This window comes from Pseudomonas parakoreensis, from assembly GCF_021602155.1.
GTDB lineage: Bacteria > Pseudomonadota > Gammaproteobacteria > Pseudomonadales > Pseudomonadaceae > Aquipseudomonas > Aquipseudomonas parakoreensis.
This window is the reverse complement of record NZ_BQHY01000004.1, coordinates 228,732-284,200: the sequence shown is the minus strand read 5'-3', so window position 1 is coordinate 284,200 and position 55,469 is coordinate 228,732. Positions and strand designations below refer to the sequence as shown.

At 59.9% G+C, this 55,469-nt stretch carries 55 protein-coding genes and 1 pseudogene (2 of these 56 cut by a window edge); 22 read left to right on the top strand and 34 right to left on the bottom strand.

Going from position 1 to position 55,469, the window contains the following annotated elements:
* Window positions 1-423 carry the 3' end of a methyl-accepting chemotaxis protein gene (locus L6D63_RS28760; protein WP_373557812.1) on the top strand. Its footprint begins 441 nt before the window's first position, so only the last 423 of its 864 coding nucleotides appear in the window; the start codon falls outside the window, past its left edge; the stop codon is at window positions 421-423.
* A gap of 40 nt (window positions 424-463) precedes the next feature.
* Here the strand turns inward: L6D63_RS28760 and L6D63_RS08125 are convergent, their stop codons facing one another.
* From L6D63_RS08125 to L6D63_RS08115, 3 genes are all read right to left on the bottom strand, one after another.
* Window positions 464-961, bottom strand: a complete 498-nt coding sequence (locus L6D63_RS08125) for a hypothetical protein (protein ID WP_095668884.1) — start codon at window positions 959-961, stop codon at window positions 464-466.
* A complete protein-coding gene (locus tag L6D63_RS08120) occupies window positions 958-2,205 on the bottom strand; it encodes an ATP-binding protein (protein ID WP_095668885.1) in 1,248 nt (415 codons plus the stop codon). The genes L6D63_RS08125 and L6D63_RS08120 overlap by 4 nt, the downstream gene beginning before the upstream one ends.
* A gap of 164 nt (window positions 2,206-2,369) precedes the next feature.
* A complete protein-coding gene (locus tag L6D63_RS08115) occupies window positions 2,370-2,801 on the bottom strand; it encodes a nuclear transport factor 2 family protein (RefSeq protein WP_047293464.1) in 432 nt (143 codons plus the stop codon).
* Window positions 2,802-3,334: 533 nt separating this feature from the next.
* Between L6D63_RS08115 and mqo the strand changes: the two genes are divergently transcribed.
* On the top strand, window positions 3,335-4,978 hold the full coding sequence (gene mqo, locus L6D63_RS08110; protein ID WP_131671268.1) for a malate dehydrogenase (quinone): 1,644 nt from the start codon (window positions 3,335-3,337) through the stop codon (window positions 4,976-4,978).
* Between the two features lie 101 nt (window positions 4,979-5,079).
* On the opposite strand, the gene L6D63_RS08105 is transcribed toward mqo, so the two are convergent.
* Window positions 5,080-5,511 (bottom strand): nuclear transport factor 2 family protein, encoded by a 432-nt coding sequence (locus tag L6D63_RS08105; protein ID WP_131671269.1) that lies wholly within the window; start codon window positions 5,509-5,511, stop codon window positions 5,080-5,082.
* A gap of 517 nt (window positions 5,512-6,028) precedes the next feature.
* Here L6D63_RS08105 and L6D63_RS08100 point away from each other — a divergent pair.
* Together L6D63_RS08100 and L6D63_RS08095 are read left to right on the top strand one after the other, a co-directional pair.
* The gene (locus L6D63_RS08100) at window positions 6,029-7,240 is read left to right on the top strand and encodes a helix-turn-helix domain-containing protein (RefSeq protein WP_131671270.1); all 1,212 of its coding nucleotides are present in this window, start codon (window positions 6,029-6,031) and stop codon (window positions 7,238-7,240) included.
* 31 nt (window positions 7,241-7,271) lie between these two features.
* Window positions 7,272-7,904, top strand: coding sequence for a Vgb family protein (locus L6D63_RS08095; RefSeq protein ID WP_131671271.1), 633 nt, complete (start codon window positions 7,272-7,274; stop codon window positions 7,902-7,904).
* A gap of 130 nt (window positions 7,905-8,034) precedes the next feature.
* Here L6D63_RS08095 and L6D63_RS08090 read toward each other — a convergent pair whose 3' ends face one another.
* Both L6D63_RS08090 and L6D63_RS08085 read right to left on the bottom strand, forming a co-directional pair.
* Window positions 8,035-8,901 (bottom strand): CAP domain-containing protein, encoded by an 867-nt coding sequence (locus L6D63_RS08090; RefSeq protein ID WP_131671272.1) that lies wholly within the window; start codon window positions 8,899-8,901, stop codon window positions 8,035-8,037.
* A gap of 251 nt (window positions 8,902-9,152) precedes the next feature.
* Window positions 9,153-9,926, bottom strand: coding sequence for an alpha/beta hydrolase (locus tag L6D63_RS08085; RefSeq protein ID WP_131671273.1), 774 nt, complete (start codon window positions 9,924-9,926; stop codon window positions 9,153-9,155).
* A gap of 112 nt (window positions 9,927-10,038) precedes the next feature.
* Between L6D63_RS08085 and L6D63_RS08080 the strand changes: the two genes are divergently transcribed.
* Entirely contained in the window at window positions 10,039-10,998 is a 960-nt protein-coding gene (locus tag L6D63_RS08080) for an aldo/keto reductase (RefSeq protein WP_236170300.1), read from the top strand.
* Here L6D63_RS08080 and L6D63_RS08075 read toward each other — a convergent pair.
* Window positions 10,955-11,896, bottom strand: coding sequence for a LysR family transcriptional regulator (locus L6D63_RS08075; protein ID WP_131671274.1), 942 nt, complete (start codon window positions 11,894-11,896; stop codon window positions 10,955-10,957). The genes L6D63_RS08080 and L6D63_RS08075 overlap by 44 nt on opposite strands.
* 198 nt (window positions 11,897-12,094) lie before the next feature.
* On the opposite strand from L6D63_RS08075, the gene L6D63_RS08070 reads away from it, so the two are divergent.
* Complete coding sequence (locus tag L6D63_RS08070) at window positions 12,095-12,511, top strand: (R)-mandelonitrile lyase (protein WP_131671275.1); 417 nt, start codon at window positions 12,095-12,097, stop codon at window positions 12,509-12,511.
* A 93-nt stretch (window positions 12,512-12,604) separates the two neighbouring features.
* On the opposite strand, the gene paoC is transcribed toward L6D63_RS08070, so the two are convergent.
* The 4 genes from paoC to L6D63_RS08050 form a co-directional block, all read right to left on the bottom strand.
* Complete coding sequence (gene paoC, locus L6D63_RS08065; RefSeq protein WP_131671276.1) at window positions 12,605-14,800, bottom strand: aldehyde oxidoreductase molybdenum-binding subunit PaoC; 2,196 nt, start codon at window positions 14,798-14,800, stop codon at window positions 12,605-12,607.
* Window positions 14,797-15,753: an FAD binding domain-containing protein gene (locus L6D63_RS08060; protein ID WP_131671277.1), complete on the bottom strand. Its 957-nt coding sequence runs from the start codon at window positions 15,751-15,753 to the stop codon at window positions 14,797-14,799. The genes paoC and L6D63_RS08060 overlap by 4 nt, the downstream gene beginning before the upstream one ends.
* Window positions 15,750-16,373, bottom strand: a complete 624-nt coding sequence (gene paoA, locus L6D63_RS08055; protein ID WP_095668892.1) for an aldehyde dehydrogenase iron-sulfur subunit PaoA — start codon at window positions 16,371-16,373, stop codon at window positions 15,750-15,752. The genes L6D63_RS08060 and paoA overlap by 4 nt, the downstream gene beginning before the upstream one ends.
* 276 nt (window positions 16,374-16,649) lie before the next feature.
* On the bottom strand, window positions 16,650-18,404 hold the full coding sequence (locus L6D63_RS08050) for an L-lactate permease (protein ID WP_131671380.1): 1,755 nt from the start codon (window positions 18,402-18,404) through the stop codon (window positions 16,650-16,652).
* A gap of 244 nt (window positions 18,405-18,648) precedes the next feature.
* On the opposite strand from L6D63_RS08050, the gene L6D63_RS08045 reads away from it, so the two are divergent.
* Complete coding sequence (locus L6D63_RS08045) at window positions 18,649-18,855, top strand: hypothetical protein (RefSeq protein ID WP_041073476.1); 207 nt, start codon at window positions 18,649-18,651, stop codon at window positions 18,853-18,855.
* 45 nt (window positions 18,856-18,900) lie between these two features.
* Here the strand turns inward: L6D63_RS08045 and L6D63_RS08040 are convergent, their stop codons facing one another.
* Window positions 18,901-19,173 (bottom strand): hypothetical protein, encoded by a 273-nt coding sequence (locus tag L6D63_RS08040; protein ID WP_047293483.1) that lies wholly within the window; start codon window positions 19,171-19,173, stop codon window positions 18,901-18,903.
* 372 nt (window positions 19,174-19,545) lie between these two features.
* Here L6D63_RS08040 and L6D63_RS08035 point away from each other — a divergent pair, with 372 nt between their 5' ends.
* Window positions 19,546-20,625, top strand: a complete 1,080-nt coding sequence (locus L6D63_RS08035) for a hypothetical protein (RefSeq protein WP_131671278.1) — start codon at window positions 19,546-19,548, stop codon at window positions 20,623-20,625.
* 2 nt (window positions 20,626-20,627) lie between these two features.
* Window positions 20,628-20,981, top strand: a complete 354-nt coding sequence (locus tag L6D63_RS08030; protein WP_131671279.1) for a DUF1428 domain-containing protein — start codon at window positions 20,628-20,630, stop codon at window positions 20,979-20,981.
* A gap of 250 nt (window positions 20,982-21,231) precedes the next feature.
* Here L6D63_RS08030 and L6D63_RS08025 read toward each other — a convergent pair whose 3' ends face one another.
* On the bottom strand, window positions 21,232-21,426 hold the full coding sequence (locus L6D63_RS08025; protein WP_047293818.1) for a PIN domain-containing protein: 195 nt from the start codon (window positions 21,424-21,426) through the stop codon (window positions 21,232-21,234).
* A gap of 105 nt (window positions 21,427-21,531) precedes the next feature.
* Here L6D63_RS08025 and thpR point away from each other — a divergent pair, with 105 nt between their 5' ends.
* Window positions 21,532-22,071, top strand: coding sequence for an RNA 2',3'-cyclic phosphodiesterase (gene thpR / locus L6D63_RS08020; protein ID WP_131671280.1), 540 nt, complete (start codon window positions 21,532-21,534; stop codon window positions 22,069-22,071).
* A gap of 269 nt (window positions 22,072-22,340) precedes the next feature.
* Here thpR and L6D63_RS08015 read toward each other — a convergent pair whose 3' ends face one another.
* The 5 genes from L6D63_RS08015 to L6D63_RS07995 form a co-directional block, all read right to left on the bottom strand.
* Window positions 22,341-23,438, bottom strand: coding sequence for a polyamine ABC transporter substrate-binding protein (locus tag L6D63_RS08015; protein ID WP_095668894.1), 1,098 nt, complete (start codon window positions 23,436-23,438; stop codon window positions 22,341-22,343).
* Window positions 23,439-23,607: 169 nt separating this feature from the next.
* Complete coding sequence (locus tag L6D63_RS08010; RefSeq protein WP_131671281.1) at window positions 23,608-24,483, bottom strand: ABC transporter permease subunit; 876 nt, start codon at window positions 24,481-24,483, stop codon at window positions 23,608-23,610.
* A complete protein-coding gene (locus tag L6D63_RS08005) occupies window positions 24,480-25,361 on the bottom strand; it encodes an ABC transporter permease subunit (protein WP_371260449.1) in 882 nt (293 codons plus the stop codon). Before L6D63_RS08005 ends, L6D63_RS08010 begins: the two co-directional genes overlap by 4 nt.
* A gap of 29 nt (window positions 25,362-25,390) precedes the next feature.
* Window positions 25,391-26,533 carry a polyamine ABC transporter ATP-binding protein gene (gene potA / locus L6D63_RS08000; RefSeq protein WP_041073459.1) on the bottom strand — a complete coding sequence of 381 codons (1,143 nt, stop codon included), beginning with the start codon at window positions 26,531-26,533 and terminating at the stop codon, window positions 25,391-25,393.
* Between the two features lie 367 nt (window positions 26,534-26,900).
* A complete protein-coding gene (locus L6D63_RS07995) occupies window positions 26,901-27,662 on the bottom strand; it encodes a gamma-glutamyl-gamma-aminobutyrate hydrolase family protein (protein ID WP_095668895.1) in 762 nt (253 codons plus the stop codon).
* Between the two features lie 282 nt (window positions 27,663-27,944).
* On the opposite strand from L6D63_RS07995, the gene L6D63_RS07990 reads away from it, so the two are divergent.
* The 4 genes from L6D63_RS07990 (at window position 27,945) to L6D63_RS07975 (ending at window position 33,280) form a co-directional block, all read left to right on the top strand.
* Window positions 27,945-29,321 (top strand): glutamine synthetase family protein, encoded by a 1,377-nt coding sequence (locus L6D63_RS07990; protein WP_047293499.1) that lies wholly within the window; start codon window positions 27,945-27,947, stop codon window positions 29,319-29,321.
* A 164-nt stretch (window positions 29,322-29,485) separates the two neighbouring features.
* Window positions 29,486-30,976 (top strand): aldehyde dehydrogenase, encoded by a 1,491-nt coding sequence (locus L6D63_RS07985; RefSeq protein WP_047293501.1) that lies wholly within the window; start codon window positions 29,486-29,488, stop codon window positions 30,974-30,976.
* Window positions 30,977-31,027: 51 nt separating this feature from the next.
* Window positions 31,028-32,311 carry an NAD(P)/FAD-dependent oxidoreductase gene (locus L6D63_RS07980; RefSeq protein WP_047293503.1) on the top strand — a complete coding sequence of 428 codons (1,284 nt, stop codon included), beginning with the start codon at window positions 31,028-31,030 and terminating at the stop codon, window positions 32,309-32,311.
* Between the two features lie 420 nt (window positions 32,312-32,731).
* A complete protein-coding gene (locus tag L6D63_RS07975) occupies window positions 32,732-33,280 on the top strand; it encodes a cupin domain-containing protein (protein WP_011333561.1) in 549 nt (182 codons plus the stop codon).
* Between the two features lie 95 nt (window positions 33,281-33,375).
* On the opposite strand, the gene L6D63_RS07970 is transcribed toward L6D63_RS07975, so the two are convergent.
* The 4 genes from L6D63_RS07970 to L6D63_RS07955 form a co-directional block, all read right to left on the bottom strand.
* A complete protein-coding gene (locus tag L6D63_RS07970; RefSeq protein WP_131671282.1) occupies window positions 33,376-33,558 on the bottom strand; it encodes a hypothetical protein in 183 nt (60 codons plus the stop codon).
* Window positions 33,559-33,623: 65 nt separating this feature from the next.
* Window positions 33,624-34,283, bottom strand: coding sequence for a hypothetical protein (locus L6D63_RS07965; protein WP_131671283.1), 660 nt, complete (start codon window positions 34,281-34,283; stop codon window positions 33,624-33,626).
* Between the two features lie 140 nt (window positions 34,284-34,423).
* The gene (locus L6D63_RS07960; protein WP_047293505.1) at window positions 34,424-34,786 is read right to left on the bottom strand and encodes a hypothetical protein; all 363 of its coding nucleotides are present in this window, start codon (window positions 34,784-34,786) and stop codon (window positions 34,424-34,426) included.
* Window positions 34,787-35,041: 255 nt separating this feature from the next.
* Window positions 35,042-35,323, bottom strand: coding sequence for a hypothetical protein (locus tag L6D63_RS07955; protein WP_047293507.1), 282 nt, complete (start codon window positions 35,321-35,323; stop codon window positions 35,042-35,044).
* Window positions 35,324-35,888: 565 nt separating this feature from the next.
* Between L6D63_RS07955 and L6D63_RS07950 the strand changes: the two are divergent.
* Window positions 35,889-36,289: pseudogene (locus tag L6D63_RS07950) on the top strand (hypothetical protein).
* Between the two features lie 66 nt (window positions 36,290-36,355).
* Here the strand turns inward: L6D63_RS07950 and L6D63_RS07945 are convergent.
* Together L6D63_RS07945 and L6D63_RS07940 are read right to left on the bottom strand one after the other, a co-directional pair.
* Window positions 36,356-36,787: a hypothetical protein gene (locus L6D63_RS07945; protein WP_047293508.1), complete on the bottom strand. Its 432-nt coding sequence runs from the start codon at window positions 36,785-36,787 to the stop codon at window positions 36,356-36,358.
* A 125-nt stretch (window positions 36,788-36,912) separates the two neighbouring features.
* On the bottom strand, window positions 36,913-37,533 hold the full coding sequence (locus tag L6D63_RS07940; protein ID WP_131671285.1) for a hypothetical protein: 621 nt from the start codon (window positions 37,531-37,533) through the stop codon (window positions 36,913-36,915).
* A gap of 264 nt (window positions 37,534-37,797) precedes the next feature.
* Here L6D63_RS07940 and L6D63_RS07935 point away from each other — a divergent pair, with 264 nt between their 5' ends.
* The 3 genes from L6D63_RS07935 (at window position 37,798) to L6D63_RS07925 (ending at window position 39,774) form a co-directional block, all read left to right on the top strand.
* A complete protein-coding gene (locus tag L6D63_RS07935; RefSeq protein WP_131671286.1) occupies window positions 37,798-38,178 on the top strand; it encodes a hypothetical protein in 381 nt (126 codons plus the stop codon).
* Window positions 38,179-38,192: 14 nt separating this feature from the next.
* Complete coding sequence (locus L6D63_RS07930; protein WP_131671287.1) at window positions 38,193-38,615, top strand: HD domain-containing protein; 423 nt, start codon at window positions 38,193-38,195, stop codon at window positions 38,613-38,615.
* A gap of 139 nt (window positions 38,616-38,754) precedes the next feature.
* Complete coding sequence (locus L6D63_RS07925) at window positions 38,755-39,774, top strand: AbrB family transcriptional regulator (RefSeq protein WP_131671288.1); 1,020 nt, start codon at window positions 38,755-38,757, stop codon at window positions 39,772-39,774.
* 160 nt (window positions 39,775-39,934) lie between these two features.
* Here the strand turns inward: L6D63_RS07925 and L6D63_RS07920 are convergent, their stop codons facing one another.
* The gene (locus L6D63_RS07920; RefSeq protein WP_131671289.1) at window positions 39,935-40,711 is read right to left on the bottom strand and encodes an NAD(P)H-dependent oxidoreductase; all 777 of its coding nucleotides are present in this window, start codon (window positions 40,709-40,711) and stop codon (window positions 39,935-39,937) included.
* Window positions 40,712-40,795: 84 nt separating this feature from the next.
* On the opposite strand from L6D63_RS07920, the gene L6D63_RS07915 reads away from it, so the two are divergent.
* Window positions 40,796-41,689: a LysR family transcriptional regulator gene (locus L6D63_RS07915; RefSeq protein WP_236170299.1), complete on the top strand. Its 894-nt coding sequence runs from the start codon at window positions 40,796-40,798 to the stop codon at window positions 41,687-41,689.
* Between the two features lie 252 nt (window positions 41,690-41,941).
* Window positions 41,942-42,727 (top strand): DeoR/GlpR family DNA-binding transcription regulator, encoded by a 786-nt coding sequence (locus tag L6D63_RS07910; protein WP_131671291.1) that lies wholly within the window; start codon window positions 41,942-41,944, stop codon window positions 42,725-42,727.
* Window positions 42,728-42,915: 188 nt separating this feature from the next.
* Here L6D63_RS07910 and L6D63_RS07905 read toward each other — a convergent pair whose 3' ends face one another.
* The 7 genes from L6D63_RS07905 to L6D63_RS07875 all read right to left on the bottom strand — a co-directional run bounded on the left by L6D63_RS07905 (window position 42,916) and on the right by L6D63_RS07875 (window position 51,857).
* Complete coding sequence (locus L6D63_RS07905; RefSeq protein WP_131671292.1) at window positions 42,916-44,199, bottom strand: NAD(P)/FAD-dependent oxidoreductase; 1,284 nt, start codon at window positions 44,197-44,199, stop codon at window positions 42,916-42,918.
* Between the two features lie 147 nt (window positions 44,200-44,346).
* Window positions 44,347-45,711, bottom strand: a complete 1,365-nt coding sequence (locus tag L6D63_RS07900; protein ID WP_131671293.1) for a glutamine synthetase family protein — start codon at window positions 45,709-45,711, stop codon at window positions 44,347-44,349.
* A gap of 549 nt (window positions 45,712-46,260) precedes the next feature.
* Complete coding sequence (gene chrA, locus L6D63_RS07895) at window positions 46,261-47,604, bottom strand: chromate efflux transporter (RefSeq protein ID WP_095668905.1); 1,344 nt, start codon at window positions 47,602-47,604, stop codon at window positions 46,261-46,263.
* A gap of 65 nt (window positions 47,605-47,669) precedes the next feature.
* On the bottom strand, window positions 47,670-48,563 hold the full coding sequence (locus L6D63_RS07890; RefSeq protein WP_131671294.1) for a LysR family transcriptional regulator: 894 nt from the start codon (window positions 48,561-48,563) through the stop codon (window positions 47,670-47,672).
* A 247-nt stretch (window positions 48,564-48,810) separates the two neighbouring features.
* Complete coding sequence (locus L6D63_RS07885; RefSeq protein ID WP_131671295.1) at window positions 48,811-49,710, bottom strand: bestrophin family protein; 900 nt, start codon at window positions 49,708-49,710, stop codon at window positions 48,811-48,813.
* A 35-nt stretch (window positions 49,711-49,745) separates the two neighbouring features.
* Window positions 49,746-50,744, bottom strand: a complete 999-nt coding sequence (gene moaA / locus L6D63_RS07880; protein ID WP_047293533.1) for a GTP 3',8-cyclase MoaA — start codon at window positions 50,742-50,744, stop codon at window positions 49,746-49,748.
* 261 nt (window positions 50,745-51,005) lie between these two features.
* Complete coding sequence (locus L6D63_RS07875; protein WP_095668909.1) at window positions 51,006-51,857, bottom strand: CAP domain-containing protein; 852 nt, start codon at window positions 51,855-51,857, stop codon at window positions 51,006-51,008.
* A 198-nt stretch (window positions 51,858-52,055) separates the two neighbouring features.
* Between L6D63_RS07875 and L6D63_RS07870 the strand changes: the two genes are divergently transcribed.
* Window positions 52,056-52,676: a cell wall hydrolase gene (locus L6D63_RS07870; protein ID WP_047293535.1), complete on the top strand. Its 621-nt coding sequence runs from the start codon at window positions 52,056-52,058 to the stop codon at window positions 52,674-52,676.
* Here L6D63_RS07870 and L6D63_RS07865 read toward each other — a convergent pair.
* The gene (locus tag L6D63_RS07865) at window positions 52,673-53,560 is read right to left on the bottom strand and encodes a LysR family transcriptional regulator (protein ID WP_131671296.1); all 888 of its coding nucleotides are present in this window, start codon (window positions 53,558-53,560) and stop codon (window positions 52,673-52,675) included. The genes L6D63_RS07870 and L6D63_RS07865 overlap by 4 nt on opposite strands.
* A gap of 103 nt (window positions 53,561-53,663) precedes the next feature.
* Here L6D63_RS07865 and L6D63_RS07860 point away from each other — a divergent pair, with 103 nt between their 5' ends.
* Window positions 53,664-55,052, top strand: a complete 1,389-nt coding sequence (locus tag L6D63_RS07860; RefSeq protein WP_131671297.1) for an MFS transporter — start codon at window positions 53,664-53,666, stop codon at window positions 55,050-55,052.
* Here L6D63_RS07860 and L6D63_RS07855 read toward each other — a convergent pair.
* Window positions 55,000-55,469, bottom strand: the 3' portion of a protein-coding gene (locus L6D63_RS07855) for a murein L,D-transpeptidase catalytic domain family protein (protein ID WP_047293537.1). 244 nt of this gene lie beyond the right edge of the window; 470 of the gene's 714 nt are visible here — the last part of the coding sequence; its start codon lies beyond the right edge, outside the window; its stop codon occupies window positions 55,000-55,002. The genes L6D63_RS07860 and L6D63_RS07855 overlap by 53 nt on opposite strands.

Here is a 55,469-nt window from a genome sequence, read left to right as displayed (position 1 = left end):
CAGGGCCGGGGCTTCGCCGTGGTCGCCGACGAAGTGCGCAGTCTGGCCGCGCGGACCAGCGCCTCAACCCAGGAAATCGCGGCGATGGTCGCGCGCATCCAGAACAGTACCCGCGAAGCGGTCAGCAGCATGGAGGCCGGCGTGGCTCAGGTGGACAAAGGCATGGCGGTCACGGCTGAAGTCGAGCGGGCGATCCGCGAGATCCTCGACGCCACCCTCAGCACCACGCAACTGGTCAATGACATCACCCGCACCATCGGCGAGCAAAGCCAGGCCAGCAACGAAATTGCCCATCAGGTGGAAATGATCGCCGGGATGTCCGAAGGCAACAGCAAAGTGATCGGGCAGACGGCCAACACCACGGACGAGCTGTCGAGTCTGGCGGGGCGGCTGGCGCAGTCGGTGGATCGGTTTCGGTTGTGAGGGGAATGAACGTTAAATTAATGAGGAGCCTTGACACTACTCAAGGAATTTTTACGAGCGTCTGGACATAAAGTCTGAACTGATACTCGTCGTAAAAACGTTTCTTCATGTTGAATTCTGGCTTGAAGAAAGGATGCTTGTTTCTATTGCAGATATAGGCCTTTTTCGGGTTGTATTCCTTCAGGAATTCGACGCCGTGGCTTTCGGACATGAGCTTTATAGTAGATTCCAATTGTTCGGCTGCAACGCTCTGCCAGCCTGCCTTGTCCCGCTCTTTCAACTCGATCAGGTACAACTCTGAACCGACTGTCAGCATACAGTCGCATCGTGGCCTGCCTCTCGCGTCACCATCCTTGATTACACACTTGTCAATTGCAGTGAAAATGACATCCCTCTCTTTGGGGTTGCTGACGGTGGCGAGCCATTTGTTTTTTTCAGCGGTATCCACATAGGCAACGGGTGAGGATTGATCGTCACAAAGGCCAAACTCTAGATCGTCGAAAGGGCCTTTCTGGCAGGCGGTATCGAGAAAATTCACGCCTCCAGCTCCTCCTCGATATCCAGGAGACGATCAAACATGTCATTCCCTTCGCGAAGCGACTCGTTGAGATAATTGCTATCAGAAGGAATACCTTCAGCCATCGGCAGTTTTGCAATGCTTCCCGTCTTTTCATCGGCTTGGTAGATCGCCAAATCATCGGCGTCCAGCAAGGCTTTCAAGGGGATCACGTTGGCTAGCTTGAGTCCAAGATCGTCATGACGACTTTTCTTGAGAATTTTGTCGTGGAGCTGTTTTCCTTGTACTGCAATCGTCAAGTAATTCACCACATATGGGCTATGCGTTGTCAATACTAGGCGGTTTTTGTTTTCTTGATTATTGAACTGCAGAAGGCTCTGTAAAACACCCCATTGCGATAGAGGAAAAAGGTTTTGCTCTGGTTCTTCGACAATATTGATAAAAGCCGTTTTGTTGAACCGTGTCGACAAGGTCGAAATAAATGCACGCCGTTGCTCTATGGTCAGAGATTCAGAGAAGTACTTTTCTGCTTCTTTCCTGAAACGTTCCAGCTCCTTGGTGCTCATCGACTCTTGGCGGTTCTCTATGGGTTCTTTCACCCTGTTGACCAAATATTGGCTCACAAGGTGGAGGGGAACAGCAGACTGGAAACCACTTGAGGCGTCAGCCAACTCCAGCTGGTACCCAGGCTCTCGAATGCTTAGTGTGTTCGTAAGCGGGTCGTATTCGAGATCAGCATTATTGATAGGGAGTGCAAGAGATCCCTTCATGTTTTCTTTGGCGTAGTTGAATTCGGTAAGAAACTCTTTGAGCGACTCAGAAGAAAGTCGCAGTTCCTCCGTATGCCTGACGTAGGAAATGAAATTACGCTCGGCAGGCACGTACATGATCTGAGGCAGGTGATATTCCTCTGCCTTGGATGGACTGATATGCATACGGCCATGAACATATTTGATCGTGAAGGCATCGCCTTCATAGTCGATTTCTGTTTCGTTTTTCTGACCAGACGAAACGTAGTTTTCGAGCCGATGATAGGTTAGAAACGGTTTGGTGAGTCGATCCTTTTCCTCAAACCATTTTTTATCGTAATCCCCTCGAACCAGCGCTTTTTCAATCCACGAGAAAGTCGAAAAGAGCTTGGCTAACGTGCTTTTCCCTGAGCCCTGATTACCCACGAACACGGTCACGCGCTTGAACTCTATCCAACCATCGTTTTTTACACCATCACGGATAGGGCCAAAGTGCTTGACGCGTAAGCGAGGCATTGATTACTCCAAGAAGATTGAGCTCATACGGTAATGCGGTGAAGCATATCAGGGAGAGGGGGAAAGGGGAGACGCAAATGAAACTGGATGTGGAGCAAATGACGTCTGATTCATGGCCAGTGAATAGCTCTGCCTTCTTCTAATGGCAGAGCTGTTCGAATCAATCAGAACTTGTACGCCTGACGCCCCACCAGCAACCACCTCCCAGCCTGCTTCTGCCAGATCTGGAAGTTCTCGATTTCGGTCGGCACGATCTCGGTGCCTTTGATGGCCTGCGCCGAAAAGTGATGACGCACCAGTGCCGTGTCACCGGAAAGGGTGATGGTCTGGTTCTGCATTTCGAGTGTCTTGAATGCACTTTTGCCGGTTTCGATGTCGGCGATGAACGCTTTCTTGTCCTGGATCTTGCCGCTGGAGTGGCCGTAGGTCAGGTTGTCTGCCGTCAGGGCGCTCAACTCAGGGATATTTTTGTGCAGCATCGCCTGGGTAAGATGATCGACTGCCTGGGCTACGTCTTGTTCTGCCGGAGCAGGGGCAGCCATGGCATAACTGTTGAGTGCACAGAGAAATCCGATCAGGAGTCGGGTTTTGGTCATGGGACTGTTTCCTTGTTGTTATGGGTTTAACTGATCGCGTTAATTACGCTCGTCAGTCATCGTACAACTTAGCAGGTTTCAGATTGATCGAACAATGGTCATAGACGGTCAGCCGCTGGTTGCGCGGTCATGGAAAGGATTGCAGGCCTCAGTCACAGCTCCATGGGATCATGTTCAGCCCAAACCGGCCGATAACGCCCAGAGCGGAAAAAGACTCTCAAATCGGGAACAGACGCGCGGGTTTGCCCTGACGTGATATTCTTCGCGCCAACTTGGTTTGACCTAATTCGGTTGGCCTGCCTTTTTGGCAGGCTGACGGACTCCCTGTCGCTCAAGTAGCTGAAGCCAATAATGATAAAAAGTCAGTTCAGAAGGGACATTAACTGAGGTCGATGCGGTACGTCGGCCTTGTGTGCCCACCCGTCAACATTGCAGTGTGAAGGTGCCCGCGACCCTGGCCTGAGTGTCGCGACAAAAGGCCCTCATACCCACAACAGCGGCGGGCGGAAGGCGTTTTATCATAGGTGCAACAGATGTTTAAGAAAGTGAACACAGCCTTGCTCGGGCTGGCTTTGGCGATGGGGATGTCGTCCGCCAATGCTGCAGAAGCAAAGAAAGTCGACGTTCTGTTGATCGGCGGCGGCATCATGAGCATCACCCTGGGTGTGTGGATCAATGAGCTGGAGCCAAGCTGGTCGATGGAAATGGTCGAGCGCCTCGATGGCGTCGCCCTGGAAAGCTCCAACGGCTGGAACAACGCCGGTACTGGTCATTCGGCGCTCGCCGAGCTGAACTACACCCCGGAAGACGACAAAGGCAACGTGACGATCCCGAAAGCCGTCGAGATCAACGAAGCGTTCCAGGTCTCCCGTCAGTTCTGGGCCTGGCAGGTTCAGCAAGGCGTTCTGAAGAACCCTCGCTCGTTCATCAACACCACGCCGCACATGAGCTTCGTGTGGGGTGACGACAACATCAAGTTCCTGAAAAAGCGCTACGAAGCCCTGCAGGCGAGCCCGCTGTTCGCCGGCATGCAGTACTCCGAAGACCCGGCTGTGATCAAGAAGTGGGTCCCGCTGATGATGGAAGGGCGTGACCCGAACCAGAAAATCGCGGCCACCTGGAGCCCGCTGGGTACCGACATGAACTTCGGCGAAATCACCCGCCAGTTCGCCGGTTACCTGCAGACCAAGCCTAACTTCGACCTGAAGCTGTCGAGTGAAGTCGAAGACATCACCAAGAACGCCGATGGCACCTGGCGCGTCAGCTACAAAAACCTGAAAGACGGCACCAAAACCGAAACCGATGCCAAGTTCGTGTTCATCGGCGCTGGTGGCGGCGCTCTGCACCTGCTGCAGAAGTCGGGCATTCCTGAAGCCAAGGAATATGCTGGCTTCCCGGTAGGCGGCTCGTTCCTGGTGACCGATAACCCGGCCATCGCCGAGCAGCACCTGGCCAAGGCCTACGGCAAAGCTTCGGTTGGCGCACCGCCGATGTCGGTTCCGCACCTGGACACCCGTGTTCTGGACGGCAAGCGCGTCATCCTGTTTGGCCCATTCGCGACCTTCAGCACCAAGTTCCTCAAAGAAGGCTCGTACCTGGACCTGCTGACCAGCACCACCACCCACAACATCTGGCCAATGACCAAGGTCGGCATCAAGGAATACCCGCTGGTCGAGTACCTGGCCGGGCAACTGATGCTGTCGGATGAAGACCGTCTGAACGCGCTGAAGGAATACTTCCCGAACGCCAAAGCCGAAGACTGGCGCCTGTGGCAAGCCGGCCAACGCGTGCAGATCATCAAGCGTGATGAAGCCGCTGGCGGCGTGCTGAAACTGGGCACCGAAATCGTTGCTGCACAAGATGGCTCCATCGCCGGTCTGCTGGGCGCATCGCCAGGCGCGTCGACTGCTGCACCGATCATGCTGAGCGTGCTGCAGAAAGTCTTCAAGGACAAAGTCGCTACCCCTGAGTGGCAAGCCAAGCTGCACCAGATCGTTCCAAGCTACGGCACCCAGCTGAACAACGATCCGGCCAAAGTGGCACAAGAGTGGGCGTACACCGCCAAGATCCTCGAACTGCCAACGCCTCCGGTGATCGGTCAGGCTGCTCCGGCTGCACCAGCAGCTGAGAAAGCTGAGGCACCGAAGGAAAATGCTGCACGTGACATGGCGCTGTAACCACACGCCAGATGCACAAAAGCCCACTGCACCGGTAACGGTCAGTGGGCTTTTTTTTGCCAAAAAACCGCTGTAGGAGTTGCCGCAGGCTGCGGCAGCGCCTACACAGGTTTTGCGTTTGCCAGGTAGGCGCCCAACCGCCGTCCCATTTCCTCGCCGAGGGCCTGCAACCCACTCAACGGTAGCACCATCACCTCGAACTCGATAATTTTCCCGCGCTCATCGAAGCGAATCATGTCGATCCCCTTCAACTCTTTCGTCCCCACCTTGGCACTGAACTCCAGCACCACATTCAAACCATCGGCAGTCGCCAGTTCACGCTGGTATTTGAAATCTTCAAACACGTTGAACACGGTGTTGAGGATCATCGTCACCACAGGTGCGCCGGGGTAGGGCGAGTGGGCCATGGGCGAGCGGAACAGCGCATTCGGATCAAGCAGCTCGGGCAAGGCCTTGAGGTTGCCGGTGCGGATCATCTCGTGCCAGCGCTTCAAGGATTCGGCGGCGTTGGGGTGCAGGTTCAGTTCGGACATTGACCACTCCTGGAATTGTTGTTGTTTTTCGCGCGACGGCAATCACTCTAGTTCAAAGCGGTGTGCCCCCGAATCTTTGTGTGCCGGTCTGAATATCACGCCATGTCCGGAACAGATCAGTTTGGTATCTGATCCGTATTTTTCTGTTGGATCTGCCTCTGTAACCGGCTCAGTCAGGCGCTCAGAATAGCCCGGCAATCCGGTCACCCGCGGCTGCCCTTCATCCCGAAGCGCCCGGTGCACCGCAAGCTCAACATTAAGGAGAGCAGCATGAACAAGATGGCGATTTTCCTCGGTGGGTTTCTGACATTGACCATTCTGATCGGAATGCTTGCGACAATTTCTCCGGTCTGACCCCGGCAGTACTCCACCAGACTCCAGCGCCCTTTCTTATCGAAGGGCGCGACTGTTTCTACTGCGTTGTCATTTCTCGCATCACACTGTACTGGTGCCCGTCCGCTAACTGGACTAAACCGGGATATCCAGTCCCGGAAACTTTCACTGTGCCTGATCTGTCATGGACTCGTTGATCAATGCTGCCGGCCGTGCGCTCGCGGTGGGTGATCCGCTGGCCGCGTTGAAGCTCGTCGCCTTGCGTGAAGACCCGCCTGCGTTGGCGCTACGGGGCATCGCCATGGCGCAGCTCGGTGATGTGTCCCGAGCCAAGGTGCTGCTGCAGCGGGCGGTCAAGGCGTTCGGCGCCAACGAGCCGTTGTCCCGAGCGCGCTGCGTCGTGGCCGAGGCCGAAGTGGCGCTGGCGACGCGGGATCTGGGCTGGCCGGTGAAAGCGCTGGAGGCGGCGCGGCAGCTCTTGCTCGATCACGGCGATCAACTGAACGCTGCGCATGCCCGCTATTTGCAAATCCGCCGGCTGTTGCTGATCGGCCAGCTCGATGAGGCGCAGGCGTTGCTCGCCGCACTTGATCCCACCGCGTTGCCCCCGCCGTTGCGGGCCGCTCATGGATTGATGACGGCCGGTATTGCGCTGCGTCAGGTGCAGGCGCACAACGCGCGGGCGGCGCTCGAGCTTGCACAACGGGCGGCGCAGCAAGCGGCTATTCCCGCGCTGACCGCAGAGACCGAACAGGCCTTGCAAATGCTCGATGCACCTGCGGCGCAACTGATTGTGTCTGGCCGGTCTCAGACCGTGACGCTCGCGCAGGTTGAAGCGTTGTTCGCCTCGCCGGCGCTGGTGGTCGATGCGTGTCGCTACAGCGTGCGCGGCGCGGGGATGACCGTGGCCCTGGCGACGCGGCCGGTGCTGTTCAGTCTGCTGCGAATGCTGGCTCAGGCGTGGCCGGAAGATGTGTCGAGAGAGGCGCTGATCGCTCAGGCGTTTCGCTTGAAACTAAGCGACGAATCCCATCGCGCACGCCTGCGGGTGGAGATCGGTCGTTTGCGTTCGGCGTTGCAGCCCCTGGCGCGGATCATCGCGACGGCTCGCGGTTTTGCCTTGGTCGCCGACGATGTGGCGTTGCTCACTTTGCCGGTCGAGGACAAGTACGCGACGCTGCTGGCCTTGCTCGCCGATGGCGAAGCCTGGTCGAGTTCGGCGCTGGCGTTGGCGTTGGGCTGCAGTCAGCGGCAAGTGCAGCGCTCACTGGAAGCACTGGCGCAGGCGGATAAAGTGCAAGGGTTCGGTGTGGGTCGTGCGCGGCGCTGGACCACGCCGCCGGTGCCGGGTTTCGCGACGATCTTGTTACTCCCGGTGTCGTTGGGCAATGGCTAGGCTGGACACTCCTACCAACGAGGAAGGCAGCATGAAACAGGCAAACGCAGAAATCCTTCGTGAGTACGGCCCGTTCGACGGCGTCGAACGTGTCCACGGCGTGACCTTCGACGGCCAGCACGTGTGGTTCGCCAGTGACGGCCAGCTCAATGCGCTGGACCCGGCCAGCGGCGAAACCGTGCGCACGCTCAAGGTCGGTGCCGACGCTGGCACCGCGTTCGACGGCCAGTACCTGTTCCAGATCGCCGACAGCCGTATCCAGAAAATCGACCCGACCACCGGCCGTGTGCTGAACACCGTACCGGCGCCGGGCGGCGGCAACGATTCGGGGATGGCCTGGGCCGAAGGCTCGCTGTGGATCGGCCAGTATCGCGAGCGCAAGATCTATCAGGTCGATCCGGAGACTGGCGCGGTCTTGCGCACGCTGGTTTCAGACCGCTTTGTCACCGGGGTCACCTGGGTCGACGGCGCGTTATGGCATGGCACCTGGGAGGGCGATGAAAGTGAACTGCGCCGGGTTGATCCGCAAGATGGCGAGGTCCTGGAGCGTTTGAAGATGCCTGCGGGGACAGGCGTTTCCGGGCTGGAAGCGGATGACGGCGAGCGCTTTTACTGCGGTGGCGGGGGGAGTGGGCGGCTGCGGGCGGTGCGGCGGCCCAAGTGATGGAGGGTGCCTGTTCTGGCCCTTCGCGAGCAGGCTCGCTCCCACATGGGTTCAGCCTCCACCGGGCAAAATGTGGGAGCGAGCTTGCTCGCGAAGGGGCCAGTAGCTTCACTGAAAATCTCTCAGCGAATCAAGGCGCACCAAACACCATCGTCCAGTAAACCCCTTCATCGCTGCGCGCCTCGCTGGCAAAACCCGCGCCGACCTGGGTGAACATCGGGTTCATCAGGTTGGCACAATGCCCGGGACTGGCCAGCCATCCGGCCATCGCCTTGCCCGGTGAACTCTGGCCGGCGGCGATGTTTTCGCCGATCTGCCGGCCCCGATAACCTGCCGCCCGGGCGCGATCGGCCGGCATGTCGCCGTCCGGATCACGGTGGGCGAAATAGTTGCCGTAGGCCATGGCCTTGCTATGCCCTTGCGCGGCGGCTCCCAGCGCCGGGTTCCAGCTGAGCGGGCGAGCGGCGGCGAAGCGCTGGCGTCCACACATCCGTGGGCGTGCACGGGCGGCGTTGACCTCGGCGAGCAAGGCTTTGCCGACGCTGCGGTTGTCGCCGACGCGACTGTCGAACACCGGTTGCGCCAGCACCACTTGCCATTCACCGCGGGCGCGGCTGACGCCGATGTCGGCGTACTGGGCGTCGAGCAGGGCGCTGCAGTGGCTGTCTTGCAGCTGTTCGAAGGCTTCCTCGGCATCCCCGGCACCGACGATGCGGATGCTGCGCACCGCCACCGCCGAATATCCCGAAGACTTCAATCTCTCGCGCAAGCCACCGCCGTAGCCATAGCCGATCGGCAACGCCAGATTCGACTTCAGCGACAGTGGCGCCAGGCGCTGGGCAGGGCGACGTTCGCAGCGGTGCGGATGGGCGCGGTAATCGTTGATGGCGGCCACCAGCTGCCGCTCTTCGCTGGCGTGGCTGGTCTCGGTAAACAGTGGGGCAAGGATCAGCAGGCACAGCGAAACGAAGCGTGATGAGCGAACGACATGGCGCATGGGACGGCAGACTCAGGGGAAAGGACAGTGCTGAAGTGGGTGGTCGCGGAATGCGGCGCCACTAGGACTGGGCTTTTTGCACTTGGTTCATGCTGGCAAACTGGCTTTTTTGCTGGGTGTGAAGGAGAGGGTGATCCAGGATTTTGTGTTGTCCGCACTGGCCCCTTCGCGAGCAGGCTCGCTCCCACAGAGCCAGGTGGGAGCGAGCCTGCTCGCGAAGGAGCCAGTTCAGCCGACGCAATAATCGGCTATCAGCGATCAAGCACTGCCTGCATCCACTGCAGATACTGCGCCCGCTCGGCAATCGAGTTGTGCCCCGAATCCGGCACTACTCGCAGCGTCGCCACACCTTCGGGGAAATGCCCCAGCAGCCGCTGCGTGCTGTCCCGTGGAATCACCTCGTCATCGCTGGCTGCCAGCAGCAGGGTCGGTACTTGAATGTGCGCGGCATAGCGACCCGACTCGAAGCGATCCTTCAGCAGCCATTTCACCGGAAACCACGGGTATTGGCGCACGGCGAGTTCTTCGAGGCTGTTGTACGGCGTCACCAGAATCAATGTCTGCGCCGGGCGCTGACTCGCCAGCCGCACCGCCACTCCGGAACCCAGGCTGCGTCCGACCACGGCAATCTGCGGATGGCTGGCGTAGACCCGGTCAAACAGCGCCAGCGCATCTTCGGCAATCGCTTCCTCCGAGGGTGAGCCACCGCTGCCGCCAAAGCCCCGGTAGTTCAACAGATACAGCGCGTAATCGGGAAACGCTGCGCTGAATGAAGGCAGGTTGTGCGACACGTCCTCGGCATTCCCGCCGAAGTAGATCAGCGCTTTCGGACCCGCATGTTCGCGAACGGTTATCCAGACATCGGCATCCGGCATCGCCAGTTTCAGCCGTGAATCTGCCGTGGTCACGGCACTGCCAGGCTGGGGGAAATAGATCAGCGAACGCTGAAACACGAACAAGGCCCCGCACAGCAAAACGTAGAGGGCGATGAGCAAAGCGACGACTGACATCAGGATTCTGGACATTCGGCTAACTTTAACGGGACGCGGGTGTTCGCTGTCGCAGTGTAGTCCAGCGCCGTGGAGGGACAGCCGTCGCACACAACGTGCAACAGATTCACGCAGCAGGGGAACCAGCATGAGCCACACTGAGGGTTGCTCCCGTCGCCGATTGCTCACGCTGGCTGCCGGGGTTTCGGCGGTGCTCAGCTTTGACCGGGCGTTGGCCACTGTCGCCACGCCGACTGCCACTTCGCCGAACCAGGCAGGAGACCAGACCATGCAGACCCGCGCCATCCCTTCCAGCGCCGAACGACTGCCCGTGGTGGGCCTGGGCACTTATCGCGGCTTCGACGTTGAGCCCGGCGAGACTGCCTATAAACAACTGCCGGCAGTGCTCGACGAGCTGTTCAGAAAGGGCGGCACGCTGATCGACAGCTCACCGATGTATGGCCGCGCCGAGCAAACCACTGGCGAACTGCTGGCGATCCACGAACCGCGTTCGCCGGCCTTTCTCGCCACCAAGGTCTGGACGCGCGGGCGCGAGCAAGGTATCGCGCAGATGGAGCAATCCTTCCGTCTGCTGCGCACCGAACGCATCGGCCTGATGCAGATCCACAACCTGCTGGACTGGCAAAGTCATCTGCCGACTCTGCGCGCGTGGAAAGCCGAGGGGCGTATCCGCTACATCGGCATTACCCATTACACGCCCTCGGCTTACGACGAAGTCGAAGCAGTGCTCAAGGCTGAACCACTCGATTTTCTGCAAATCAATTACGCCCTCGATGACCGTGGCGTGGAAAAACGCATTCTGCCGTTGTGCCGCGAGCGCGGGGTCGCGGTGATCTGCAACCGGCCGTTTGGCGGTGGCGGGTTGCTCGAGCGGCTCAAGGGCAAGCCGCTGCCGGCGTGGGTGTCGGACGTGCAGGTCAACAGTTGGCCGCAACTGGCGCTGAAGTTTTTGCTGTCGCACCCGGCGGTGACCTGCGTGATTCCCGGCACCGGCAATCCGCGCTACATGACCGACAACGCCGGCGCCGGGTTTGGGCCGATGCTCACCGATGCGCAGCGGCATCAGTTGATTGCGCTGCTGGGATAGGCGCCTGCCCGCGATACCGCAACGCCTCGACCAACAACGCAAACGCCGGCGCCGCCTGCCGTCGACTCGGGTAATACAGGTGATAACCGGCAAACATCGGGCACCAGTCGGCCAGCACTTGCAGCAGACGCCCGTCGGCCAGATAGGGCGCGACGATGTTTTCCGGAATGTAGCTCAGGCCAAAACCGTCGAGTGCAGCGTCGAGCAGCGGATACACGCCATTGAGGGTGACTTGCCCGGAAACCCGCACCTTGAGGCTTTCGCCGTCCTTCTCGAACTCCCAGGTGTACAGCCCACCGTTGGTGGGCAGGCGCAGGTTGTTACAGGCATGGGCGGTCAGATCCCGCGGTGTTTGCGGCTGTTCACGCTTGGCGAAGTAAGCAGGCGAGCCGACCACCGCCATGCGCATGTCCGGGCCGATGCGGGTGGCAATCATGCCTTGCGCGACATCTTCGCCCAGCCGCACGCCGGCGTCGAAGCCTTGCCCGGCGATGTCAACGAAACCGTAGTCGCAGATCACCTCGACGGCGATGTCCGGGTATTGGGGCAGGAATTCCTTGAGTACCGGACGCAACAGCCAATTCAGCGAATGGTCGGTGGCACTGATGCGGATCCGGCCTGCGGGCGTCTCGCGCAGGTTGCTCAGGGCCGCCAGTTCCTGCTCGATCTCTTCGAAGCGCGGGCCGATGGTTTGCAGCAGATGTTCGCCAGCCTCGGTGGGCGAGACGCTGCGGGTGGTGCGCGTCAGCAGGCGCAGGCCAAGGCGCGCTTCGAGGGCGCGAATGGTATGGCTGAGCGCCGATTGCGAAACGCCCAGTCTGGCCGCGGCTTTGGTGAAACTGCGCTCGCGGGCCACGGCGAGGAAGGCGAGCAGGTCACTGGCGTTTTCTCGAAGCATTGATGAGTGTCCTGCATAAGTTTTTTCGAATTCTAGTCGATTATCCGAACAGTCTGGCTCGCTAAAGTGATGCAAGTTCCCTGTAGGAGCTGCCGCAGGCTGCGATCTTTTGATGTTGTTTTTGAAAATCAAAGATCAAAAGATCGCAGCCTGCGGCAGCTCCTACAGGGAGATCTCTTTCAGATTTGGAGTCTTGTGATGAATGCGCATATCTCAGGCATTACCGTCACCCCCAACGGCTCGCAGCCTTCGGCCAAAGGCCCGACGGACTGGTTCACCGGCACCGTACGCGTTGACGCGCCGTTCAAAGGAAGCGAGGCAGCGCGCGTCAGCGGCGCCACGGTGACCTTCGAGCCGGGCGCACGCACCGCGTGGCATACCCATCCGTTGGGTCAGACGCTGATCGTCACCGCCGGTTCAGGTTTCGTGCAGGAGTGGGGGCAACCGGTTCGCGAGATCCGCCCCGGCGATACCGTGTGGATCGCGCCGCAGGTGAAGCACTGGCATGGCGCCGCGCCGACCACGGCGATGACGCACATTGCGATTGCCGAGGTGCTGGACGGTGAAGTGGTGGAGTGGATGGAGCAGGTGAGTGCGGCGCAGTACCCGAACTGACCTGTGTAGGAGCTGCCGCAGGCTGCGATCTTTTGACTTTAGTCTCTCAAGCAAAAGCAAAAGATCGCAGCCTGCGGCAGCTCCTGCAGAGGGTCAGATCATTTCTGGCAAGGAAGAGAGGATCTTGTCGAGGGTGATCGGGTACTCACGCACCCGCGCCCCGGTGGCGTTGTAGATCGCATTCGCCACCGCCGCACTCACGCCGCAAATCCCCAGTTCACCCACACCCTTGGCTTTCATCGGCGATGAAACCGGATCGGTTTCGTCGAGGAAAATCACTTCCTGATGCGGGATGTCAGCATGCACCGGCACCTCGTATCCAGCCAGGTCGTGATTGACGAAAAAGCCCAGCCGCTTGTCCACCGCCAGCTCTTCCATCAGTGCCGCGCCGACGCCCATGGTCATCGCCCCGATCACTTGGCTGCGCGCGGCTTTCGGGTTGAGAATCCGTCCCGCCGCGCATACCGCGAGCATACGCCGCACGCGGACTTCGCCGGTCGCTGCATCCACTGCCACTTCGACGAAATGCGCACCGAAAGTCGACTGCTGATACTGCTTGGCGAGGTCGCCGAATTCGATGCTGTCCTCGGCCTCGACCACGCCATCTTTTGCCGCATCACGCAGCGGCAGAGTCTTGCCGCCGGCACGCACCTGACCGTCGGCGAACTCGACGTCACTACCGCTCATGCCCAGCTTCGTCGCCACCGCTTCACGCAGTTTCATGCACGCGGCATACACCCCGGCCGTCGAGCAGTTACCGCCGAACTGGCCGCCGGAACCGGACGACACCGGGAAATTCGAATCGCCCAGATGCACCGTCACATCCGCCAGAGGCACGCCCATCATCTCGGCGGCGGTCTGGGCGATGATGGTGTAGCTGCCGGTACCGATGTCGGTCATGTCGGTTTCCACCGTGACCTTGCCGTCGCGCTCCAGCCGTACCCGGGCGCCGGATTTCAGCAACAGGTTGTTGCGAAACGCGGCGGCGACGCCCATGCCGATCAGCCAGCGCCCTTCGCGACGGCTACCGGGTGTGGCGTTGCGTTGGTTCCAGCCGAATTTCTCGGCGCCGGTCTGCAGGCATTCGATCAGACGCCGCTGGGAAAACGGACGCTCGGTTTTTACCGGATCGACCTGGGTGTCATTGAGGATGCGGAACTGCACCGGGTCGAGCTTGAGCTGCTCGGCCATTTCGTCCATGGCGATTTCCAGCGCCATCAGCCCCGGCGCCTCACCCGGTGCGCGCATGGAATTGCCTTCGGGCAGATCCAGCGGCGCCCGGCGCATGGTCACCCGGCGGTTTTCCCCGGCATAAAGCAACTGGCTTGGTTGCGCGGCGACCTCGACTTTGCCGTCCTTGAGGTTGCCCGACCAGCCTTCGTGGGCGATGGCGCTGAGCTTGCCGTCCGCCGTCGCGCCCATCCGAATACGCTGAATCGTGGCCGGGCGGTGGGTGGTGTTGTTGGCCATTTGCGGGCGGGCGAGGGCGACTTTCACCGGGCGGTTGGCCAGGCGCGCACCGAGGGCGGCGAGGATCGCGTCGGCACGAATGAACAGTTTGCCGCCGAAGCCGCCGCCAATGTACGGCGAGATCAGGCGCACGTTTTCCTTGGGCAGGCCAAGGGTCGTGGCGACGTCGCCGACGCTCCAGGCAATCATCTGATTGGAGGTCCACAAGGTCAGATGATCACCTTTCCATGCGGCCAAGGTCGCGTGCGGCTCCATCATCGCGTGGGACTGATCGGGAGTGGTGTAGGTCTGGTCGAACTGCACCGGCGCAGCGGCGAAGGCTTTGTCGAAATCGCCGTGGGTCACGTCGGGCAACTCGTCGTCTTCGACGCCTTGGTCAAGCACGTTGGCCAGTTCGAACTCGCCTTTGGCCGCGACGTAATCGACCTTGACCAATTGCGCCGCAGCGCGAGCCTGTTCGAAGGTCTCGGCGACCACCAGCGCCACGGCCTGGTGATAGTGCTGCACCTCGGGCCCGGCGAGCAGCGGCGCCGAATTGTATTGGCCTTTGCCGAGCTTGCCGGCATTGGCGGCGGTGACGATGGCCAGCACGCCCGGTGCGGCTTCGGCCGCGTCGAGATCAATGTGGCTGATGCGGCCCTTGGCGATGGCCGAACCGACCATGAAACCGTAAGCCTGATTCGCCACGGCCTCGTGCTGCTCGTAGGCATATGGCGCCTGGCCGCTGGTTTTCAGCGGGCCTTCGATGCGGTCGGTGGGCCTGCCGACGACTTTCAGTTGGTCGATCGGGTTGGTGGTGGCGGGCGTGTCGAATTTCATGCCTGATCCCTCGCTTGCGCCAACACCGAGCCCAGCGTGCGCTCGACCAGCGTCAGTTTGAATTGGTTGTCGTGGGTTGGCGTGGCGCCGTCAAGCAGACGTTCGCTGACGGCTTTAGCGCCTTGGGGCAGCAACGCGTCAGCGGCGTCAACCCGCCACGGTTTCGGCGCAATACCGCCGACCGCCACACGACCGCTGCCGTCCTTGTGCAGGATCAGTCCGACCGATACCAGAGCAAAGGCGTAGGACGAGCGATCGCGCACCTTGTGATAAATGTGCGTGCCACCGACTGGGGCCGGCAGGGTTACCGACGTGATGAACTCGCCGGGCGTGAGGCTGGTTTCGATGTTCGGCGTGTTGCCGGGGAGCTGATGGAAATCGGCGATGGCGATGCTGCGGGTGCTGCCGTCCGGTTTCACCGTTTCAACCTGTGCATCGAGGGCGCGCATGGCAATTGCCATGTCGCTGGGGTGGGTGGCGATGCAGGCGTCGCTGACGCCGATCAGTCCCAGTTGCCGACTGACCCCGCCAATCGCCGCACAGCCGCTGCCGGGCTGGCGTTTGTTGCAGGCCTGATTGACATCATAAAAGTACGGGCAGCGGGTGCGTTGCAGCAGGTTGCCGGCAGTACTCGCCATGTTGCGCAACTGACCGGAAGCGCCGGCGAGCAAGGCGCGGGAGAGCAGCGCGTAATCCTTGCGCACGCGGCTGTCGGCGGCCAGATCGGTGTTGCGCACCAGCGCGCCGATGCGCAATCCGCCTTCAGGTGTGGCTTCGATCTGATCGAGGCCCAAGTGGTTGACGTCGATCAGGTGCAGCGGGGTTTCGATGTCGAGTTTCATCAGGTCCAGCAGGTTGGTGCCGCCGGCGATGAACTTCGCGCCTTCAATCTGCGCCGCCAGCGTTGCGGCTGCGGCGGGGGAGTCGGCGCGGCTGTAATTGAACGCTCTCATGCTGGCACCTGCGCAACTTCAGTGATGGCTTCGATGATGTTCGAGTAGGCGCCGCAGCGGCAGATGTTGCCGCTCATGCGCTCCTGGAATTCGCTGGCGATCAGTTGCGGAGCTTCGGTCAGACTGGGGCTGACATGGCTGGGAATGCCTTCGCGGATTTCCTTGAGCACCGCCACCGCCGAACAGATCTGCCCCGGCGTGCAATAACCGCACTGGTAACCGTCGTGCTTGATGAACGCGGCCTGCATCGGGTGCAGATGGTCGGGCATGCCGAGGCCTTCGATGGTGGTGATCTCGCTGCCTTCGTGCATCACCGCCAGGGTCAGACAGGCATTGATTCGGCGGCCGTCGGCGATCACCGTGCAGGCGCCGCACTGGCCGTGGTCGCAGCCTTTCTTGCTGCCGGTCAGGTGCAGGTGTTCGCGCAGGGCGTCGAGCAGGGTGGTGCGGTTGTCGACCTCAAGGGCTTGGGGTGTACCGTTGACGTTGATTGTCAGTTTGGCCATGGCGGGTTGCTCCAGACTGGCCGCGTAGGCCTTGAGGCTGATGAAAGGGGGCATTGCAAACGCGGTGGCGGTCACCGCGCCGAGGATCAGGAATCTTCGTCGGGAAATCGTCATGCTTCGATTCCTCTCTGGCTTAATCAGGACGGCAGGGATTGAAGGGCCCAAACGGGCGCGCCGGCATGTTTACCGGTCTCGTTCTTGGAATGACCTGCGCGGAGGGGAAAAGGTTTTTGCGGATTTGCGCTATAGAGTTATGCGCAGGATTCATTAATGAGCTGGGCGACGCTGACCTTGTGGGAGCGGGCTTGCCTGCGATGGGGTCGTGTCAGTCAGCATTGCTTGAATGACACACCGCCATCGCGGGCAAGCCCGCTCCCACAGGTATTGTGTTCAATGCCCGCCAACCACCATGTGCGTGAACGGCGCCACATACGCCTGCAACGTCACCAGCCCGCCGACCAGCACCGCCAGCACAATCGAGTGGAAGAACACGTAGCGCAGAATCTCGCCCTCATGCCCATACCAGCGGGTCGCGGTGGAGGCGACCACGATCGATTGCGCATCGACCATCTTGCCCATCACCCCGCCGGAACTGTTGGCCGCCGCCATCAGTACCGGGCTGATGCCCAGCTGTTCCGAGGTCACTCGTTGCAGTCCGCCGAACAGCACGTTCGAAGCCGTGTCCGAGCCAGTCAACGCGACGCCGAGCCAGCCGAGCAGGGTGCCGAACATCGGGTAGAACACTCCGGTCGCGGCAAACGCCAGACCCATGGTGGCGTCCAGTCCGGAATACCGCGTGAGGAACCCCAGCGCCAGCATCGCGGCAATGGTGATCAGCGAAAACCGCACCACCCACAACGTGCGCAAGTATTGCTTGATCAGTTGCGGGATCGAATAGCCCATCAATAAACCGCCGACAATCGCCGCCAGCAGAATGCCGCTGCCGGTGGCAGTGAACCAGGTGAACTTGTAGATCGCTTCCTCGGCTTTCGGCGCCGGCACCACCGGCGGGACTTTCTGCACTTGCAGGTGCAGGGTGGTGAAGGTCAGCGCCGGCGAGAAAATCGGGTTGGCCTCATTGAGCGGTTTGCCTTGAGGATCGAGTTTGACCGCGTGCGTCACCGGATCCAGTGCCGGGCGCACATCGAAGATGTTCTTGAAGCCCTGGGTGCCCCAGGCAAATACGAACACCGTGAGGATGATCCACGGCATCCACGCACGCATCACCGCCGGGCGTGCCTGATCGCTGAAGGCGGCGCTGGCGGTGACTTTTTCTTCCTCGACCCGGGAGTTGTCGACCCGCCCGGACAGGGCGGCCGAGGTGTACACCGTCGCCGGTTTCCAGACTCGCAGAAACAGGGTCAGACAGGCCATGGAAATCAGCGCGGCGATCACGTCCACCAGCATCGGCCCGTGGAAGTTCGAGACGAGGAATTGCGGCACCGCGAAGCTGACCCCGGCCACCAGAATCGCCGGCCAGATCTCCAGCATCTTGCGCCACCCGGCAAACGCCCAGATCAGCCAGAACGGCACCAGCACCGAGAAAAACGGCAGCTGCCGACCGACCATCATCGACAGCTCCATCTCATCCAGCCCGGTGACCTTGGCCAAGGTGATGATCGGCGTACCGAGTGCGCCGAACGCCACTGGTGCGGTGTTGGCAATCAATGCCAGACCCGACGCCGCCAGCGGCGAAAAACCGAGGCCGATCAGAATCGCTCCGGTTACCGCGACCGGCGTACCGAACCCGGCGGCGCCTTCGAAAAATGCACCGAAGCAGAACGCGATCAGCAGCAACTGCAAACGCCGGTCATCGGTGATACGTGCGAGGGAATCCTGCAGCACTTTGAACGAGCCGTTCTCGGTGGTCAGGCGGTGCAGAAAAATGATGTTGAGCACGATCCAGCCGATCGGCAGCAAACCATTGGCCGCGCCGAACAACGCCGCCGAACCGGCCATGCTCGCCGGCATGCCGAAGGCGAAGATCGAAATCAACAATGCCGAAGCCAGGGCGAGCAGGGCGGCCAGGTGCGCCTTGACGTGAAAGAACGCCAGCGCCGCGAGCATCACCACCACCGGCACCGCGGCCATGAGCGTGGAGATCAGCGGGTTGCCGAACGGGTCGTAGATTTGCTGCCAGACCATGATCCACCTCTGCTTGTTGTTATCGAGGCGCAGATCCATTGCGGGGGAGTCGGTAAGCAGCAGTATAGGTGGCATTTCGCCGCCGCCCGGATACAGCAAATCGGCCGATCAACGGTCGTGCCCGGGCAGTGAATCAAAGTCCTTTTGTCCGGTCGTATCAGCGGCTGCGCGCACTGCGTCCTGTAAAGGCGTGGGCAGTGGCAGCCGTTCCGTCGTCAAGACCTTGGTTTTAGGGAAGTGTTGAATGAAGCGCGCTACAACGATGCTACTGACCGTGACTGCCGCCGTATTGCTGGCGGGCTGTGTGGCGGACTTTGATGATGACCACCGCCACGGGCGGCATTACGATCGCGATCATGGCCGTTACTACGACCATGACCGACGTTGGGATGACCGCGACGATGGTCGTCGTGACGGGCGTCGTTACTATCGTGACCGCGACGATGACTGAGTAGAAATGAAAAGGGCGTTCCCGCAACGGGAACGCCCTCGGCGATTAAAAATGAGCGCTCGCCCGGACGCTGGAATGCGCAGGCACGGTGGCCTCGAGATCCAGCAAATGGGTGGCGAGTATGTCGCTCAGAAAGCGGAACTGATCGTTGATGCCGACCACTTCATTGCTGAAGTGATTGCTCGCAGCGGGCATCAGCACATCGTCGAAATCTTCGTTGAACAGCAGCGCTTGCGTCTTGCGCGAGACGACCTGCTGGTCGTAATAGTTGCTGCCGAACACCGGGAAGCTCACGGAGAGGGTGATGGTGCGAATCATGATGGGTACTCCTCGTTGCGTCTCGGATGGGTGAATCGTGCCTTGGCCGGGCGGTGGGCGGAAGGCAATCGTGGCGATGGTGAATATCGACGGCGTTGATGGTTAATAGGTGTGGTGGATTGACTGGCCTCATCGCTGGCAAGCCAGCTCCCACAGGTTTTCGGCTGTTCATTGGGTTGATGGCCACTGAAGTTTTCCATGGAGCTTACAAGCCAGCTCCCACAGGTTTTTCGGGTGCTCAATGGATTGATGTTCACAGAAGGGCTCTGTGGGAGCTGGCTTGCCAGCGATGGCGTCGGTACAGCCAACATCCTCGGAAACTGACACACCTATACTCAATGCTGTCTCCCTCCATTCAAGGACTCCACCACCGTGAACCTGCGTGCGCTGAGCCTCGCCGCACTGTGTCTGCTGGCTGGCTGCGCCACCTCGGCCCGCGCTCCGGTGGCGCCGCGAGCGGTGGTGGTGTCCCCGGCGACCTGGCAGCAGATCGATCGCGACATCGTCAGCGCCTCGCAGCAATCCACCGAGCAAGTCAAAGTATTTGCCCGTGGCTCGATGGAACATTGGCGCACTCGCGTCTATCAGCAAACTGAAGAAAATTTCATTCCGTGGTTCAGCAGCTACTGGACTCAGGAATGGCTGTCGATGAAGGTCAGTTGGTACACCATCAGTGCTGGCGGCGAACAGGACGCGTCGGCCAAGCGTCTGGCGAGCTATCTGCTTGAGCAATATCAGGAAAGAGTGCTGGCTCCGGTGGCGGTGGAGATCGATCCGGACGCGATCCTCGGTCAGGCCACGGCGTTCTACGCGCAACTGATGGCCCAGCAGATGCCGCTCATCGCCCAGCGCTATGGCGTGCCGGTTGCCCAGCTCAACGGGCGTCTGCAGAAGGTCCCAGCCATCGCCCTTGGGCCGCCGCCGGCGCGGGATGCGTCGCTGTATCAGATCATCAGCACCGAGCCGCTGAACACCTTGCCGGCGTATGCCGCGCTGATCGACAAGATCCACACCGAGGGCGGCAGCAAGGGCATTGCCTCGACCGACGCCGGCATGGCCCCTGTGGCCAAACGCGCCAGTCAACGGATGGAAGCGGAAATGGCCCCGCGCGGAGCGGCCAGTGCGGTGGCGGCTGCGGCGGGCAAGTTGGTCGGCGGGGTGATCTCGATTGGGGTGGCGGGCATCCGCGCGATCATCCAGGCCAACGACCGGCCCGACAGTGAAGCGCTGATTCGCAGCAGCCTGGGCAGTACCTTCGACAAGGCCTGGGCGAAACTGCTGCAAAACCCGACCACCGGGGTCATGGCTGGAACGCTGCATATCGCCGGGCAGGTCGAGGGCAGCCTTGGCGGGGGCGAACAACCGTCGGTCGGGCAGGGGCTGAATCGTGTCGAATGGCGACCTCCCGAATCGACCAATCAGCAGATCGAACCCAACGTGCAAGGAGAGTGATCATGGCTTACATCGATATTTTTGTAGCACCCGTGCCGAATGCCAACCGCGAGCAGTACAAAAAACACTGTGCGATCGCCGCGAAACTGTTCAAGGAATACGGAGCGAAGGAGGTGGTTCAGGGCTGGGGCGATGACGTGCCGGAAGGCAAAGTCACGTCATTCCCGATGGCGGTAAAACTCAAGGACGGCGAGACCGTTTCGGCCGGCTGGTTGATCTGGCCCGACAAGGCCACCCGCGATGCCAGCATGGCAAAGATGATGGAAGACCCGCGCATGCAACCGGACGTCAACCCGATGGGGTTTGATGGGCAACGGATGATCTTTGGGGGCTTCAAGAACATTCTTGAAGCCTGAACTCACCAGATTCCGTGTAGGAGTGAGCCTGCTCGCGATGACGGTGTGTCAGTCAGCGGGTTTGCAAAATGTGCCGGCCTCTTCGCGGGCAAGCCACGCTCCCACAGGGTTTTGCGGATGGCGACGATCATGGGCACGCCACAAATCCAGTGTGGGAGCGAGCCTGCTCGCGAAAGCGGCGTGTCAGGCAATGTGAGGCTGAATGTGTGGACGCTTTCGCGAGCAGGCTTGCTCCCACATGGGGTGGTGGTCACTCTGGAGTGGGGGTGATCCGGCAGCTTTTGCGGTGGCGGATTTCTTCCTCCGTCGGTCGTTCGCGGACGAATTCGAAACGCGGTTCACCTTCGCTGTAATGCACCAGCCAGCCCCATTCCAGCTCGGTTTCATCCTGCCCTGGGCTGGGTGGTCGGGCCCACCAGGGCTCTTTGCTGAGGATCTCGCGCATGGCGACCTCCAGTTCGATGACCATCCTTGAACTATAGCCGGCTGTCGCGAGTCGTCAGAGAAGGCTGTGTAGAATCGGCCGATCGACCAGCGAAGGAGCAGGGCCATGACCGATGATGCGCGCAGGGATGAACCGCTCAAGCGACTGTTTTTCGCCCTCGACTGCCCACCACCATTACGCAAGGCCATCGCTCAGTGGCGCGCCGATCTGCGCTTGAGAACCGGCAAAGCGGTGCCGGCGGATAACTTTCACCTGACGCTGCTGTTCCTCGGCGCGGTGCCGCTGGCGCAGATCCATGAAGTCTGCGAGGCCGCCGGCAAGGTACGCACGCCGGGTGAGCCATTGAAGCTTGCGCTGGATCGCCTGCAGGTCTGGCATCGCGCGGGGATCCTGTCTTTGGCACCCGCGCAGGCGCCGCCGGCGTTGTTGCGTCTGGTGTATGCGTTGGAACAGGCGATGCTGCCATTCGGTTTCGAAGACTCGCCGCGCGAGTTTCGCCCGCACCTGACCCTGGCCCGGGACTACCGCGCAGCGGAACCGGAAGCCGCCACGCCGCCGGAGTTCTTCCAGCGTGCCGAGCGCTTTGCCTTGTTCGAATCGCACAAGGGCCGCTATCGGATCCTGCAGGATTGGCCGCTGAAATGAACCCACAAAAAAAGGCGCCCGAGGGCGCCTGAAATTCACCTGAGCCGAGGGAGCCAGGTGAGGCCGTTCATTGCAGGGTGCAGCGGTGGTAAGGCGCTGCGTGAACGGAAAATCAATGATTCTGCGAGTCAACACCCTCCCTGTGGGAGCTGGCTTGCCAGCGATTGGGGTGGCACATCCAACATCGTCGTCGCTTGACTCACCGCCATCGCTGGCAAGCCAGCTCCCACAGGTTTTCCAGTTTTTGTCACAATCTTCAATCAGCCGGTTTACTTACCGAGCTTCACCCGGGTCCAGCCGCGGGTCATGATCCGCTGGGTGGCAATCGGCTGATCCGGCACCGCATACAACGTCGCCATTACCGCCTGCGACGGATACGAACCCGGGTCATTGCGGATCGCTTCGTCCACCAGTGGCGTCGCCGCCGAGTTGGCGTTGCTGTAGCCGTTGCTGTTGGTGATCTCGGCAATGATGTCCGGGCGCATCAGGAAGTTCATGAACAGGTAGGCGTTATCGACGTTGGCGGCATCGCGCGGGATGGCGACCATGTCGTAGAAACTGCCGGCGCCTTCCTTCGGAATGCTGTAGTCGATCTGCACCTTGTTGCCGGCTTCAACCGCGCGGGCCTTGGCCTGCAGCACGTCTCCGGAGTAACCGACCGCCACGCAGATGTTGCCGTTGGCCAGGTCCGAGATGTACTTCGAGGAATGGAAGTACGCCACGTACGGGCGGATCTTCATGAACAGCGCTTCGGCTTCGAGGATGTGCGCCTTGTCCTTGTCGTTCACCGGGTAGCCCAGGTAGTGCAGGGCGGCCGGGATCATTTCGGTCGGCGAGTCGAGGAAGCTGATACCGCAGGCTTTCAGCTTCTCGGCGTTTTCCGGCTTGAACAGCAGGTCCCAGGAGTTGGTCGGGGCGTTGGCGCCGAGTACTTCCTTGACCTTGTCCGGGTTATAGCCGATGCCGATCGAGCCCCACATGTACGGGAACGCGTGAGCGTTGCCCGGATCACTGGCGGAGGCGTTTTTCAGCAGCACCGGGTTGAGATTCTTCCAGTTCGACAGCTTCGATTTGTCCAGCGGCTGATAGACCCCGGCCTTGATCTGCTTGGCCAGAAAGCTGTTGGACGGCACGACAACGTCATAGCCGGATTTGCCCGCCAGCAAACGCGCCTCAAGGGTTTCGTTGCTGTCGAACACGTCGTAGGTCACCTGGATACCGGTCTCGTCTTCGAACTTCTTGACGGTGTCCGGCGCGATGTAATCGGACCAGTTGTAAACACGCAGCACCTTGTCGTTGGCCTGGACGCCCGTGGCGATTGCGCCCATTAAGGACAGTGTCAGCAGAGTCCTGCCAAACATTTTCATCGGTGAAACTCCATTCTTCTTATTCAAAAACACAACGCAAAACCTGATGTACACACATCTCTGTGGCGAGGGAGCTTGCTCCCGCTTGAGCGCGCAGCGCTCACAAGCTTTTGGGTCTGCTGCGCAGCCCAGCGGGAGCAAGCTCCCTCGCCACAAGAGCAATCTTGCATTAAACAGTCGCTGCGGATCGCTGAGGCTGCCACGCCTCATTCGCCGTTTGATCCATCGCTTCCTGAATCGCCTTCTTGCGGCTGGCTTCTGCCTTGCGGCCGAAGTACCAGACCAGGAAAGTCACCAGCGACACCGCCAGCAGAATCAGGCTGGCCACGGCGTTGATCTCGGGCTTCACGCCCAGACGCACGGCCGAGAACACTTCCATCGGCAGGGTGGTCGAACCCGGCCCGGAGACGAAGCTCGCCAGCACCAGATCGTCCAGCGACAGGGCGAACGACATCATGCCGCCCGCCGCCAGCGACGGCGCGATCATCGGGATGGTGATCAGGAAAAACACCTTGAACGGCTTGGCCCCCAGATCCATCGCGGCTTCTTCGATCGACAGATCCAGCTCGCGCAGGCGGGCGGAGACTACCACCGCCACATAAGCGGCACAAAACGTGGTGTGGGCGATCCAGATGGTGACGATGCCACGCTCCTGTGGCCAGCCGATCAACTGCGCCATCGCCACGAACAGCAGCAACAGCGACAGACCGGTGATCACCTCAGGCATGACCAGCGGCGCCGTCACCAGACCACCAAACAGCGTACGACCCTTGAAGCGCGTCACCCGCGTCAGGACGAAGGCGGCGAGGGTGCCCAACGCCACTGCGGCAATCGCGGTGTAGCAGGCGATTTCCAGCGAGCGCACCACCGAACCCATCAGTTGCGTATTGTCGAGCAGGCCGACGTACCACTTCACCGACCAGCCGCCCCACACCGTCACCAGTTTCGAGGCGTTGAACGAGTAGATCACCAGAATCAGCATCGGCAGATAAATGAACATCAGGCCGAAGATCAACATGAACTTGGAAAAACCGAAGCGTTTCATCCCCGTGCCTCCATCTCTTTGGCCTGGCTGCGGTTGAACAGCAGAATCGGCACAATCAGGATCAACAGCATCACCACCGCCAGCGCAGACGCCACCGGCCAGTCGCGGTTATTGAAGAACTCTTGCCACAACACGCGACCGATCATCAGCGTCTCCGGACCACCCAGCAGTTCCGGAATCACGAACTCGCCGACCACCGGAATGAACACCAGCATGCAACCGGCGATGATGCCGTTCTTGGCCAGCGGCACGGTGATTTTCCAGAAGTTGTTGAAGTTGCTCGAACCCAGGTCCGACGCGGCTTCCAACAGGCTGCCATCGTGCTTGACCAGGTTGGCGTACAGCGGCAGCACCATGAATGGCAGATACGCGTAGACCACGCCGATATACACGGCCGTGTTGGTGTTGAGGATTTCGATCGGGTGATCGGTCAGTCCGGTCCACATCAGAAACGCGTTGAGCAGGCCGTTGTTGCTGAGGATGCCCATCCACGCGTAAACGCGGATCAGGATCGCGGTCCAGGTCGGCATCATGATCAACAGCAGCAGGACGTTTTGCGCTTCCTTGCTCGCTTTGGTGATCGCATAGGCCATCGGGAAACCGATCACCAGGCACATCATCGTGCTCAGCGCCGCGACCTTCAGCGAACCGAGGTAAGCCGACAGGTACAACTCATCTTCGCCGAGCATGGTGTAGTTGCCGATGTTCAGCATCAGCTGGAATTTCTGTTCGGCGTAGGTGTAGATCTCCGAGTACGGCGGGATCGACAGCGCGGCTTCCGAGAAGCTGATCTTCATCACCAGGAAGAACGGCAGCATGAAGAACAGGAACAGCCAGATGAACGGGATGCCGATGACGAATTTTCGCCCGCTGGGCACCAGGCGCAGGCATTGCTGATTGAAGGTTCTCATGAGCGCAGTACCACGCCACTGTCGTCTTCCCACCACACGTAGACCTTGTCGTCCCAGGTCGGACGCGCGCCACGGCGTTCGGCGTTGGCCATGAACGACTGGACGATCTTGCCGCCCGGCAGCTCGACGTAGAACACCGAGTGGCCGCCGAGGTAGGCGATGTCATGCACCTTGCCTTCGGACCAGTTGTAGCGAGTCTCTGGCTTGAGTGTGCTGACGAGCATTTTTTCCGGACGGATCGCGTAGGTGATCGACTTGTCCTGCACCGAGGTACTGACGCCGTGACCGACGTAGATCTTCTGCTGCAAGTCCGGGCTGTGGATGATCGCGTGACCTTCAAGGTCTTCCACCACGGTGCCGTCAAAGGCGTTCACGTTGCCGATGAATTCGCAGACCATGCGGCTGACCGGCGCTTCATAAATGTCGACCGGGCTGCCGATCTGGGCGATCCAGCCCAGGTGCATGATCGCGATGCGCTCGGCCATGGTCATGGCCTCTTCCTGGTCGTGGGTCACCATCACGCAGGTCACGCCGACGCGCTCGATGATTTCCACCAGTTCCAGCTGCATCTGCGAGCGCAGTTTTTTATCCAGTGCGCCCATCGGTTCGTCGAGCAGCAACAGCTTCGGACGTTTCGCCAAAGAGCGGGCGAGGGCGACGCGCTGGCGTTGACCGCCGGACAACTGATGGGGTTTGCGTTTGGCGTATTGGGTCATGTGCACCAGGCGCAGCATCTCTTCGACGCGGGCGTCGATTTCGCTGGCGGGCAAACGGTCCTGCTTGAGGCCGAAGGCAATGTTCTGTGCCACGGTCATGTGCGGGAACAGCGCGTAGGACTGGAACATCATGTTGATCGGCCGCTCGTAGGGCGGCATGTCAGTGATGTCTACACCGTCGAGCAGAATCCGCCCTTCAGTCGGGCGCTCGAAACCGGCGAGCATGCGCAACAGGGTCGATTTGCCCGAACCGGAGCCACCGAGCAGGGCGAAGATTTCCCCCTGATGGATCTCCAGGGACACATCGTCCACGGCCGTGGTTTCGTCGAACTTCTTGGTGACACGATCGACTTTCACCAGAACCTTTTTCGGTTGCTGGTGGCCTTCAAGTGCCTTCCGGTAAGTGCTGGAGGCGTTTGCCATGTGAAACTCCCAACAGGTTTCGTTCGCTCGGCCAACGTGGCCGGGCTTAAGTGGATTGCAAGCCTGCAGGTGCATTTCCGGTCGGATCACATTCCCTGTGGGAGCTGGCTTGCCAGCGATCGCGGTGGATCATTCCCCAACAATGTTGGAGGTGATGGCCTCATCGCTGGCAAGCCAGCTCCCACAGGGTTTTGCATTGATCTGACGGTTTTGCTCCGGCCATCCGGCTTGTTCGGCGCCGCCGTCCTGGCTGCCTGGGTCGTACTTGTTGTTATTACGGTTTGTTGTTTTCACGGATGACGGATGCGCACACGCGCAACCGCCGACCCCGTGGGGGCAGTAAACAGTTTTGAAATCCTGGGTGGTGTCAGCGCTGGCTGCGTCGCGCCGCCCGTTGCCGGCAAGCCTCACCGAACGCCTGGAAAATCTTCAGGTAGTTCGGGTTGTCCAGCACCTGCCATTCCGGGTGCCATTGCACGCCGAGGGCGAAGGTCGGACTGTGCTCGACCGAGATCGCCTCGATCAGCCCATCCGGCGCCACCGCTTCGGCACGCAGGCCGGGCGCGAGGCGGTCGATGCCCTGACTGTGAATCGAGTTGACCTGAAATTCGCCCGGCAACTCGAGCGCCTCGAACACACCACCGGCCAGCACGCTCACGGCATGCGCCGGTGCGTATTGCACGGCCACGTCCGGGCTGTCGGCTTCGCGGTGATCGAGCATGCCCGGCAACTCATGCACCTTCTGGTGCAGGCTGCCGCCGAAGGCCACGTTCATTTCCTGGAAGCCACGGCAAATGCCGAGCACCGGAACGCCCGCCGCAATGGCTGCACGCAATAAAGGAAGGGTGGTGGCATCCCGCGCCGGATCGTGATCCGTGCCGGGGGCGCTGTCCGGGCCTTGATAGTGGAAGGGCTCCACGTTCGAGGGTGAGCCGGTCAGCAGCAGACCGTCGAGTTGACCCAGCAGGTCTTCGATTTCAGTCAGTTTGCCAAGGGAAGGAATGACGACGGGCAACCCCAGCGCCGCAACGCTGACAGCGCGAACGTATTTGTCGCCGCTGATGTGATAGGGGTGCAGGCCAATCTGTTTGACGCACGCAGTAACGCCGATCAATGGCTTGAATGCCATTTTTATTCACCTCGAAGTTTGACACTTGAACGAGCTTTTCCGGAGCTTAGCCTCGTTGATTTTAATTAACAACTGCCATGTAAAAAATTCTAAACGCCGTTCATCCAATCTTCATGATTCCAGGCCTTGCGGCGCCTGCATTGGCACGTGAGTGTTAAAAAAAGCCCGAAAAATAAACGCTGAACGGCTGGGTGTTCGCTATTGACTTCACTTTGCCTTTCGGATTGACTGGCTCGGCGAAACAGCAGTGAACATAATAATTAACAGCTAAATAGGTGCATCATGTCGGTCCCTCTGCGTGCCGTTCAACTCAACGAAGCAAACGCATTCCTTAAGAAACATCCTGAGGTTTTGTACGTCGACCTTCTGATTGCAGACATGAACGGTGTGGTGCGCGGCAAGCGCATCGAGCGCACCAGTCTTCACAAGGTTTACGAGAAAGGCATCAACCTGCCGGCCTCGCTCTTCGCCCTCGACATCAATGGCTCCACCGTGGAAAGCACCGGTCTGGGCCTGGACATCGGTGACGCCGACCGCATTTGCTACCCGATCCCCGGCACCCTGAGCATCGAGCCGTGGCAGAAGCGCCCGACCGCACAACTGTTGATGACCATGCACGAACTGGAAGGCGAGCCGTTCTTCGCCGACCCGCGTGAAGTGTTGGCCAACGTAGTGCGCAAGTTCGACGAACTGGGCCTGACCATTTGCGCCGCGTTCGAACTGGAGTTCTACCTGATCGACCAGGACAACGTGAACGGCCGTCCGCAGTCGCCGCGTTCACCGGTCTCCGGCAAGCGTCCGGTATCGACTCAGGTCTACCTGATCGACGATCTCGACGAGTACGTCGACTGCCTGCAAGACATCCTCGAAGGCGCGAAAGAGCAGGGCATCCCGGCTGACGCGATCGTCAAGGAAAGCGCCCCGGCGCAGTTCGAAGTCAACCTGCATCACGTCTCCGACCCGATCAAGGCTTGCGATTACGCGGTGCTGCTCAAGCGTCTGGTGAAGAACATCGCCTACGACCACGAAATGGACACCACCTTCATGGCCAAGCCGTATCCGGGCCAGGCGGGCAACGGTCTGCACGTACACATTTCGATCCTGGACAAAGAAGGCAACAACATCTTCGCCAGCGAGGATCCCGAGCAGAACGCCGCGCTGCGCCACGCGATCGGCGGTGTGCTGGAGACCCTGCCTGCGCAAATGGCCTTTCTCTGCCCGAACGTCAACTCGTACCGCCGCTTCGGCGCGCAGTTCTACGTGCCGAACTCGCCGAGCTGGGGCATCGACAACCGCACCGTCGCGGTCCGTGTGCCGACCGGTTCGGCCGACGCCGTACGCATCGAGCATCGCGTGGCCGGCGCCGATGCCAACCCGTACCTGCTGATGGCTTCGGTGCTGGCCGGTATTCACCACGGCCTGACCAACCAGATCGAGCCGGGCGCGCCGGTGGAAGGCAACAGCTACGAGCAGAACGAACAGAGCCTGCCGAACAACCTGCGCGATGCGTTGCGCGAGCTGGACGACAGCGAAGTCATGGCCCGCTACATCGACCCGATGTACATCGACGTGTTCGTCGCGTGCAAGGAAAGCGAGCTGGCCGAGTTCGAAAACTCGATCTCCGACCTTGAGTACAACTGGTATCTGCATACCGTCTGACGCTCAAGCGCGATCCCGTTAACACCGCAAAACCCTGTGGGAGCGGGCTTGCCCGCGAAGAGGCCATCACCTTCAACATTGAAGGTGACTGACCCACCGTATTCGCGAGCAAGCTCGCTCCCACAGGGATATCGGTCACCCATTCTCCTGTGTGAGCCACCCCCATGACCATGACCCGCAACGACTGGGAACAACGCTTCCAGTCCCTGACCCTCGAATCCCGCGCCTTCATCAACGGCGAATATCGCCCGGCGATCAGCGGTGCCACCTTCGAATGCCTGAGCCCCGTCGACGGCCGTTTCCTCGCCTCCGTGGCCAGCACCGATGAAGCCGACGCCAACCTCGCCGTCGAAGTCGCACGCCAGTCGTTCAACTCCGGCGTGTGGGCCAACAAGGCCCCGGCCGAGCGCAAACGCATCCTGATCCGCTTCGCCGATCTGATCCTGCAACACCAGGAAGAACTGGCGCTGCTGGAAACCCTCGACATGGGCAAACCGATCAGCGACTCGATGAGCATCGACATCCCGGCGACCGCCAACGCGATCCGCTGGAGCGCCGAAGCCATCGACAAGATCTACGACGAAGTCGCTGCCACCCCGCACGATCAACTCGGCCTGGTGACCCGCGAGCCAGCCGGCGTAGTCGCGGCCATCGTGCCGTGGAACTTCCCGCTGATCATGGCCAGCTGGAAATTCGCCCCGGCGCTGGCGGCGGGTAACTCGTTCATCCTCAAGCCTTCGGAAAAGTCGCCGCTGACCGCGATCCGCATCGCCCAACTGGCGCTGGACGCGGGCATTCCGAAAGGTGTGTTCAACGTCCTGCCGGGTTTCGGCCACACCGTCGGCAAGGCGCTGGCGCTGCACATGGACGTTGACGTGCTGGCCTTCACCGGCTCCACGGCGATTGCCAAACAACTGATGATTTATGCCGGCCAGAGCAACATGAAACGCGTCTGGCTCGAAGCCGGCGGCAAGAGCCCGAACGTGGTGTTCGCCGACGCCCCGGACTTGCGCGCGGCCGCCCAGGCTGCGGCCGGTGCCATTGCTTTCAACCAGGGCGAAGTGTGCACCGCCGGTTCGCGCCTGCTGGTGGAGCGTTCGATCCGCGAGCAATTCATTCCGCTGCTGGTGGAAGCGCTGCAAGCGTGGAAACCGGGGCACGCGCTGGACCCGGCCACCACCGTCGGCGCCGTGGTCGATCAGCGTCAACTGGATAACGTGCTGCGCTACATCAGCCTCGGCCGCGAGCAGGGCGCTGAACTAATCGCCGGCGGCCGACGCACCCTCGAAGAAACCGGCGGCACTTACATCGAGCCGACGATTTTCGACGGCGTGACCAACGCCATGACCATCGCCAAGGAAGAAATCTTCGGCCCGGTGCTGTCGCTGATCACCTTCGACACCGTTGAAGAAGCGCTGCAGATCGCCAACGACAGCATCTTCGGCCTCGCCGCCGGTGTCTGGACCAGCAACCTGAGCAAAGCGCACACCTTCGCCCGTGGCCTGCGCGCCGGCAGCGTGTGGGTCAACCAGTACGACGGCGGCGACATGACCGCACCGTTCGGTGGATTCAAACAGTCGGGCAACGGTCGCGACAAATCGCTGCACGCGTTTGACAAGTACACCGAGCTGAAAGCGACCTGGATCAAGCTCTGATTTTCTACAGCGGCGGTCGCTCTTGATGAGCGACCCTCGGAGAACAATAAAATGAAGCAACAACACGTCAACAGCTACTACGCCGCCACCCGCAACGAAGTCATCGACTTCCCGACCCTTGAAGCGTCGGTCGAGTGCGACGTCTGCATCATCGGCGCCGGTTACACCGGCCTGTCCTCGGCCCTGTTCCTCACCGAGGCCGGCTACAAAGTGACGGTGCTCGAAGCAGCGAAAGTCGGCTACGGCGCCAGTGGCCGCAATGGCGGGCAACTGGTCAACTCCTACAGTCGCGACGTCGATGTGATCGAAGAGCGCTACGGTGACAAGACCGCAGAAATCCTCGGCAGCATGATCTTCGAAGGCGCCGACATCATCCGTTCGCGGATCAAGGACTACGACATCAAATGCGACTATCGCCCGGGCGGCATTTTCGCAGCGATGAACAAGAAACAACTCAACGGTCTGGCCGAGCAGAAGCGCAGCTGGGAACGTTACGGCAACAAAAACCTGAAGATGCTCGATGCCGCCGACATTCGTCGCGAAGTCGGCTCTGACGCCTACGTTGGCGGCCTGCTGGACATGCAGGGCGGCCACGTGCATCCGCTGAACCTGGCCCTCGGTGAAGCCGCGGCCATCGTGCGCCTGGGCGGCAAGATTTACGAGCAATCGGCCGCCGTGGAAATCAAGTACGGCGAGCCTAACGTCGTGCGCACCGCCAAAGGCCAGGTCCGCGCCAAGTACCTGCTGATCGCCGGCAACGCCTACCTGCCGCAGGGTCTGGACAACCGCGTGACCGCCAAGAGCATGCCGTGCGGCTCGCAGATCTGCGTTACCGAACCGTTGACCGAAAAGCAGGCGCGCAGCCTGATTACCAACAACTACTGCGTCGAAGACTGCAATTACCTGCTGGATTACTACCGTCTCACTGCTGACAACCGTTTGCTGTATGGCGGCGGCGTGGTCTACGGCGCCCGTGAACCGGACGACATCGAAACCCTGATCCGGCCGAAGATCCTCAAGACCTTCCCGCAGCTCAAGGACGTGAAAATCGACTACCGCTGGACCGGCAACTTCCTGCTGACCATGTCACGCATGCCGCAATTCGGCCGCATCGAGAAAAACGCCTACTACATGCAAGGCTACAGCGGTCACGGCGTCACCTGTTCGCACCTGGCCGGCAAACTGATCTCGGAAATGATCCGCGGCGACGCCGAACGCTTCGACGCCTTCGCCTCGCTGCCGCACATGCCGATGCTCGGCGGGCGCACCTTCTCCGCCCCGTTGACCGCCCTCGGCGCCGTGTATTACTCGCTGCGCGACCGCTTCGGCATTTAAGTTACCTCCCCGGCGGCGGCCCCCAAGACCCCGCCGGTTTTTTACCTGAAACACCAATGCTCAAAATGGGGGAGCTGGCTTGCCAGCGATAGCGGCCTGACAACCGCTATCAAGTTAACTGACACAAAAGAGATCCAACTGTGGGAGCGAGCCTGCTCGCGAAGAGGCCATATCAGCCAACCTCCATGTCGTCTGACACACCGCTTTCGCGAGCAGGCTCGCTCCCACAGTGACTGTATTACCAAGGCCAGAAGGACTTTTACCGCACCGTCCATCGAACCTGCTGAGCAACACCGGCAAACGTGATTTAATAGCCGCCTTTCACGGTTCCGGGACACGGGAGCAACGTGATCCGCGCGCCTTGCGCGGCACCCGCCACCCACCCCCATTACCCTTAAGTACTACTCACATAAGGCTGTCATGGATACGGGTTCTCGACTCAAACTAGTACGCGAAAGCTACAAACTCTCCCAGCGCGAGCTGGCCCGGCGTAGCGGCGTGACCAATGCCACCATCTCCCTGATCGAACAGAATCGCGTCAGTCCTTCCGTCAGCTCACTGAAAAAGCTGCTCGAAGGCATCCCGATGTCCCTGGCCGACTTCTTCACCTTCGACCAGCCCCCGCGCGAACACCAATACGTGTTCCGCGCCAACGAACAACCCGACCTCGGCCGCCACGGCCTGCGCCTGCTGCTGATCGGCGCCTCCGTCCCAAGCCGCCAGATGCGTTTGTTGCGCGAGCAATACGCCCCGGGTGCGAGTTCCGGCGAAGAGCCGATTGTTCACGCGGAAGGCGAGGAGTGTGGGTTGGTGACGCGCGGCACGGTCGAGTTGACGGTGGACGGGCAGGTGAGCGTGTTGAGTGCGGGGGACGGGTATTATTTTCCGACGACGCTGCCGCACAAGTTCCGGAATATCGGGGCGGATGAGGCGGAGATCATTAGTGCGAATACGCCGGCGAATTTTTGAGGAACGCTAAACGTCAAGTTCATCTTCTTGTTAAAGAAGCTCGGCCTATTTAAATTAATAGGCCTTCTCTTTTTTGGCATGATTGGTGCTGCGGTTTACCTTTTTTTTCCTGTTTTTAACTCGGCTTCAGGATCATTACAGTTTTGATTTTGACACCGCTGCGGAGAGACATTTTCTATGGAAGTGGTGAAGCTTCCATTGCGAGCCCCAGTTCTTGCACATTTGTCGCACCAGACTTCTTGCTTTATATCTTGCCCGTTAACGTTTCCTGCTTTCATTTTTTTTTCCTCGTTTTATGATTACTAATGCGTAACTCTCATAGAAGGTTCTTGGGGGTGGGATGTCATTCGTTGTCTTGAGCTAATAGCGCGTTAATCTCTGCAATTTCTTTTAGTGTCCTCGAAACCTTTGAATACATTTTACTACGGTAATTGTCTATATCAGGGTTTGTATAGAGTCTGTTTCCACTGGAATCAAAGGTATATCTATCTGAGTTTTTTGCCGTTGTGCAGCGCTCAATTTCCTCATATAGAAAACTTATTTCTTTATGTTTTGACTCGATTTTTGAGTAATAATATTGACTTTTTATTGATTTTTCATTTAGCGATATTTGTTTTTTTTGCAGTTCGGCTAGCTCACGCTGCGCTTCAGCGGAGATTTTATTTTGTTCCGCCGATTCTTTTAGGGCATCTTTTGTTTCGGACAGTTCTTCTTTTTGGGATAGATATGCTTTGATCAGAAAATATAAGGCGATTGTTGAGGCCAGAGGATTTACTAACCCCCCGAAATAGTCTCCTAGTGCCCCCCAGTCTGATGGGTCTGATGAGAGTGAATGGTTGTGAAAGTTTGAAATATATGCGGCGGAAATTGATACTGTAAAAAAAAATATCAAAATCCAAGGCCAAGATTTTTTTGCGAAAAATGTAAGTTGTGTTAGTGGTGTGCTGGATTTTGTTGCTTCAGTGTGTTTGCAGTCGCCGTTTTGTGATTTTTTAATTGACATATAATTTGTTCTTTGGTGGGGGGATTAACGGGCGAATTTATTATTTTTTTGCCTGAAAGAAAAAAGAAAAGAAAGAAAAGGTGACAGATTTATTTGTGTGATGTTTTATAGGTCTATCACCTTTAAGTTCCGTACTTTAACTACCATGTAAGGCTTTTGTTCTTGGCTTCAAAATTTTTCTTGTACATCATCCATATAGTGCTGTAATTACACATGTCAATTTTCTCGCAGTAGTCATGAATCACTGCGTTCATTATTTTTCGATCAGTGGCTTTAGTCGCTTCTTTGAAGGAGTCAAGATTCTTCTTTTCCATCATGCGAAGAGTGCTTTCCTGGCACATGTCGATTTTTTCGCAGTAGTCCTTCCTCACCGTTGCGGTGATGGAATCAATGACCTGTTGTTTCTGTGCTTCTGAACCGTCGAAATCCATCGGATTGAGGATTGTCGCGGCGGAGCAAGAAAATGCGCTGAAGAGTGTGAGAATGAAGAGCAATTTTTTCATGGAGATATCCTTTCCTCGTCTACTGTTGCCGTGATTGTCGCTGATCAGGATCGAAGATCCTCAGTACACCGATCAATTGCCGGATGTCAGAGTGCCACTAAGTTTTTGTCAGTGGAAGACGTTGAGACCAAAGTCGCTAGCGACGGAGCCTCAGCCGATTTTGCGACTGAGTTTTCTACTCCGACCCATCCAAAGGACAAAAAACCGCGATATCGCGGTTTTTTATGGCTTCAAAGGGGGGATAGAACGCTTGGGTCAGGATTCAATTGCTCGTTGCCCAATTACCCGAAATACATCCCTCACGTCCTGCACCAGGATTCTCGCGATCGTGGTGATGGTGCTGATGTCGTGTTCGGAATGGTCGGGGAGGCTGGTGCACGCCATGAGATCTAAATACTTAAGGACTGCCTCGAGGCGTTCGGATGCGCAGGCATGTAGGTCACTCAAGGGGGCTTCGGCATTAATCAGCAGGACAGGGTGATCCGAAGCCGGATAGGACATGTCAACGCATTGGTAGAGCGATTTTTTGTTCGTCATGGTGCTAATCCTTTTAATGAGAAGAATTGCCACCGTCCTGCTGCGAAACAAAATGGGTGGCAGCTATGCGCGGGTTCGCAGACCGGAGGATTAACACCAAGACCCGGCAGACCCGAAGGTCTCCCACGCACAACCGCCATAAAATTTGCGCAGCCGGGAGTTGGCCGTGCCAGCTGCGAAACCCTATCGCCAAATTCGTTCAGCGACAGATCCACTCTAGGCATCGATCCCCACCGTCGCAATCAGCCTGTAGGACGTGAAATCACCAGATGTGGCCAGCGCTTTCGCTCCCGGTCAGCGGTGCAACCGTCGTGAATCAAGGGTTGCGGAGTGTCCGGGGAAAATGACTCGCAGGGTATGGAACCGCTTCGCAGCCCCGCAATAACAAGCTCCCTCACCACGCGCAGTCATTTCCTACGCGGTTTTCAGATCCCAAAATCCAGTACCCATCCCCGCCCCGGAACTTTCTTCAAAAACGATGCCAATTTGATGGCGTGTCGCGACGCTCATTTGAATTGGATAAACCAGCGCCAGGCTGTTTCCTGGCAAGCCAAGGGAGTGTGAGATGAAACTGATTTTTGCGATGTTGTTGATGTTCAGCGGTTACACGTTTGCCAGTTGTTCCAACATCAGTGACAGCGATCAGCGCAATTACTGCCAGGCCACGCAGGAAGGCAGTACTTGCTCCTCAATCCGGGACAGTGATTTGCGTGCGTCCTGCGAAGCGGAGAAGGGCAGTACTTGTTCGAGCATTCGCGACAGCGACCAGCGCGCTTACTGCGAGGCGAAAAAGGGCAGCACCTGTTCGAGCATTCGTGATTCGGATTTGCGCGCAACGTGTGAGGCTGAAAAAGGCAGTATTTGCTCCAGTATCCATGTGCATTTTGTGAAGCGAAGAAGGGCAGCACTTGTTCGAGTGACCGGAATTCGGACTTGCGCAATCAGTGTGAAGCCATGAAGCATTGATTCCCCACCATTTAGAGCAAAAAGGGACACCCATCAGTGTCCCTTTTTCATGCGCGCTAAACGCCGCTATTTCGCCTTCCAATGCCCACCCCCGTTCTCACAATCAATTCGCGCCTGGGCCAAATGCTCCGCGTCGTAGTAATACGTGGTCACTTGGGCGTTGTCGGGGATGTTCAGCGCCTTGGCGTTTTTGTCTTTGCTGGTGGAGTGCGGGTTGGCCAGGGATTCCTGGGTGATCGTGGCGACACACGTGGCCTGATAGTGATCAGCGCAGTGGTCGACTTTGGTTTTAGTGCTGCTGAGCATGTCTTTGCTCTCATTGCTGCACGACCAGTCGATGGAGTTGACGGGCATGCCTTCGTATTCGTAGCAGCTGTGGGTTTCCACGGCGGGCACCGAAGCGCTGGAGGATTGGGTCTGGACGTCGCAGCCTTCGGCCATGACGCAGGTGGGGATGACGGCGAAGGTGGTGATCAGGAGCAACATTCGGATGTTCATCGCGGAACTCTCCCATGGCCCCGTGTTTGATCGTGAGCGGGGCGCTTATGGTTTCGAGATAGGTTCGTCTCGGAAGGTTCCATCAACCATTCCGGTGAGAGTACGCGAAGGTGCTCCTGTTGAAATCACTCGGTGTCGTACATTAATTCTAACCTTTCGATCCACTCATCAGTTGCGCCAAACCTCGAATAATAAGATTGCTTTTCAATGTCACTCAATTGAGTGAAAAAACTGAAAAAGTAATTGTTGTCGTAATACTCTTGAGCACCTTGCATGCTGCCTCCCCACCAAGCAGGCTCGTAGCCTTCAAAAGCAAACCAAGGTGGAGGAACCGCAAATTTTTTGCGGTTAAGCATCGTTAAAAATTCAAGGCTATTAGTTATCAAACGAATCGTGACGGAGTTGAATTCTCTAGTAGATGCGAAGAATATCAGTCGGTCTCCGCTCAATGCGCTTTCGTATTCAAATACCGGAAGGTCATTGAAGGTTCTTTCAGTATTTTTTCTGAAGTGAGATTCGACGAGTGATTCAAATTCAACCAAATCTTTAGGGTCGATTAGGAACTGCGAAAAAAATGCGCAGATATCAGCGCTTTCCAATGAAGTAGTGGGAGGCTGAACCGGTAGGTTGGTCTGAACTAAAGGCCGAGCAAACAAGCTTTTAAGCTCCTGTTTGCTGTACCCGGCTATTTGCTCTTGCCTAGGTTCTGGCTTTACCAGTGCCATTATTTTTTTGATAAACCTCATGCGGCTCTCACTCTTGCATACATTCAGTTAGCTAAGGCGCACCAAGCATTAGGAGGAGGTTAGATCAGTAACTCGAGCAGCAGGTTTTCCTGACACGGTGAACATCCTTGTAAATACCTTGGTTTGGAAATGTTACACAAAAGAGGGTGGGTTGAACCATTTCAGTTGTCCGTCTACATCTCATCGCCAAAGGTTCCCACCATCGGCACCACGACGTAGACTGCGAAACAAGTTGTAACGCCTCACCCAAGGACGGAACCGCGCATGATCGAAATCGGCAGCCGCAACAATGCCCCCACCCCGCAGCACCCCACTCAAGACATCTACATTTTCAGCATCGACCAGTCCCGACCGGCGACGCCATTCTGCTTCGAGCAATCGATTGGCGGCGGGCATGCCAATCAGGGCGGGGCGCGGTGGTTGGCGCTGGATGAGCTGGATGGCTGGCCCGGCGAATGGCGTGAGCATTTGAAGAAGGCTGATTGTGCGTGGGTTGCGCAGGTGATCGATGCGCATCGGGAGGTGGACCAAGCGACATTGGTGTCCATGCTGCTTGAGCAACATGCCCGGCCAGTGGGGCGTTTGAAAACAATCGGCAACTGGCTCAAACGCAATATCCACGTCGGTGGCCGTTACGGTCTCTAACCCGAGGAATCTCCATGCCCCAGACACTCGAACGCGCTATCGCCATCGCCGCCACCGCCCATGCCGGGCAGGTCGACAAGGGCGGTGCGCCGTACATTCTGCATCCGCTGAAAGTCATGTTGCGCATGAATTCGCTGGAAGAACGCATCGTCGCCGTGCTGCACGACTTGGTCGAGGATTGCGGCGTCAGCCTCGATGACTTGCGCAAGGAAGGTTTCAGCGAAGAGGTGCTGACGGCGATTGAGTCGGTGACCAAAGTGCCGGGCGAATCCTACGAGGATTTCGTCGAGCGCGCGGCGCAGAACCCGATTGGCCGGGTGGTGAAACTGGCGGATCTGGAAGAGAACAGCGACCTGTCGCGGATTGCCTCGCCAGATTGGGAGGATCTGGAGCGGGTCGAGAAGTATCGGCGGGCGATTGGGCGGTTGCGCACGTAAGAACGAATCCCCCCTGTAGGAGCTGCCGAAGGCTGCGATCTTTTGACTTTGTTTTTTAAAAGCAAGATCAAAAGATCGCAGCCTTCGGCAGCTCCTACAGGGGAGTGGAATACCTCAGGGAATAGCCAGGAAGGCGAATATGAAATCAATTCTGTGTTTGTTGATCGCGGCCGCCGTTGGCGCTGCGTTGCAGGTCAGCGGTGTCCCTCATGGCCTGTTGCTGGGAGCGATCCTCGTCACCGCACTGGTCACCACGCGCAGCGGTTTTGCCCCCGCAACGCCTTATGGTCTGGGCTACATCCAGGTCACGCTGGGCATCGCCACCGGGCTGATGTTCGAGGCGTGGGACAGTGCAACGGCATCGGCGATGTTGCCAAGCCTCGGCGTTCTGTTGCTATGCCTGACGGTACAGATTGCCCTCGCTGGAGGATGGCTGACCCGCGGCGCAGGCTGGAACCGTACCGATGCGCTGTTGGCGGTATACCCCGGCGCACTGGCAGCGGTGTTTGATTTGCTGGAGTCGGAAAAGGCCTCAAGCAAGGTCATCATCGTGCACCTGATGCGGTTGCTGTTGATCACGGTGCTGGTGAGCTTTTTGATTCCCGGGCAGGGCTCGGTGGCGGTGGTTGAAAGCCCTCCGTTGAGCACAGGCATGGCGTTGACCGTATTCGTACTGATTGGCCTGAGCGTGGTGCTCGGGCGTTTGCTGCTGGCAATCGGCGTGCCGGCGCCGTTCATGCTGACGGCGATTCTGCTGACGGCGGTGTTTGTGAAATCGGGATGGCTGCACGGCTTCCACATGCCGGACTGGAGCCTGAATCTGGCGGCGCTGATTCTCGGCGTGCGGATCGGCTCGCGCTTTCAGGGACTCGGTTTTGCGGAGCTCGGGCGGCATGGTCGGACGGCGCTGGTGTCGGTCGGCTTGATGATCGTGGTGGCGGCGGCATTTGCCGAAGTAGCGGCGCGTTGGCTGGGCAGTGATCCGCTGTCGCTGTGGCTGGCGTATATGCCGGGGGCGATCGAGACGATTGCGATTGTCGCGTTTGCCGGTGGGCTGAATGTGGTGTTTATCCTCACGCATCATCTGGCGCGGATGGTGTTGCTGCACTTTGCGCCGGCGTTGTTGGTGCAGGTGCGGCGAGCGCAGAAAGAAGTCTGAAGCACACCCTCCTGTGGCGAGGGAGCTTGCTCCCGCCGGGCTGCGAAGCGGCCCCAAATCCTGATGTCGCGGTGTTTCAGGTGCACCGAAATCGCAGGTTTTGCGGCGACTGCGTCGCCGAGCGGGAGCACGCTCCCTCGCCACAAAGGTTCAGTAATCTCTACCGTGTGTGGGCGGCAAAGCCCTCAAGCCCCGGGGCTATACCTTCCTTCAACGTCAACGCCGGAATCTCATAATCGCCGGCATTCTGCTGCCGATACGCAATCGGCCGCGTGCTCCACAATTCATCCAGACGCGTACCCAGTGCCTCGCAGGTCTCGGCAAACCGCGCTTGATCCATGCGGCTGGCGCGGTACACCAGGAAGGGTGGCACCACGTCGAAACCGGGGTAGAACAGCACGCCGTGCTGAATCGGAAACAGCAAATCATCAATCGGCCCGTTGATCCCGCGCGGGCTGTAGTGAGAATCCCAGCCTCCGGTGGTGACCAGCAGCATCGCGCGTTTGCCTTTCATCTTGCCTTCGCCGTAGCGCTCGCCCCAGCGCGCATCGGAGTGTTCGCCGACACCGTAGGCAAACCCGTAGGCATACACGCGCTCGACCCAGCCTTTGAGGATGGCCGGCATGGTGAACCACCACAGCGGAAACTGCAGGATCAATGCGTCGGCCCACAGCAGTTTTTCCTGCTCGCGGGCGATGTCGGCGGACTGCCGGCCCTGTTGGTAAGCCAGTTTCGAATCGATCGAAGCGTGGAATGGCCGGCTTTCATCGCGACCGGGGGCGTCATCGGCGTCGATCGTGGTTTTCCAGTTCATCGCATACAGGTCAGAGACCTGCACGGTGTGGCCGGCGGCTTGCAGGCGCTGGACGGTGAAGTCCTTGAGCGAGCCGTTGAGCGAAGTGGGTTCGGGGTGGGCGTAGACCAGTAGCACATTCATGTCGTAACTCCTTGGTTGGATGCAGGCAGGATCAGTCCTTGATCGGTATATTGGAAATGAATGTCTGATATGTCAGGTATAGCCATGAATAATTTACGACGTCTGGATATCAACTTGCTGTTGACCCTAGACGTGTTGTTGGCAGAACACAACGTAACCCGCGCCGCAGAGCGGTTGAACCTGTCGCAGCCGTCGGTGAGCGTGCACCTGGCCAAGCTGCGCGAGATTTTCGGCGACCCGCTGTTGCTGCCCGGCCCTCGGGGCATGCGCCCGACTGCACGGGCCGATGAACTGCGCGAGCCGTTGCGTGAAGCGCTGCAGGCACTGGAGCGCGCGGTGGCGCCGGCCAGCGCGTTCGATCCGGCGCAGGCCAGGCACATCTGGAAAGTCGCGGCGACCGATTACGGCGAGTCGACGGTGGTGCTGCCAGCCCTCAGCGGTTTGCGCCTTCAGGCGCCGGGCACGCGGCTGGCGGTGCTCGACCTGGTACCGGCGCAATTGGTCAAACAGGCGGAGCAGGGCACGTTTGATCTGGCATTGCACATCACCGAAGAGGCGCCGCTGGATCTGCATCAACGGGTGCTGTTTACCGAGCATTACGTGTTGGCCGGGCGTGTCGGGCATCCGGGTTTGAAGCGTAAGCCGACTCGCGAACAGTTCTGCGAGCTGGAACACGTGATGGTGTCGCGCGAGGGCGGCGGTTTTTTCGGGGTCACCGACAAGGCGCTGGCCGAGGTCGGTCTGGCGCGCAAAGTGGTGTTGTCGGTGCCGCATTTTCTGATGGTGATGTCAGTGCTGGCCAGTACTGATCTGGTGGCGATGCTGCCGTCACGGCTGGTGCGCGGCAACCCGGCGTTGCAAGTGGTGGACGCACCGCTGCAGGTGCCGGGCTACGAAATGGCAATGTTCTGGGGCGAGCGCGCGCACCGCGACCCGGCACACAAATGGCTTCGCGAGCACTTGGCGGCGTCGGTGTGACGTATCAGGCGTGGCCAAGGGCAATCGCAAAAGACACCACGATCATGCACGCAAACGCAAAATTGAGATTCATCAGCTGTTCATCCTGAGCCTTTTTAAAGTGAGGCCATTCTGAACAGGGGCCATGCAAAGAAAAAATTCGGCCTGTTGATTCCAATGATCGAAACAATTGATACCCGCCGGTTTGTGTTTGCCCTAGGCTTTCGCTAGTCTCGGCAAAACCTGCAACTACAAGCACAAACAGGCAAAACCATGCACGATCATTCGGTCACCGAACTGCCCTCCCTGCGTCGGCAGAAAATCCTCCTGATCCTCGAACGCGACGGCAAGGTCATGGCTTCCGAGTTGAGCCAGCACTTCGCCGTGTCCGAAGACACCATTCGCCGCGACCTCGCCGAACTGGACCACGCCGGGCTGGTGCAGCGCGTGCACGGCGGGGCGCTGCCAAGGCCCAAGGACAGCGGCAAGGATTACTTCACCCGGCTGGATGAGACCGATGAGGTCAAAGTGCGGTTGGCGCAACGGGCAGCGCGAGAGGTGGAGGACGGGCAGATTGTGCTGTTCGATTCCGGCTCCACCACTTTGCAGGTGGCACGCTCGCTGCGGGCGGATATCCAGATCACCGCGGTGACCGCAGCGCCGATGACGGCCATCGCGTTGTCTGAGTACAAGGGCGTGAACGTGATTCTCGCCGGAGGGCAACTTAATCCGCGCACGATGGCGGCCGGCGGGCACGAGGCGGTGCGCATGCTGGCCGGGATCAAGGCGGATCTGGCCTTTACCGGCGTCTGCGCGATTCACCCGGAAGTGGGCATCACCTCGCTGCACTTCGATGAAGTGCCGGTGAAACAGGCGCTGCTCGACAGCGCGACGCGGGTGATTGCGGTGACCACGGCGGACAAGCTCGGGGCGGTGGAGCCGTTTGTGGTGGCGCCGTGCACGCGCCTGCATACGCTGATTACCGAGCGGCATGTGGCGTCGGGCAGTGTCGAGGATTATCGGCGATTGGGGATTGTGGTGGAGCAGTTGCCGGACTGAGGTTTTTTGCTGAGGCTGATGGCCTCATCGCTGGCAAGCCAGCTCCCACAGGTTTTGGTGGTGTACATCAGGTTGAGTACGACACGGACACTGTAGGAGCTGCCGAAGGCTGCGATCTTTTGACTTTGTTTTTAAGATCAAGATCAAAAGATCGCAGCCTTCGGCAGCTCCTACAGGGATCGGGGGTGTCAGCGAAGGCGTTCAAGCATCTGGTAATACCACATCCCCGCCGCCAGCAACGGATTGCCCAGTAAATCCCCCATCGGCACCCGAATGTGCTGGCACTGCGCAAAGGTGTCGAACTGTTCCATCTGCCCGGTGATCGCGCGGCTCATGATTTCGCCCATGATGTGCGTCGTCGCGATGCCGTGTCCCGAGTAGCCCTGGCAATACCAGACGTTGTCCGAGAGCTTGCCCAGTTGCGGGATGCGGTTGATCACGATGCCCATCGCGCAGCTCCACTGGTAGTCGATCTGCACCCCTTTGAGCGCCGGGAAGGTCTGCTCGATGCACGGGCGCAGCTCGGCGGCGATGTCCCGTGAATCCTTGCCGCTGTAGTTGGCGCCGCCACCGAACAGCAGACGACCATCAGCCGTGAGGCGGTAGTAATCGAGGACGAAACGGCAGTCATACACCGCGAGGTCTTCGGGGTTGATCTGCCGCGCCAGATCACCCAGCGGCGCGGTGGTGACGATGCCGCCCATGGCCGGGAAAATCTTGCCCTTGAGCTGACCCGGTTCGAGTTTGTGATAGACGTCGCCGGCGAGCATGACCTGATTGGCGTCGATCTGGCCGTGGGCGGTGCGTACGCCCGGGCTCTTGCCGTGAATGATCTCCAGCACTTCACTGTTCTCGAAGATCAATGCACCAAGACTTTCTGCCGCCCGCGCTTCGCCGATACACAGGTTGAGCGGGTGCAGATGCATGTTGCGCGTGTTCTTGATTGCGCCGTGGTAGAGGTCGCTCTGCAGCAGGTCGCGCACTTGACTGCGGTCGAGCAGGCTGACTTCGTCGCCGAGGCCGCGACGCACGGCTTCCTCGTAATCATTGCGCAAACCGGCCATGTGGCTCGGCTTGTAAGCCGCGTGCAGATGACCGTGTTTGAGGTCGCACTGAATGCCGTACTTCTCGACCCGCTGCCGGATGATTTGATGCCCGCGCCAGCGCAGGTGCCAGATGAAATCGTCGACTTCATCGCCGAGTTTCGGGCGCATCTGTTTGCGCATCGCGCCGTCGCCTGAGAGGCTGCCGGTGACTTGTCCGCCATTGCGCCCGGTGGCGCCCCAGCCGATCTTGTGGCTCTCGACGATGGCGACTTTCAGGCCTTTTTCGGCGAGTTCGACGGCGGTGGCGACACCGGTGAAACCGCCGCCGATGATCACCACATCGACTTGATGTCGGCCTTGCAGCGTCGGGTAGTCGGTGTCCTGTTGAAGAGTGGCGGTGTAGTAGGAATTGCAGCGTTGGGTCATGTTAGTGTCCACACAAAATTCGGGAGTCAACTCGAGGCCCCTGTGGGAGCTGGCTTGCCAGCGATAGCGGCGTATCAGTCACCAGAGATGCTGAATGTGCCGGCCCCATCGCTGGCAAGCCAGCTCCCACAGGATTCAGGGTGTATGTCAGGCTTCGGTCAGGTACCAACGCCAGTCCTGCTCACCCACCTCGGCCATGAACTGCCGGTACTCGGCACGCTTCACCGCCAGGTACACGCCAAGAAATTCCTGGCCGAGGGCATCCCGCGCCCATGCAGAATTTTCCAGTGCCTGCAACGAAGTCAGCCAATCGGTCGGCAGCAGTTGCTTGGCCTGCGCATAGCCGTTGCCCTCGACCGGCGCACCCGGATCGAGGTCTTCACGAATACCACGATGGATCCCGGCAAGGATCGCTGCCGCCGCCAGATACGGATTGGCGTCGGCGCCGCAGATGCGATGTTCGATATGCCGGGTGTTGGCCGGGCCGCCCGGTACGCGAAGGCTGACAGTGCGGTTGTCGACGCCCCAGGTCGGCGCCAATGGCGCGTAGCTGTTGGCCTGGAACCGGCGGTAGGAGTTGGCGTTGGGGCAGAACAGCAGCAGCGTATCGAGCAGCGAGGCGAGCATACCGCCAATCGCCGTGCGCAGCAGCGGGGTGCCGGCCGGATCCTCGGCGGCGAACAGATTGCGCCCCTCGCCATCAGCAAGGCTGACGTGCATGTGCATGCCGGTGCCGGCCAGATCATCGAACGGCTTGGCCATGAACGTCGCCTGCATGCCGTGTTTGTGCGCCACCGCTTTGACCAGACGTTTGTAGCGCACTGCCTGATCCATCGCGACCAGTGCGTCGCCGTGTTCAAGGGTGATTTCCACCTGGCCTGGCGCATATTCCGAGATCGCCGTGCGCGCCGGAATGCCGTGCAGTTTGCAGGCACCGTAGAGGTCGGCGAGGAACGGTTCGATCTGCTCCAGTTCGCGCAAACCGTAGACCTGAGTGTGTCGCGGTCGGCCGCCATCGGCATCCAGCGCCGGTTGCGGACGGCCGTTGTGATCGCGTTTGGCGTCGAGCAGATAGAACTCCAGTTCGCACGCCATCACCGGGTGATAACCCTCGGCCTTGAGGCCGTCGATGACCTTGATCAGCAGATGACGCGGGTCGGCGATGCTCGCTGGCATCCCCTCGGTCGGGTGCATGCTGACCTGCACCGCCGCGGTGGGAATCTGCCGCCACGGCAGGCGCACCAGACTGCCTTCGAGCGGGTAGGCGCGGCAGTCGATGTCGCCGACGTCCCACACCAGCCCGGAGTTTTCCACGTCTTCGCCCTGCACGGTCAGGCCGAGGATGGTGCTGGGTAGCGGGCGACCGCTCTGGTACACGGCAAGCAGTTCTTCACGGTGCAACAGCTTGCCGCGTGGCACGCCGTTGGCATCGAGGATGAACAGCTCGATCATGTCGATATCGGGGTTTTGTTCAAGGAACAGGCGTGCGTCTTCGATGGCTGCGAATTTCATGGTCAATCACTCACGATGGCGCCGCGCAGGCGCGCAGAATCGGGCCGGACACGACGCGGTAAATAGGCGTGAGTGTCCTGGCAGGGATATCAAAAAAGAAAAAAGTATTTCGCTAATGCCCGGCAGTCGGAAGTGACCCGGAACCTGTGGTGAGGGGATTTATCCCCGACGGCGCGCGTAGCGGGCCAAAAAGATAGGGACTGCTGCGCAGTCCATCGGGGATGAATCCCCTCACCACAATGGATCTTTTCTGACTGTCGGAATCAGCAGGCGATATCCGGCGGGCGTGCGGAGTGACGCAGCTTGGAACGGCGCAGGGCCATGGGGAGATTGACGATGCGATTCATGCGCGGCCCCTGTGACAGAGGGCGCACACAGCGGAGACGTTCAACCTTTCTGGTTGTTGTGGTGACGTACTCATAACGCGTGTTTCCGTTGGCGGAAAACGTCGGTGGCGGGGCAGACCCGCCGACCGGTGTGCCCGGATAGTAAGGGGCAATCTGCGGGTGTGTAAACCGCTGATTGCGCCCCGGCACCGTTGGACGACGTTCAGTGCAGCAGGTGAAAGCCCAGCCCGGCAAGGGCGCAAACGATCAACACTTCGATCACCCCGCGCTTGAAAATGAACAGCGCCAATGCCGCCAGCAGCGCCAGCCCGATCGAAAACAGATCCGGATGCCCGGCGAAACCGCTCGGCCAGAACACGTGATAAGCGAAGAAACACGCCAGGTTGAGGATCACCCCGACCACCGCCGCGGTGATCGCGGTCAGCGGTGCGGTGAATTTCAGTTCGTTGTGGGTCGATTCCACCAGCGGCCCGCCGGCGAGGATGAACAGAAACGAAGGCAGGAAGGTGAACCAGGTCACCAGCGTCGCCGCCAGTGCACCGGCGGCGAATGCATGTTCGGCGCCGAACGCCGGTTGCACGTAACCGCCGATGAAACCGACAAACGCCACCACCATGATCAGCGGGCCGGGTGTGGTTTCGCCGAGGGCGAGGCCGTCGATCATCTGCGTCGGCGTCAGCCAGCCGTAGTGCCCGACCGCGCCTTGATAGACATACGGCAACACCGCGTAAGCGCCACCGAAGGTCAGCAGTGCGGCTTTGGTGAAGAACCAGCCCATTTGCGTGAAGGTGCCGTCCCAGCCGAACAGCGCGGTCAGCAGGCCCATCGGCAAACACCATAACGCCGCGCCGATCAACAGCAGGCGCCACAGCTTTGGCAGGCTGAATCGCGCATGCTCAGGCGTCGGCGTGTCGTCATCGATCAACGCCGGGCCGAAGGATTTGGCACTGCTGCGCTGACCGCCGTTGTTGAAGCGCTGTGGCGCCAGTCGCCCGCCGAGATAACCGATCAGTGCCGCCCCGAGCACGATCAGCGGGAACGGTAGATCAAAGGCGAAGATCGCCACGAATGACGCCCCCGCGATGGCCCACAGCCAAGCGTTTTTCAGCGCCCGCGAGCCGATGCGGTGCGCCGCGTGCAAGACAATCGCGGTCACCGCCGGTTTGATCCCGTAGAAGATTCCGGCGACCACCGGCACGTCGCCGAAGGCGATGTACAGCCACGACAGCGCAATCAGAATAAACAGCGACGGCAGCACGAACAGCGCCCCGGCGATCACCCCGCCCCAGGTGCGATGCAACAGCCAGCCAATGTAGGTCGCCAGTTGCTGGGCCTCGGGGCCGGGCAGCAACATGCAGTAGTTGAGCGCATGCAGAAACCGTCGCTCGGAGATCCAGCGCCGGCGCTCGACCAGTTCCTGATGCATGATCGCGATCTGCCCGGCCGGGCCGCCGAACCCGATGCAGCCGAGCTTGAGCCAGAAGCGCCAGGCCTGGCGCAGCGTTACGGGAGCGGGTCTGGGCAAATCTTCGGGTGAGGTGTTCAAGCGCGGCGCCTGCGGTGGATGTTGTCGGAGCCGCTATCTAAGCAGTTTTTTGTTCAAGTGTGGTGTCAGGCTTGGCCCTTTCCAAACAACTTGCGCGCCTCGGCGAAGCACTTCTCGGCGATCGCCGAGCGCGGTTCGGTCTTGCGCATCACCAGCCCCAGCGGCGCCAGCACACTGGCATCCGGCAATTGCATGAACGACAGGTGTTCGATCGGCTCTTCCAGCCCGCTGTCCAGCGGCATGATCGAGCAACAGAAGCCCTGATGAATGGCCTGTAACAGCTGATAGGTCGAATCGCTTTCCAGGATCGGCTGCGGATTGAGGCCGCGACTGCGGAAACTCAGGTCGATGGATTTGCGGTAATGCATGCCGGTGGTGATCATCCCCAGCGGCAGTTCGGCGGCGTCCTCCCAACTGATGTCCGAGCCTTCGAAATGGAAGTGGCGGTTGTCGTAAAGCAGCCCGACGCGGGTTTCGCCAATCTCGAAAAAATCGAAATAGTTAGGGTTGACGTGGTCGAGGTAGCACACGCCCAAGTCCAGTTGATTGTTGCCAAGCTCGGCGATGATCTCGTCGGAACTCCCCGACGACAGACTGAATTTCAACTCGGGATACGTGCCGGACAAGCTCTGGATGTAAGTGATCGGGTTGAAGTTGCTCAACGGCACCAGGCCCAGGAGCAGGCTGCCGACCAGTTGCCCGCGGCACGCTGCGGCTTCGGCAAACAGGCCGTCATGCGCGGCCAGCAGCGTGCGGGCCCAGGCCAGCACTCGTTCGCCGGCCTCGGTAAACCCTTCAAAGCGCTGGCCGCGATTGACCAGCACCAGATCCAGCTCATCTTCCAGATTGCGCAGACGCATCGACAGGGTCGGCTGGGTAATGTGGCAGCGGGCGGCGGCCTGGCCGAAGTGTCGGGTTTCGTCCAGCGCGATCAGGAACTTGAGTTGTTTGATGTCCACGATGGCACCTGCTCGTTGAGAAATCGGATTGAGTATCGACGCAGCGGCGCGCAGCGCACGAAAAACGCGAGGTGCGACGATCTCACCTGACGGTATGTGCGCCGGATCGGAAGAATTGAATAGCCTGTCGATCCGCTCTGGCGCCCATGGTTTCAAAGGCGTTGGCCGAGGTCAACGGCGCCGATAGAGCAGATCGATCATGGGGTGGGTCAGAGTGATCAGACCGTACTTGCGGGGGAGAGCGAGATCAGCTCAGCACATAGTCCACCGGCAGCAGCATTGGTGGTAGGTCGGTCACGCCCAGTTCGCTGAGGACGTCACGCTCGATGGTGCGCACCAGCGAGTCGGTCGCCAGGTCGTTTTCGTCGCGGCCGAACGGGTCTTCCAGCTCGTCGGCAATCGCGTCCAGACCAAAAAATGTGTAGCTGACAATTGCGGTAAACAGCGGGGTCAGCCAGCCCAGCGGTTCGGCCATGGCGAACGGCAACAGAATGCAGAACAGGTAGATGGTGCGGTGCAGCAGCAAAGTGTAGGGGAAGGGTAGCGGGGTGTTTTTGATCCGTTCGCACACCGCTTGCGCCTGGGTCAGGCTCGTCAGGTGATTGGCCAGCAGCATGTAGCGCCACTCGCTCAGTTCGCCACTCTGTTGCAGGTCGGAGCACTGTTGGCCGACCTGCTGCAGAATGCGCCCGCTGTAGTCCGGCACCTGTGCATCGTGTTGCGGGGTGATCCACGCACGGCTGGCCGCCGCTTCGCTTTCCCGGCGCAACCGCGCATTCAGCGAGTGGGCGAAACCGCAAAGGTTGAGCAGCAACGGTTTGCGCTGCGCCGATTCGCGGATGACCTGGGTTTCGCGGATCACCGAACGAATGTGCACCAGCACATCGCCCCAGGCTTTGCGCGCTTCATACCAGCGGTCGTAGCAGGCGTTGTTGCGAAAACTCATGAAGATCGACAGCGACAAGCCGAGCAAGGTGAATGGCGTGGCGTTGACCTTGGTGAAGTTGCTCGGGTGGAGCATTTCCATCAGCACGATGGCCGAGGCCAGCAAGGTGACCATCAGCGTGCGCAGGGCGATGCGTTTGGCGATCGAACCCTTGAGGGTGAAGAGGATGGCGAACTGGTTGACCTTGGGTCTGACGATCATGCTGGGCGATCCCGGTTACGCAGGGTAAGGGCGGCTCAACCGCCGGTCATGTTCATGAAGCGCACGACCTGAACGTCGTCGTTCACTTCGAAATTGTGCCGGTACGGCTTGAGTTTCATCGCCTCGATAATGGCCTTTTCCAGCCGCTGCGGTTGCCCCGGATGAGCGCGCAACACGGCTTTGAGGTCCACCGAATGCTCGTTACCCAGACACAGTAGCAAACGCCCTTCGACGGTCAGCCGCACGCGGTTGCAGGTGCCACAGAAATTGTGGCTGTGCGGCGAGATAAAGCCCAGGCGAATGTCCGGTGCTTCGGCCACGCGCCAGTAGCGCGACGGGCCTTGGGTCGACTCGGCGGAATCGATCAGGGTGTAGCGCTCGGCGATTTTCTCGCGCACTTGGACACTGGAGAAAAACGACTCGGCGCGACTGTGTTCGCTGATGATCCCCAGCGGCATTTCCTCGATGAACGAGACGTCGAGCTGGCGGTCGATGGCGAAACTCACCAGATCGTTGATCGCCTGATCGTTGCGTCCCTGCATCACCACCACGTTGAGCTTGGTTCGGGTGAAACCGGCCTTGCGCGCCGCATCGATGCCCTTGATCACCTGCGCCAGATCACCGGTGCGGGTCATTTGCTTGAAGCGATCCGGGTCGAGGCTGTCGAGGCTGATGTTCAGACGGCTGACCCCGGCGTCGAACAGCGGCGCGGCGAGCTTGTCCAGTTGCGAGCCGTTGGTGGTCATGCACAGCTCACGCAGGCCGGGCAGGGCGGCGATCTGTTCGCACAGCCTGACGACGCCCGGACGGATCAGCGGCTCGCCGCCGGTCAGGCGAATCTTGCGCGTGCCCAGCGCCACGAAGCTCTGCGCCAGTTGATAGATCTCCTCCAGCGTCAGCACTTGCTGGCGCGGCAGAAACTGCATGTCCTCAGCCATGCAATACACGCAGCGGAAGTCGCAGCGGTCGGTAACCGACATGCGCAGATAGTCGACGCGGCGGTTGTAACCATCGATCAAGACACGCTCTGACATGACAGCCTTGCAGGAGTAGAGAAGCCGCATTGAGCGGAAAGAATGGAGTGCACGCAGGTTAGGCGCAACGTTGGCAAGCGTCCAATCACTATTAGTGAATGGCTGATTGATGCGCTCGATGATGAGCTGATTGTTCACCGAGACGACGATCCGGGTTGAACGCCGACAGTGGGCGTGCTCGTGAAGGCGTCCGTGCAGTCGCCACCATTGTCAGAGCACATCCACTGTCAGCTGTGACCGCTGATGTTCCATCAATCAGGGTTATGGCGCGCCAAACATCGCGGTCCAGTAAATGCCGGCGCTGCTTTTCGGGTCGGTCGCGTAGGCGGCGCCGAGTTCCTTGTATTGTGGGTTCATCAGGTTGGCGCAGTGACCGGAGCTGGCAAGCCAGCCGTCGACGACCTTGCGCACGGTGTCTTGCCCGGCGGCGATGTTTTCGCCAACCAGTTGGCCGCCGTAGCCGGCCAGTTCGGCGCGGTCGCCCGGGGTGCGGCCGTCACGGTCCTTGTGGTCGAAGTAATTGTTGTTGGCCATGTCGCGGCTGTGATCCTGAGCGATGCTGCCCAGGCTTGCACTCCAGGCCAATGGTGCCGCGGCGGCAAAGGCCTGGCCGCCGCATTGACGTGGCTGGGCGCGAGCGGCGTTGAGTTGTTCAAGCAACTTTTGGCCTTCGCTCTGCGCATCCCCGAGTTTTGCCGACAGCAGTGGACGTGCCAGCACAATGCGCCAGTCGCGATCGGCGCGGCTCACGCCGACATCGACGAACTGCGGATCCAGCACCACCTGACAGAAGCTCTCCTCAATCGCCTTCATCGCCGACGCCGCATCGCGCGGGCCGTTGAGGGTGATCGCCTGCACATTGACCATCGGGTAACTGGCGCTGGCCATGGCCTGTTGCAGATCGACTGCTCCCGCGGCCGGCAGCCTCAGTCGCGGGTCGGCCGACAGCGGTGGCAGTTCATTGGACGCCTGGCTGCCGCAACGCTGCGGTTGGCTGCGGTAAGTATTGATCGACTCGATCAGTTGCGACTCGTCGGCAGCCATGGCCGAGGCGGCCACGGCCAGCCCAAAGGACAGCGCGGCAAAGCGCAAAACGGATGGCATGAAACGCATGGAAATCTCCTTGAGCGGAATGCGCTCATGATGCGCGAAAGGCCCCCGGTCCGTGCAATGTCTTTTTCTTCATCGAGCCGGTTTTTCTGCGGAACGTTACGCCGGCCTTTGCCGTCTACACTCTCCGAAGGCCCCGGGAACCGGGCGTCTCCCCCACGAAACACCTTGCCCGGAACGGGCGCTGCCGGAAGAACTGACATGGGATTGAAATGGTTGGCTGGCTGTTTCGCAGTAACCCTGATGGCCGGTGTGGTGATGGCCACCGATCAGGCCCCGATCAAGGCCAAGGCCGAAGAAAAAGCCCAGGTGCTGGAAGAGAAAGCCGCTGACAAAGTCAGCGCGGCGCCGGCACCCAAATCCGAAGCGATCACACCGACTGAAGTACAAGCCGTGGACCCCGCTGGCACCGCGCCGCTGGACGATCCGATCACCTGCCTGGCTCGCAGTATCTACTGGGAAGCCAAGGGGCGCGACACTGCGGAAATGCAGGCCGTGGCCAGCGTGGTGATGAACCGCCTGGGCCATGATGGCTTTCCCGACACCGTGTGTGCAGTGGTCAAACAAGGGTCGGAAACCAAGAGTTGCCAGTTTTCCTGGTGGTGCGATGGCAAGGCCGATCAGGTCAAGGAAGACGCTGAATACACCTTGGCCAAGGACATCGCCGGCAAGGCGCTCAACCGCCAGTTGCCGGATCGCACCCGTGGCGCGTTGTACTTTCATGATCGCAACGTGCACCCGAGTTGGGCCAAGGAGTACAAAAAGACCGCCGCGGTCGGCAAATTCCTGTTCTATAAACCGGCCGGCGGCGATGCGCGTTAGACGCAGACTTCCCGTACGCAATTGCGCAACCAGCGGTGCGCCGGGTCGGCGTCCATGCGCGGGTGCCAGAGCATCGATACGCTGATCGGCGGCATCCTGAAGGGCAGGGCGAAGCTGTGCAGGCCCATGCGCAGCTTGCTGGTGTGACGCTCTGGAACCGTGGCGATCAGGTCTGATTCGCGGACCAGCGTCAGCGCCGCCGAAAACCCGCCGAATGAAGTAACGATATCCCGCGTCAGACCCGCAGCCAGCAACGCTTCGTCCACCGGGCCGCTGCTGCGCCCGCGACGTGAGATGAGAATGTGCTGGCCGCCGGCGAAGCGTTTGCTGCTGATCTTGCCCGCACACAACGGATGGCCCTCACGAACTACACCAATCCAGTGATCCTGAAACAGGATACGGCTGTGCAGCGCCGGGTCGGTGCTGTCATCGACCACACCGGTCTCCAGATCCACCCGGCCTTCACGTAGAAGGGTGCTGTCCTTGTCGGCCTTCTGCACAAAGCGCAGGCGCACGCCGGGTGCTTCTTCGGCGATGCGCGCGAGAAGGGCGGCGGCGAAGGTTTCAACAAAACCGTCGGTGTTGCGCAGGGTAAAGGTGCGCTGCAACTGGCCGGGGTCGAGAATCTCGGCGGGGCGCAAAGCGGCCTCGGCTTCCTGCACCAGCGTGCTGACCCGCTCACGCAACTCCAGCGCACGCGGGGTCGGCACCAGGCCACGCCCGGCGCGAACCAGCAACGGGTCGCCGGTGGTCTCGCGCAGCCGGGCCAGCGCACGGCTCATGGCCGACGGGCTCAGCCGCAGAATTTGCGCGGCGCGGGCGACGCTGCCTTCGCGCAGCAGTACGTCAAGGGTGATCAACAGGTTAAGGTCCGGTGCGCTCATGACATGGCGTTCCATGCAGGTATCAAGTGCAAAGCATGCGTCTTGCGCCCTGCCTTGTCGAGACTCAGGCTATGCCGTCTGACCTTCGCACCAGGAGCGCCCGATGCCCGGATCCCCCTTGCCCCCTCAAGCCCGCTGGGCGCTGACCAGCCTGGCGCTGTCGATGTTGATGCCATCACTGGACACCAGCATCGCCAACGCCGGATTACCCACCCTGGCCGCCGCGTTCGATGCGACGTTTCAACAGGTGCAATGGATCGTGCTGGCGTATCTGCTGGCGGTCACCACGTTGATTGTCAGCGTCGGGCGTCTGGGCGATGTGTTCGGGCGGCGGCGATTGCTGTTGATCGGTATTGGCATTTTTACCAGTGCGTCGTTGTGTTGCGCACTGGCTCCGGGGCTTGGCTGGTTGATCGGCGCGCGGGCCGTGCAGGGCCTGGGCGCGGCAATCATGTTCGCCTTGACCGTGGCGCTGGTGGCGGATGCGGTGCCCAAAACGCGGGCGGGCAGTGCGATGGGCCTGCTCGCGACGATGTCGGCCACCGGCACCAGCCTCGGGCCGTCACTGGGTGGTCTGCTGATCGCGCATATTGGCTGGCCGTCGATCTTTGTCCTCAACGTGCCCTTGGGCCTGCTCAACGCGTGGCTGGTTTATCGCTATCTGCCGGCGGATCGGCCGGTGCGGGCGGGTGTTGCGTTTGATTATCTCGGCAGCGCAGTGTTGGTATTGACGCTGGCGGCCTATGCGCTGGCGATGACGCTCGACGGCCATACATTGATGTTGCTGCTGGTCAGCCTGTGCGGAGCAGGGGTGTTTGTTGCGGTCGAGATGAAAGCCAGGGCGCCACTGATTCGTTTGTCATTGTTCGCCGATGCGCGGCTGAGCAGCAGCCTTGCGCTGACATTGCTGGTGACGACAGTGATGATGACCACGCTGGTGGTCGGGCCGTTTTACCTGAGCCGAGGCCTGGGGCTGGGCAGCACCGTGGTCGGCCTGGCGTTGTCAGTCGGGCCGCTGCTGGCCGCGTGCGGCGGGGTGCCGGCCGGGCGTCTGGTGGATCGCTTCGGTGCGCGGCGTGTGGTGCCGGGGGCGTTGCTCGGGATGGTCGGGGGTTGCAGCTTGTTGGCGTTGTTGCCGATGCGTCTCGGCCTGCCGGGGTATCTGTTGCCGATGGCGGTCATTGCCAGCAGTTACGCGTTGTTTCAGGCGGCGAACAATACCGGGTTGATGGCGACGGTCAGTCAGGATCAGCGCGGCGTGGTGTCGGCTTTGCTCGGGCTGTCGCGCAATCTCGGACTGATCACCGGCGCGGCGGTCATGGGCGCGGTGTTTGCCTCCGCTACCGGCAACCCGACGCAAGCCCCGGCCGAGGTCATTGGCAGTGGCTTGCACTGCACGTTCGGGGTTGCGGCGGCGCTGATGGTCATGGCCCTGATCGTCAGCTGGCGTGGCTACTCAAGATACTCGCCACCTGTTGTGGCTGGCAGTTGAGGTACGGCGATGACTTCAGCCAGCGCTGATCCGGGTACCAGGAGAACATGAACTGGCCGTCCTTGAGTTTGTCGATCACCTGCTTTGCCACTTGCGGACGCACCGCCGGGCAACCCTGGCTGCGACCGATTCGGCCTTGACGCTTGCTCCACAGCGGATTCACGTAGTCGGCGGCGTGGATCACGATGGCGCGGTCGCGGGCCAGATCATTGAAGCCCGGCTCCAGACCGTCCATGCGCAGCGAATAACCATGGGTTCCCTCGTAACTTTCCTGGGTGCGGAACAGCCCGAGGCTGGACTGGTAGCTGCCTTCGCGATTGGAGAACTGAGTGGCGAAGTTTTCCCCGGAATTCGAACCGTGGGCGACCAGGTCGCGCAGCACCAGTTTCTGTCTGCTCAGGTCGAAGATCCACAGCC

Excerpts from the sequence above, each read along its gene's own strand:
- L6D63_RS08120 (WP_095668885.1), bottom strand. The coding sequence starts at position 2,205 with ATGCCTCGCTTACGCGTCAAGCACTTTGGCCCTATCCGTGATGGTGTA.
- L6D63_RS08115 (WP_047293464.1), bottom strand. The coding sequence starts at position 2,801 with ATGACCAAAACCCGACTCCTGATCGGATTTCTCTGTGCACTCAACAGT.
- mqo (WP_131671268.1), top strand. The coding sequence starts at position 3,335 with ATGTTTAAGAAAGTGAACACAGCCTTGCTCGGGCTGGCTTTGGCGATG.
- L6D63_RS08105 (WP_131671269.1), bottom strand. The coding sequence starts at position 5,511 with ATGTCCGAACTGAACCTGCACCCCAACGCCGCCGAATCCTTGAAGCGC.
- L6D63_RS08100 (WP_131671270.1), top strand. The coding sequence starts at position 6,029 with ATGGACTCGTTGATCAATGCTGCCGGCCGTGCGCTCGCGGTGGGTGAT.
- L6D63_RS08095 (WP_131671271.1), top strand. The coding sequence starts at position 7,272 with ATGAAACAGGCAAACGCAGAAATCCTTCGTGAGTACGGCCCGTTCGAC.
- L6D63_RS08090 (WP_131671272.1), bottom strand. The coding sequence starts at position 8,901 with ATGCGCCATGTCGTTCGCTCATCACGCTTCGTTTCGCTGTGCCTGCTG.
- L6D63_RS08085 (WP_131671273.1), bottom strand. The coding sequence starts at position 9,926 with ATGTCCAGAATCCTGATGTCAGTCGTCGCTTTGCTCATCGCCCTCTAC.
- L6D63_RS08080 (WP_236170300.1), top strand. The coding sequence starts at position 10,039 with ATGAGCCACACTGAGGGTTGCTCCCGTCGCCGATTGCTCACGCTGGCT.
- L6D63_RS08075 (WP_131671274.1), bottom strand. The coding sequence starts at position 11,896 with ATGCTTCGAGAAAACGCCAGTGACCTGCTCGCCTTCCTCGCCGTGGCC.
- L6D63_RS08070 (WP_131671275.1), top strand. The coding sequence starts at position 12,095 with ATGAATGCGCATATCTCAGGCATTACCGTCACCCCCAACGGCTCGCAG.
- paoC (WP_131671276.1), bottom strand. The coding sequence starts at position 14,800 with ATGAAATTCGACACGCCCGCCACCACCAACCCGATCGACCAACTGAAA.
- L6D63_RS08060 (WP_131671277.1), bottom strand. The coding sequence starts at position 15,753 with ATGAGAGCGTTCAATTACAGCCGCGCCGACTCCCCCGCCGCAGCCGCA.
- paoA (WP_095668892.1), bottom strand. The coding sequence starts at position 16,373 with ATGACGATTTCCCGACGAAGATTCCTGATCCTCGGCGCGGTGACCGCC.
- L6D63_RS08050 (WP_131671380.1), bottom strand. The coding sequence starts at position 18,404 with ATGGTCTGGCAGCAAATCTACGACCCGTTCGGCAACCCGCTGATCTCC.
- L6D63_RS08045 (WP_041073476.1), top strand. The coding sequence starts at position 18,649 with ATGAAGCGCGCTACAACGATGCTACTGACCGTGACTGCCGCCGTATTG.
- L6D63_RS08040 (WP_047293483.1), bottom strand. The coding sequence starts at position 19,173 with ATGATTCGCACCATCACCCTCTCCGTGAGCTTCCCGGTGTTCGGCAGC.
- L6D63_RS08030 (WP_131671279.1), top strand. The coding sequence starts at position 20,628 with ATGGCTTACATCGATATTTTTGTAGCACCCGTGCCGAATGCCAACCGC.
- L6D63_RS08025 (WP_047293818.1), bottom strand. The coding sequence starts at position 21,426 with ATGCGCGAGATCCTCAGCAAAGAGCCCTGGTGGGCCCGACCACCCAGC.
- thpR (WP_131671280.1), top strand. The coding sequence starts at position 21,532 with ATGACCGATGATGCGCGCAGGGATGAACCGCTCAAGCGACTGTTTTTC.
- L6D63_RS08015 (WP_095668894.1), bottom strand. The coding sequence starts at position 23,438 with ATGAAAATGTTTGGCAGGACTCTGCTGACACTGTCCTTAATGGGCGCA.
- L6D63_RS08010 (WP_131671281.1), bottom strand. The coding sequence starts at position 24,483 with ATGAAACGCTTCGGTTTTTCCAAGTTCATGTTGATCTTCGGCCTGATG.
- potA (WP_041073459.1), bottom strand. The coding sequence starts at position 26,533 with ATGGCAAACGCCTCCAGCACTTACCGGAAGGCACTTGAAGGCCACCAG.
- L6D63_RS07995 (WP_095668895.1), bottom strand. The coding sequence starts at position 27,662 with ATGGCATTCAAGCCATTGATCGGCGTTACTGCGTGCGTCAAACAGATT.
- L6D63_RS07990 (WP_047293499.1), top strand. The coding sequence starts at position 27,945 with ATGTCGGTCCCTCTGCGTGCCGTTCAACTCAACGAAGCAAACGCATTC.
- L6D63_RS07985 (WP_047293501.1), top strand. The coding sequence starts at position 29,486 with ATGACCATGACCCGCAACGACTGGGAACAACGCTTCCAGTCCCTGACC.
- L6D63_RS07980 (WP_047293503.1), top strand. The coding sequence starts at position 31,028 with ATGAAGCAACAACACGTCAACAGCTACTACGCCGCCACCCGCAACGAA.
- L6D63_RS07975 (WP_011333561.1), top strand. The coding sequence starts at position 32,732 with ATGGATACGGGTTCTCGACTCAAACTAGTACGCGAAAGCTACAAACTC.
- L6D63_RS07970 (WP_131671282.1), bottom strand. The coding sequence starts at position 33,558 with ATGAAAGCAGGAAACGTTAACGGGCAAGATATAAAGCAAGAAGTCTGG.
- L6D63_RS07965 (WP_131671283.1), bottom strand. The coding sequence starts at position 34,283 with ATGTCAATTAAAAAATCACAAAACGGCGACTGCAAACACACTGAAGCA.
- L6D63_RS07960 (WP_047293505.1), bottom strand. The coding sequence starts at position 34,786 with ATGAAAAAATTGCTCTTCATTCTCACACTCTTCAGCGCATTTTCTTGC.
- L6D63_RS07955 (WP_047293507.1), bottom strand. The coding sequence starts at position 35,323 with ATGACGAACAAAAAATCGCTCTACCAATGCGTTGACATGTCCTATCCG.
- L6D63_RS07945 (WP_047293508.1), bottom strand. The coding sequence starts at position 36,787 with ATGAACATCCGAATGTTGCTCCTGATCACCACCTTCGCCGTCATCCCC.
- L6D63_RS07940 (WP_131671285.1), bottom strand. The coding sequence starts at position 37,533 with ATGAGGTTTATCAAAAAAATAATGGCACTGGTAAAGCCAGAACCTAGG.
- L6D63_RS07935 (WP_131671286.1), top strand. The coding sequence starts at position 37,798 with ATGATCGAAATCGGCAGCCGCAACAATGCCCCCACCCCGCAGCACCCC.
- L6D63_RS07930 (WP_131671287.1), top strand. The coding sequence starts at position 38,193 with ATGCCCCAGACACTCGAACGCGCTATCGCCATCGCCGCCACCGCCCAT.
- L6D63_RS07925 (WP_131671288.1), top strand. The coding sequence starts at position 38,755 with ATGAAATCAATTCTGTGTTTGTTGATCGCGGCCGCCGTTGGCGCTGCG.
- L6D63_RS07920 (WP_131671289.1), bottom strand. The coding sequence starts at position 40,711 with ATGAATGTGCTACTGGTCTACGCCCACCCCGAACCCACTTCGCTCAAC.
- L6D63_RS07915 (WP_236170299.1), top strand. The coding sequence starts at position 40,796 with ATGAATAATTTACGACGTCTGGATATCAACTTGCTGTTGACCCTAGAC.
- L6D63_RS07910 (WP_131671291.1), top strand. The coding sequence starts at position 41,942 with ATGCACGATCATTCGGTCACCGAACTGCCCTCCCTGCGTCGGCAGAAA.
- L6D63_RS07905 (WP_131671292.1), bottom strand. The coding sequence starts at position 44,199 with ATGACCCAACGCTGCAATTCCTACTACACCGCCACTCTTCAACAGGAC.
- L6D63_RS07900 (WP_131671293.1), bottom strand. The coding sequence starts at position 45,711 with ATGAAATTCGCAGCCATCGAAGACGCACGCCTGTTCCTTGAACAAAAC.
- L6D63_RS07885 (WP_131671295.1), bottom strand. The coding sequence starts at position 49,710 with ATGATCGTCAGACCCAAGGTCAACCAGTTCGCCATCCTCTTCACCCTC.
- moaA (WP_047293533.1), bottom strand. The coding sequence starts at position 50,744 with ATGTCAGAGCGTGTCTTGATCGATGGTTACAACCGCCGCGTCGACTAT.
- L6D63_RS07875 (WP_095668909.1), bottom strand. The coding sequence starts at position 51,857 with ATGCGTTTCATGCCATCCGTTTTGCGCTTTGCCGCGCTGTCCTTTGGG.
- L6D63_RS07870 (WP_047293535.1), top strand. The coding sequence starts at position 52,056 with ATGGGATTGAAATGGTTGGCTGGCTGTTTCGCAGTAACCCTGATGGCC.
- L6D63_RS07865 (WP_131671296.1), bottom strand. The coding sequence starts at position 53,560 with ATGAGCGCACCGGACCTTAACCTGTTGATCACCCTTGACGTACTGCTG.
- L6D63_RS07860 (WP_131671297.1), top strand. The coding sequence starts at position 53,664 with ATGCCCGGATCCCCCTTGCCCCCTCAAGCCCGCTGGGCGCTGACCAGC.